General features: G+C 39.7%; 59 protein-coding genes, 1 tRNA gene and 1 other annotated feature (1 of these 61 only partly in view). Of the genes, 14 read left to right on the top strand and 46 right to left on the bottom strand.

All coding sequences use genetic code 11. The features are described 5' to 3' along the window. Positions 1-1,228: the 5' portion of a CapA family protein gene (locus tag M1F91_RS06085; RefSeq protein ID WP_247913011.1), read on the bottom strand. Its footprint begins 89 nt before the window's first position; 1,228 of the gene's 1,317 nt are visible here — the first part of the coding sequence; it begins with the start codon at positions 1,226-1,228; the stop codon falls past the left edge of the window. A 147-nt stretch (positions 1,229-1,375) separates the two neighbouring features. Between M1F91_RS06085 and def the strand changes: the two genes are divergently transcribed. Continuing rightward, entirely contained in the window at positions 1,376-1,987 is a 612-nt protein-coding gene (def, locus tag M1F91_RS06080; protein ID WP_247913010.1) for a peptide deformylase, read from the top strand. A gap of 44 nt (positions 1,988-2,031) precedes the next feature. After that, complete coding sequence (gene rlmB, locus M1F91_RS06075; RefSeq protein WP_247913009.1) at positions 2,032-2,760, top strand: 23S rRNA (guanosine(2251)-2'-O)-methyltransferase RlmB; 729 nt, start codon at positions 2,032-2,034, stop codon at positions 2,758-2,760. A 179-nt stretch (positions 2,761-2,939) separates the two neighbouring features. On the opposite strand, the gene trxB is transcribed toward rlmB, so the two are convergent. The 7 genes from trxB to M1F91_RS06040 all read right to left on the bottom strand — a co-directional run bounded on the left by trxB (position 2,940) and on the right by M1F91_RS06040 (position 7,295). Further along, the gene (trxB, locus tag M1F91_RS06070) at positions 2,940-3,851 is read right to left on the bottom strand and encodes a thioredoxin-disulfide reductase (RefSeq protein ID WP_247913008.1); all 912 of its coding nucleotides are present in this window, start codon (positions 3,849-3,851) and stop codon (positions 2,940-2,942) included. Between the two features lie 65 nt (positions 3,852-3,916). After that, positions 3,917-4,141, bottom strand: coding sequence for a DUF4059 family protein (locus M1F91_RS06065; protein WP_006152536.1), 225 nt, complete (start codon positions 4,139-4,141; stop codon positions 3,917-3,919). Between the two features lie 79 nt (positions 4,142-4,220). Beyond that, positions 4,221-4,964, bottom strand: a complete 744-nt coding sequence (locus M1F91_RS06060; RefSeq protein WP_247913007.1) for an amino acid ABC transporter ATP-binding protein — start codon at positions 4,962-4,964, stop codon at positions 4,221-4,223. Continuing rightward, positions 4,964-5,764 (bottom strand): amino acid ABC transporter permease, encoded by an 801-nt coding sequence (locus M1F91_RS06055; RefSeq protein WP_004253929.1) that lies wholly within the window; start codon positions 5,762-5,764, stop codon positions 4,964-4,966. Before M1F91_RS06055 ends, M1F91_RS06060 begins: the two co-directional genes overlap by 1 nt. Before the next feature lie 156 nt (positions 5,765-5,920). After that, positions 5,921-6,277 carry a Spx/MgsR family RNA polymerase-binding regulatory protein gene (locus tag M1F91_RS06050; RefSeq protein ID WP_223332764.1) on the bottom strand — a complete coding sequence of 119 codons (357 nt, stop codon included), beginning with the start codon at positions 6,275-6,277 and terminating at the stop codon, positions 5,921-5,923. Between the two features lie 12 nt (positions 6,278-6,289). Then, the gene (locus M1F91_RS06045) at positions 6,290-6,781 is read right to left on the bottom strand and encodes a methylated-DNA--[protein]-cysteine S-methyltransferase (protein ID WP_247913006.1); all 492 of its coding nucleotides are present in this window, start codon (positions 6,779-6,781) and stop codon (positions 6,290-6,292) included. Positions 6,782-6,794: 13 nt separating this feature from the next. Next, complete coding sequence (locus M1F91_RS06040; RefSeq protein ID WP_247913024.1) at positions 6,795-7,295, bottom strand: GNAT family N-acetyltransferase; 501 nt, start codon at positions 7,293-7,295, stop codon at positions 6,795-6,797. A 134-nt stretch (positions 7,296-7,429) separates the two neighbouring features. On the opposite strand from M1F91_RS06040, the gene M1F91_RS06035 reads away from it, so the two are divergent. Continuing rightward, entirely contained in the window at positions 7,430-7,885 is a 456-nt protein-coding gene (locus M1F91_RS06035; RefSeq protein ID WP_247913005.1) for a DUF1836 domain-containing protein, read from the top strand. Then, positions 7,875-8,522 carry a hemolysin III family protein gene (locus M1F91_RS06030; RefSeq protein ID WP_247913004.1) on the top strand — a complete coding sequence of 216 codons (648 nt, stop codon included), beginning with the start codon at positions 7,875-7,877 and terminating at the stop codon, positions 8,520-8,522. Before M1F91_RS06035 ends, M1F91_RS06030 begins: the two co-directional genes overlap by 11 nt. 33 nt (positions 8,523-8,555) lie before the next feature. On the opposite strand, the gene pdxT is transcribed toward M1F91_RS06030, so the two are convergent. The 6 genes from pdxT to M1F91_RS06000 all read right to left on the bottom strand — a co-directional run bounded on the left by pdxT (position 8,556) and on the right by M1F91_RS06000 (position 12,426). Then, on the bottom strand, positions 8,556-9,128 hold the full coding sequence (gene pdxT / locus M1F91_RS06025; protein ID WP_247913003.1) for a pyridoxal 5'-phosphate synthase glutaminase subunit PdxT: 573 nt from the start codon (positions 9,126-9,128) through the stop codon (positions 8,556-8,558). After that, positions 9,129-10,004: a pyridoxal 5'-phosphate synthase lyase subunit PdxS gene (gene pdxS / locus M1F91_RS06020; protein WP_004253907.1), complete on the bottom strand. Its 876-nt coding sequence runs from the start codon at positions 10,002-10,004 to the stop codon at positions 9,129-9,131. It abuts the gene before it with no gap. A gap of 138 nt (positions 10,005-10,142) precedes the next feature. After that, positions 10,143-10,775 (bottom strand): Pr6Pr family membrane protein, encoded by a 633-nt coding sequence (locus M1F91_RS06015; protein WP_247913002.1) that lies wholly within the window; start codon positions 10,773-10,775, stop codon positions 10,143-10,145. A 2-nt stretch (positions 10,776-10,777) separates the two neighbouring features. Next, the gene (locus M1F91_RS06010; protein WP_006152514.1) at positions 10,778-11,116 is read right to left on the bottom strand and encodes a zinc ribbon domain-containing protein YjdM; all 339 of its coding nucleotides are present in this window, start codon (positions 11,114-11,116) and stop codon (positions 10,778-10,780) included. Positions 11,117-11,254: 138 nt separating this feature from the next. After that, positions 11,255-11,926, bottom strand: coding sequence for a (d)CMP kinase (cmk, locus tag M1F91_RS06005; RefSeq protein ID WP_247913001.1), 672 nt, complete (start codon positions 11,924-11,926; stop codon positions 11,255-11,257). 8 nt (positions 11,927-11,934) lie between these two features. Beyond that, positions 11,935-12,426, bottom strand: a complete 492-nt coding sequence (locus M1F91_RS06000) for an SAG1386/EF1546 family surface-associated protein (protein WP_247913000.1) — start codon at positions 12,424-12,426, stop codon at positions 11,935-11,937. A 45-nt stretch (positions 12,427-12,471) separates the two neighbouring features. Between M1F91_RS06000 and M1F91_RS05995 the strand changes: the two genes are divergently transcribed. Then, on the top strand, positions 12,472-12,675 hold the full coding sequence (locus M1F91_RS05995; RefSeq protein ID WP_006148835.1) for a ferredoxin: 204 nt from the start codon (positions 12,472-12,474) through the stop codon (positions 12,673-12,675). A gap of 250 nt (positions 12,676-12,925) precedes the next feature. On the opposite strand, the gene galE is transcribed toward M1F91_RS05995, so the two are convergent. The 5 genes from galE to M1F91_RS05970 all read right to left on the bottom strand — a co-directional run bounded on the left by galE (position 12,926) and on the right by M1F91_RS05970 (position 19,061). Next, entirely contained in the window at positions 12,926-13,945 is a 1,020-nt protein-coding gene (gene galE, locus M1F91_RS05990; protein ID WP_247912999.1) for a UDP-glucose 4-epimerase GalE, read from the bottom strand. Positions 13,946-14,051: 106 nt separating this feature from the next. Beyond that, positions 14,052-15,146 carry an FAD-binding oxidoreductase gene (locus M1F91_RS05985; protein WP_247912998.1) on the bottom strand — a complete coding sequence of 365 codons (1,095 nt, stop codon included), beginning with the start codon at positions 15,144-15,146 and terminating at the stop codon, positions 14,052-14,054. Positions 15,147-15,162: 16 nt separating this feature from the next. Then, positions 15,163-15,960 (bottom strand): Nif3-like dinuclear metal center hexameric protein, encoded by a 798-nt coding sequence (locus tag M1F91_RS05980; RefSeq protein ID WP_247912997.1) that lies wholly within the window; start codon positions 15,958-15,960, stop codon positions 15,163-15,165. After that, positions 15,947-16,624, bottom strand: a complete 678-nt coding sequence (locus tag M1F91_RS05975; RefSeq protein ID WP_247912996.1) for a tRNA (adenine(22)-N(1))-methyltransferase TrmK — start codon at positions 16,622-16,624, stop codon at positions 15,947-15,949. The genes M1F91_RS05980 and M1F91_RS05975 overlap by 14 nt, the downstream gene beginning before the upstream one ends. 100 nt (positions 16,625-16,724) lie before the next feature. Then, complete coding sequence (locus M1F91_RS05970; protein ID WP_247912995.1) at positions 16,725-19,061, bottom strand: cation-translocating P-type ATPase; 2,337 nt, start codon at positions 19,059-19,061, stop codon at positions 16,725-16,727. 131 nt (positions 19,062-19,192) lie between these two features. Between M1F91_RS05970 and M1F91_RS05965 the strand changes: the two genes are divergently transcribed. Together M1F91_RS05965 and M1F91_RS05960 are read left to right on the top strand one after the other, a co-directional pair. Beyond that, positions 19,193-19,942 carry a 1-acyl-sn-glycerol-3-phosphate acyltransferase gene (locus tag M1F91_RS05965; RefSeq protein WP_247912994.1) on the top strand — a complete coding sequence of 250 codons (750 nt, stop codon included), beginning with the start codon at positions 19,193-19,195 and terminating at the stop codon, positions 19,940-19,942. Positions 19,943-20,048: 106 nt separating this feature from the next. After that, positions 20,049-20,121: transfer RNA gene (locus M1F91_RS05960), tRNA-Thr, on the top strand. A gap of 311 nt (positions 20,122-20,432) precedes the next feature. Here M1F91_RS05960 and pyk read toward each other — a convergent pair. From pyk to M1F91_RS05885, 15 genes are all read right to left on the bottom strand, one after another. Beyond that, positions 20,433-21,938: a pyruvate kinase gene (pyk, locus tag M1F91_RS05955; RefSeq protein WP_247912993.1), complete on the bottom strand. Its 1,506-nt coding sequence runs from the start codon at positions 21,936-21,938 to the stop codon at positions 20,433-20,435. A 65-nt stretch (positions 21,939-22,003) separates the two neighbouring features. Next, positions 22,004-23,011, bottom strand: coding sequence for a 6-phosphofructokinase (gene pfkA / locus M1F91_RS05950; RefSeq protein ID WP_004253883.1), 1,008 nt, complete (start codon positions 23,009-23,011; stop codon positions 22,004-22,006). Positions 23,012-23,091: 80 nt separating this feature from the next. Beyond that, positions 23,092-26,193, bottom strand: coding sequence for a DNA polymerase III subunit alpha (locus tag M1F91_RS05945; RefSeq protein ID WP_247912992.1), 3,102 nt, complete (start codon positions 26,191-26,193; stop codon positions 23,092-23,094). A 158-nt stretch (positions 26,194-26,351) separates the two neighbouring features. After that, positions 26,352-26,786, bottom strand: coding sequence for a hypothetical protein (locus tag M1F91_RS05940; RefSeq protein ID WP_247912991.1), 435 nt, complete (start codon positions 26,784-26,786; stop codon positions 26,352-26,354). A gap of 209 nt (positions 26,787-26,995) precedes the next feature. Beyond that, positions 26,996-27,376, bottom strand: a complete 381-nt coding sequence (locus M1F91_RS05935) for a VOC family protein (RefSeq protein WP_004253875.1) — start codon at positions 27,374-27,376, stop codon at positions 26,996-26,998. A 56-nt stretch (positions 27,377-27,432) separates the two neighbouring features. Then, complete coding sequence (gene rplT / locus M1F91_RS05930) at positions 27,433-27,792, bottom strand: 50S ribosomal protein L20 (RefSeq protein ID WP_000124834.1); 360 nt, start codon at positions 27,790-27,792, stop codon at positions 27,433-27,435. A 49-nt stretch (positions 27,793-27,841) separates the two neighbouring features. Continuing rightward, positions 27,842-28,042, bottom strand: coding sequence for a 50S ribosomal protein L35 (gene rpmI / locus M1F91_RS05925; RefSeq protein ID WP_001125942.1), 201 nt, complete (start codon positions 28,040-28,042; stop codon positions 27,842-27,844). A gap of 33 nt (positions 28,043-28,075) precedes the next feature. Then, positions 28,076-28,606, bottom strand: a complete 531-nt coding sequence (gene infC, locus M1F91_RS05920; protein ID WP_004253871.1) for a translation initiation factor IF-3 — start codon at positions 28,604-28,606, stop codon at positions 28,076-28,078. Between the two features lie 15 nt (positions 28,607-28,621). Next, positions 28,622-28,752, bottom strand: a sequence feature (ribosomal protein L20 leader region). A gap of 88 nt (positions 28,753-28,840) precedes the next feature. Beyond that, positions 28,841-30,235: a peptidoglycan-N-acetylglucosamine deacetylase PgdA gene (gene pgdA / locus M1F91_RS05915; protein ID WP_247912990.1), complete on the bottom strand. Its 1,395-nt coding sequence runs from the start codon at positions 30,233-30,235 to the stop codon at positions 28,841-28,843. Between the two features lie 115 nt (positions 30,236-30,350). Next, complete coding sequence (gene ezrA / locus M1F91_RS05910) at positions 30,351-32,078, bottom strand: septation ring formation regulator EzrA (protein WP_247912989.1); 1,728 nt, start codon at positions 32,076-32,078, stop codon at positions 30,351-30,353. An 80-nt stretch (positions 32,079-32,158) separates the two neighbouring features. Next, entirely contained in the window at positions 32,159-34,105 is a 1,947-nt protein-coding gene (gene gyrB, locus M1F91_RS05905; protein WP_247912988.1) for a DNA topoisomerase (ATP-hydrolyzing) subunit B, read from the bottom strand. Positions 34,106-34,119: 14 nt separating this feature from the next. Then, complete coding sequence (locus M1F91_RS05900; RefSeq protein WP_282185023.1) at positions 34,120-34,683, bottom strand: HAD family hydrolase; 564 nt, start codon at positions 34,681-34,683, stop codon at positions 34,120-34,122. 110 nt (positions 34,684-34,793) lie between these two features. After that, entirely contained in the window at positions 34,794-35,342 is a 549-nt protein-coding gene (locus M1F91_RS05895) for a DJ-1 family glyoxalase III (protein ID WP_247912986.1), read from the bottom strand. A gap of 10 nt (positions 35,343-35,352) precedes the next feature. Continuing rightward, complete coding sequence (locus tag M1F91_RS05890) at positions 35,353-36,576, bottom strand: FtsW/RodA/SpoVE family cell cycle protein (RefSeq protein ID WP_247912985.1); 1,224 nt, start codon at positions 36,574-36,576, stop codon at positions 35,353-35,355. Between the two features lie 33 nt (positions 36,577-36,609). Then, positions 36,610-39,060: a bifunctional DnaQ family exonuclease/ATP-dependent helicase gene (locus M1F91_RS05885; RefSeq protein ID WP_247912984.1), complete on the bottom strand. Its 2,451-nt coding sequence runs from the start codon at positions 39,058-39,060 to the stop codon at positions 36,610-36,612. A gap of 121 nt (positions 39,061-39,181) precedes the next feature. Between M1F91_RS05885 and M1F91_RS05880 the strand changes: the two genes are divergently transcribed. Continuing rightward, positions 39,182-39,367 (top strand): hypothetical protein, encoded by a 186-nt coding sequence (locus tag M1F91_RS05880; protein WP_006148859.1) that lies wholly within the window; start codon positions 39,182-39,184, stop codon positions 39,365-39,367. Between the two features lie 23 nt (positions 39,368-39,390). Here the strand turns inward: M1F91_RS05880 and M1F91_RS05875 are convergent, their stop codons facing one another. The 4 genes from M1F91_RS05875 to M1F91_RS05860 all read right to left on the bottom strand — a co-directional run bounded on the left by M1F91_RS05875 (position 39,391) and on the right by M1F91_RS05860 (position 42,781). Next, complete coding sequence (locus M1F91_RS05875; protein WP_247912983.1) at positions 39,391-40,239, bottom strand: NAD(P)H-hydrate dehydratase; 849 nt, start codon at positions 40,237-40,239, stop codon at positions 39,391-39,393. Positions 40,240-40,373: 134 nt separating this feature from the next. Continuing rightward, positions 40,374-41,231, bottom strand: coding sequence for a bifunctional methylenetetrahydrofolate dehydrogenase/methenyltetrahydrofolate cyclohydrolase (locus M1F91_RS05870; RefSeq protein WP_282185022.1), 858 nt, complete (start codon positions 41,229-41,231; stop codon positions 40,374-40,376). Positions 41,232-41,363: 132 nt separating this feature from the next. Further along, the gene (locus M1F91_RS05865) at positions 41,364-42,098 is read right to left on the bottom strand and encodes an amino acid ABC transporter ATP-binding protein (RefSeq protein WP_247912981.1); all 735 of its coding nucleotides are present in this window, start codon (positions 42,096-42,098) and stop codon (positions 41,364-41,366) included. Continuing rightward, positions 42,098-42,781, bottom strand: coding sequence for an amino acid ABC transporter permease (locus M1F91_RS05860; RefSeq protein ID WP_247912980.1), 684 nt, complete (start codon positions 42,779-42,781; stop codon positions 42,098-42,100). Before M1F91_RS05860 ends, M1F91_RS05865 begins: the two co-directional genes overlap by 1 nt. 205 nt (positions 42,782-42,986) lie before the next feature. Here M1F91_RS05860 and M1F91_RS05855 point away from each other — a divergent pair, with 205 nt between their 5' ends. The 5 genes from M1F91_RS05855 (at position 42,987) to M1F91_RS05835 (ending at position 47,414) form a co-directional block, all read left to right on the top strand. Then, entirely contained in the window at positions 42,987-43,217 is a 231-nt protein-coding gene (locus M1F91_RS05855; RefSeq protein ID WP_004253825.1) for a DUF1797 family protein, read from the top strand. A gap of 240 nt (positions 43,218-43,457) precedes the next feature. Beyond that, positions 43,458-45,707, top strand: coding sequence for an ATP-dependent Clp protease ATP-binding subunit (locus M1F91_RS05850; RefSeq protein ID WP_223332722.1), 2,250 nt, complete (start codon positions 43,458-43,460; stop codon positions 45,705-45,707). Between the two features lie 89 nt (positions 45,708-45,796). Next, the gene (locus M1F91_RS05845; RefSeq protein ID WP_247912979.1) at positions 45,797-46,246 is read left to right on the top strand and encodes an NUDIX hydrolase; all 450 of its coding nucleotides are present in this window, start codon (positions 45,797-45,799) and stop codon (positions 46,244-46,246) included. 63 nt (positions 46,247-46,309) lie between these two features. Continuing rightward, positions 46,310-46,609, top strand: coding sequence for a DUF1827 family protein (locus M1F91_RS05840; protein WP_004253819.1), 300 nt, complete (start codon positions 46,310-46,312; stop codon positions 46,607-46,609). A gap of 172 nt (positions 46,610-46,781) precedes the next feature. Then, positions 46,782-47,414: a GNAT family N-acetyltransferase gene (locus M1F91_RS05835; protein ID WP_223332721.1), complete on the top strand. Its 633-nt coding sequence runs from the start codon at positions 46,782-46,784 to the stop codon at positions 47,412-47,414. A 46-nt stretch (positions 47,415-47,460) separates the two neighbouring features. Here M1F91_RS05835 and metK read toward each other — a convergent pair whose 3' ends face one another. Further along, positions 47,461-48,651, bottom strand: coding sequence for a methionine adenosyltransferase (gene metK, locus M1F91_RS05830; RefSeq protein ID WP_049494917.1), 1,191 nt, complete (start codon positions 48,649-48,651; stop codon positions 47,461-47,463). Positions 48,652-48,887: 236 nt separating this feature from the next. After that, a complete protein-coding gene (locus tag M1F91_RS05825) occupies positions 48,888-49,586 on the bottom strand; it encodes a GntR family transcriptional regulator (RefSeq protein WP_247912978.1) in 699 nt (232 codons plus the stop codon). A gap of 140 nt (positions 49,587-49,726) precedes the next feature. Here M1F91_RS05825 and guaA point away from each other — a divergent pair, with 140 nt between their 5' ends. Then, entirely contained in the window at positions 49,727-51,289 is a 1,563-nt protein-coding gene (gene guaA, locus M1F91_RS05820) for a glutamine-hydrolyzing GMP synthase (protein WP_247912977.1), read from the top strand. A gap of 70 nt (positions 51,290-51,359) precedes the next feature. On the opposite strand, the gene M1F91_RS05815 is transcribed toward guaA, so the two are convergent. The 6 genes from M1F91_RS05815 to M1F91_RS05790 form a co-directional block, all read right to left on the bottom strand. After that, entirely contained in the window at positions 51,360-51,569 is a 210-nt protein-coding gene (locus tag M1F91_RS05815) for a hypothetical protein (RefSeq protein ID WP_006153691.1), read from the bottom strand. Between the two features lie 172 nt (positions 51,570-51,741). Then, the gene (locus M1F91_RS05810; RefSeq protein WP_247912976.1) at positions 51,742-53,085 is read right to left on the bottom strand and encodes a DEAD/DEAH box helicase; all 1,344 of its coding nucleotides are present in this window, start codon (positions 53,083-53,085) and stop codon (positions 51,742-51,744) included. Between the two features lie 148 nt (positions 53,086-53,233). Next, entirely contained in the window at positions 53,234-53,929 is a 696-nt protein-coding gene (locus tag M1F91_RS05805) for an alpha/beta hydrolase-fold protein (protein WP_247912975.1), read from the bottom strand. Further along, entirely contained in the window at positions 53,910-54,920 is a 1,011-nt protein-coding gene (locus M1F91_RS05800; RefSeq protein ID WP_247912974.1) for an ABC transporter substrate-binding protein, read from the bottom strand. The genes M1F91_RS05805 and M1F91_RS05800 overlap by 20 nt, the downstream gene beginning before the upstream one ends. Positions 54,921-54,942: 22 nt before the next feature. Further along, on the bottom strand, positions 54,943-55,698 hold the full coding sequence (locus M1F91_RS05795) for an ABC transporter ATP-binding protein (RefSeq protein WP_247912973.1): 756 nt from the start codon (positions 55,696-55,698) through the stop codon (positions 54,943-54,945). Between the two features lies 1 nt (position 55,699). Then, positions 55,700-56,746: an iron ABC transporter permease gene (locus tag M1F91_RS05790; protein ID WP_247912972.1), complete on the bottom strand. Its 1,047-nt coding sequence runs from the start codon at positions 56,744-56,746 to the stop codon at positions 55,700-55,702. Positions 56,747-57,027: the final 281 nt, after the last annotated feature.

The following is a 57,027-nucleotide window of genomic DNA, read 5'->3' as shown; positions in this document are numbered from 1 at the left end:
TTCCACCCTCAATGAAATCATCTAAGATATAGGTCTGGTATAGATAGAGTGGATAACCTTCTGGAGAATAAGTTCCTTTTGGTGTCCTATTAACCCAGCTAGGATGAGCTTTAGCAGTCTCGATTGTAGTCTTTCCTGCTTTTTTCTTAATGGTCACATCCATGAGAACGCCACGTTCTGTCCATTTGGCATTTTCCTCATCCTGCATGGTTTCAATACGCTGATTCGATAGGAAATTCCCCATAGAATAGATGATGAGTTTTTTATCTCCATCTTTTTCAACTGTCTCAGCTGGTTCAACAACGTGAGGATGTCCACCGAAGATAATATCAGCCCCCCAATCGATCATTTTATGGTATAGTTTCTTTTGCTCTTCTGTTGGTTCCAATTGATACTCAATTCCCATCTGAGGCATGACGACTGTTATATCTGCTTCTTTTTCAGCTCTTTCAATTTCGGCCTTCATTTTTTCTTCGTTGAGGTCAGAAAGATGATTGTCGTAGTCTTCTTTAGAAATGTATTCTTCAATACCGTTAAAGCCATAAGAATAAGCTAGAAGAGCAACTTTTATGCCCTTGACTTCCTTGATGACGATAGGCGCCTTATCTCTTGGTTCGTGGGTGTAAACTCCGATTGGAGTCATTCCAGTTTTTTCGATAGCATCAGCAGTTGAAAAAACTCCCTCAATCTGAGAATCTAAGATATGATTGTGAGCCAAGTCTAACACTTGGTAACCAGCATCCTTTATAGCATCCATGACTTCTCCAGGTGCATTAAACAAAGGATAACCTCCTAAGTAGTGATCCTTGTTTACAGTTCCTTCAAAGTCACCGATGACTAGGTCTGCTTGTTTGAGCCAAGGTTTTACATACTCAAAGTTTTCATGAAAATCATAAGTCCCATCTTCTTTTAGGGCAGTTCGATAAATCGGAATATGATAGAGGAGGTCACCATTTGCCATGATGCGCACACTCGTTTCTTCTTCCGTTACGGAATTCTTACCTTTAGAGTCTGAATTCTGACTCACTGCAGGTGCATTCCTATTCCACAATGGAACTCCCTTAATTCCTTGAGCTAATAAAGTCAAAGCCATCGAAATCGCAACAACAATCAACAACACAACAACAAAGGTTTTATTACTCCACTGTCGATAGTTTTTGAAAAATTGGATAGACTCTCTGATAACTGGTAATCCTGATTGCTTTTTTCTTCTACTACGTTTTTCCATATCTTTTCTCCTTGCTTTTTGATGCAAGTCTCCTTACCTTATTATACCACAGACAAATAGCTATTTCCCTTTATTAGCAACTTCTGTGACTTTCTTTCTCAACTATTTTGTGTTATCATGGAATTGTAATGGAAGGAAGGAGAGAAGATGTCTGCTATAGAACGTATTACAAAAGCTTCACATTTAATCGATATGAAAGATATTATCCGCGAGGGCAATCCAACCCTACGAGCTGTTGCTGAGGAAGTCACTTTCCCATTGAGTGATCAAGATATCATTCTTGGTGAGAAAATGATGCAATTTTTGAAACATTCGCAAGACCCAGTTATGGCTGAAAAGTTAGGGCTACGTGGAGGAGTCGGACTTGCTGCACCACAATTAGATATCTCAAAACGCATCATTGCTGTTTTAGTTCCTAATATCACCGAAGAAGGTGAAACACCTCAAGAAGCCTATGACTTACAAGCTGTTATGTACAATCCTAAGATTGTCTCACACTCAGTCCAAGACGCTGCTCTAGGAGAGGGAGAAGGTTGCCTATCAGTCGATCGTACTGTCCCAGGTTATGTTATCCGCCATGCTCGAGTAACTGTCGACTACTTTGACAAGGATGGCGAAAAGCATCGCATAAAGCTAAAAGGCTACAACTCCATCGTTGTACAACATGAAATCGACCACTTAAATGGTATTATGTTTTATGATCGTATCAATGAAAAGGATCCTTTCGCAGTCAAAGAAGGTTTACTCATTCTGGAATAAAGAAAATCCCGTTCGACAACGGGGTTTTATGTTATAATAGAGCCATGAAAACAAATGATATTGTCTATGGCGTTCACGCCGTTACCGAAGCACTGTTAGCAAATACTGGAAACAAACTCTATCTCCAGGATGATTTACGAGGTAAGAATGTAGAAAAAGTCAAGGAACTGGCGACTGAAAAGAAAGTATCCATCTCTTGGACTTCAAAAAAATCACTTTCCGAGATGACTGAAGGAGCTGTCCACCAAGGTTTTGTCCTACGTGTTTCTGAATTTGCCTATACTGAACTTGAGCAGATTCTTGCTCAGACTCGTCAAGAAGAAAACCCACTAGTATTGATCCTCGATGGACTAACTGACCCTCATAACCTAGGTTCTATCCTAAGAACAGCCGATGCAACCAATGTTTCAGGCGTCATTATTCCCAAGCATCGAGCTGTTGGTGTGACACCCGTAGTTGCAAAAACAGCAACGGGTGCCATCGAGCATGTGCCTATCGCTCGCGTTACCAATCTCAGCCAAACTTTGGACAAGCTAAAAGAAGAAGGCTTTTGGACCTTTGGTACTGATATGAATGGAACTCCTTGCCATAAATGGAACACCAGTGGAAAGGTCGCCCTCATTATCGGAAATGAAGGAAAAGGTATCTCAAGTAACATCAAAAAGCAAGTGGACGAGATGATCACTATTCCAATGAATGGACATGTACAGAGTCTCAATGCAAGCGTTGCTGCTGCTATTCTTATGTATGAAGTCTTCCGCAATCGATTATAAAAAAGTGAGGTTGGGACAAAAGATCCCGACCTCACTTTTTATTAGCAATCAAACTTTGACGCGGTAGCTGATTGAACTTTTTGTTCGTCTTTTAGACTCCAAAAAGCTCCTAATCATCCTCGCGGGGCTGGGACTACGAAATCGAGACTTTGTCTATCGATTTCTGTCCCACCGCCTTTTTAACTATGTTCAGTAATATATTTATAGGCTTCTTGACCTGCAATAGCACCATCTCCAACTGCTGTTGTAACTTGGCGAAGGTCTTTCTGACGAACATCTCCAACTGCAAAGACACCTGCAACACTTGTCTTCATGTGGTCATCTGTCACAATCCAACCTGACTCATCTTGGATTTGTAAATCTTTTGTAAAATCGCTAACTGGATCTAAACCAACATAGATGAAGACACCTCCAAAGGCATGTTCAGTCACTTGATTTGTTTTAACATTTTCAATGACAACTGACTCCACACGGTTTTCACCCTTGATTTCTTTGACAACAGAATCCCAAATGAAGTTGATTTTTTCATTGGCAAAGGCGCGTTCTTGCAAGACTTTTTGAGCACGAAGCTCATCACGACGGTGAACGATGGTTACAGTTTTGGCAAACTGTGTTAAGAAGATTGCTTCCTCAACCGCTGAGTCACCACCACCTACAACCAACAAATCTTGGTCACGGAAAAAGGCTCCATCACAAACCGCACAGTAGGAAACTCCACGACTATTCAATTCTTCTTCACCTGGAACTCCTAAAAGTCGGTGCTTAGAACCAGTCGCCACAATAACTGTGCGAGTTTCAAATTCTTCATCGTCTGTGATTACTTTCTTAACATCACCATGGTTCTCAATATTTTTTACAAAGCCATAGAGATGTTCAACACCTAGATTTTCAAGAGGTTCAAACATCTTTTCTGCCAACTCAGGTCCACTAATGTTAGCATAACCTGGATAGTTTTCAATGTCAGAAGTATTGTTCATCTGACCGCCAGGAAGACCACCTTCAATCAAAGCTACTTTGAGATTGCTGCGAGCTGCATACAAGGCTGCAGTCATCCCAGCAGGACCTGCACCGATAATAATCGTATCGTACATTCTATTTCCTTCTTTCTTGTTGTAACTATTCTTATTCTAACGGATAAAATCCTATTTGACAACTATTAAGCCTTGAGAACCAACAAGATGCTCATAGTTGCAAAAGACAATACTGGAATTGTTAGAACTCCAATCATAATCATATCATAGAGGTGAGCCTGACGCTCTTTGGCAGTTTTATCCACACCTGATAGAGCTCTTAAACCAATCCAAATCCCTAAGACAACCAAGACTAGTAAAATCGTCAACACCAAACTCTCTAAATACAAAGCAAATAGCTGAACTAGCATGCTCTCTCTCATTTCTATTATTTTTAAAGAGCAAACCCAGTTAGCTTAGCCAACTGAGTTTTTCTTATCTTCTATTATATCAGATATAGGTCCGTTTGTAACTAGCAAAGAACTCTTTTGTTCGTTCTTCTTTGGGATGGTTGATAATCTCATCCGGTGTTCCAGATTCAATAATCTTTCCTTTATCCAAGAATAAAACCTTATCAGCTACTTGAGCAACAAATGACATATCGTGACTAACCAAAACCATGGTTTGACCTGATTTTGCAGCATTAGCAATCGATCTTTCTACCTCACCAACCAATTCTGGATCCAGTGCTGAAGTCGGTTCATCCAAAAGTAAGACGTCTGGTTTCATGGCTAGGGCACGCGCTATAGCTACCCGTTGTTTTTGCCCCCCTGACAAGTGACGCGGATAATGCTGTTCACGATCAGAAAGTCCAACCTTAGCTAGTTCTTCCTTGGCAATCCTAGTCGCTTCTTCGTCCGATAGTTTTTTAACGACCACCAAGCCTTCTTTAACATTGTCTAGCGCTGTTCTACGCTCAAATAAATTAAACTGTTGGAAAACCATCGATAGTTTGCGACGAAGAGTTAGGATTTCTTCTTGCGTAATTTGAGAAAAATCAACTTTGAAATCATCAATCTGAATACTTCCACTATCAGGAGTTTCTAGATAGTTTAAGCTACGAAGAAAAGTTGATTTCCCAGCTCCTGAAGAACCAATTAAGGCAACAACTTCTCCTTTTTGAATATCTAAGTTCAGATGATCCAGAACGGTTTGACCTGAAAAGGATTTGCTTAAATTTGAAATTTTAATCATTAGCGAAGCTCTCCTTTCACATCTGTCTCAACATTATCTGGTGCTGTAATAGCCATTTTTCTTTCAATGAAACGGCCAAGATTTTCAATAACGATATTTACCACCCAATAGACGAGGGCAACTGAGATGAAACGTTCAAAGTAACGATAGTCTGCACCACCCAAAATCTGAGCTTGGGCAAAGACTTCTACAACACCTGCACTGAAGGCTAGGGAAGTTCCCTTGGTCAAGCCAATCAAGGAGTTAATCAAGGTTGGTGTTGCAACTACGGCTGCATTGGGAATGATCACACGACGATAAACTTGCGCACGTGTCATACCAAGACTACGAGCAGCTTCAATTTCACCTGGATTTACAGAAAGAATTGCCGCACGAAGAGTTTCGCTGGCATAGGCTGCCTCGTTAAAAGCAAAAGCCACAATCGCAAATGTCGCTGCTGGAATCGCATTAATGTTTAGAGAAGTTCCCCATTGTTGATTCAAGGCTTTCAAAGCTAATGGAATCCCATAATAAGTCAACATTAGTTGAACTAAAATTGGGGTTCCTTTTAGGAAACTAACAAAAAAGGCTTGTAATGGGTATATAAATCTAACTCGGTTGATTTTAACGATAGCAAAGATTAGGGCTAGCATGATACCAAAAAAGGCACCGAATACCGTTAACATCAATGTTGTAGGTAATTGCTGTACAATTCTTGGAATCCCATCAAAGACCGAACGCCAACTAAAAAGTTTGCCATCTGGGATATATTGCATCAAATTTTGATACCAATCAGATGCTAAAATCGTTGTAACATTCATAGAAACATCCTCTCAAGATAATGATTCATTCTATCATACTTATGCTCTAATTAAAAATATTTGCTACGAGCATATCAGACTTCATCTACCTTCTAGTTTATCATACTTTAAAAGTGGGAGGTTATATATTTTATCTATCAAGGAGATAGAAAAAAACTAATTCAAATCCAAGTCCTTATATGATTTACGATAGCCAATTTGTTTTACAAGACCATTTTCAACTAGTATCGGACGTTTTAACAGCATACCATCACTGGCCAAGAGTTTGGCTGCTTCTTTGTTAGACAATGTTCCAACCTTATCTTTCAATCCGAGTTCACGATATTTGATTCCACTAGTATTAAAAAATTGCTTCAATTCAAATCCCGAAGTTTCGAGCCAGTTTAAAATGACCTTTTCACTCGGAGTCTCTTCAACGATATGAACGTCTTTATATTCTAGTCCGAGTTGATCTAATTCTTTCTTAGCTTTTTTACAAGTTGTACATTTTGGATATTCGATAAATTCTAACATTTCCTTCTCTTTCTATTTTTTATTTTCTTGATAACTTGCACCTTCATGCCTCAAGAGCCAAGCCTTCTTTTCGAGTCCCCAAGCATAGCCTGTCAGACGTCCTCCAGCACCTAGCACACGGTGACAAGGTACAAGGATAGACCAGGGATTGCGACCTACTGCTCCTCCGACTGCTTGAGCAGAAGCCACCTGCAAGTCCTTAGCTATTTGCCCATAAGTAACTGTCTGACCAAAAGGAATTCCTCTCAGGTAGTTCCAGACTCTTTTTTCAAAGTCACTACCGACAGGAGCTAAAGGCATCTCAGATAAGTCTTGATCTTGCCCCTTAAAATAAGTCTCTAAATAGGAAGTAATTTGATTTAAAATGGGATGACTCTCAACAACAGTTACATCATTTTCAGATAATCCCTTCTCAAAATCGCTCTCTTCTTCAATCCATATCCCAAACAAATAGTGGTCATCTGCTACCAGAGATAGGGGACCAATCGGTGACTTGTATAGCATCTTTACATACTTCTTAGGCATTTGATTTTAATTTTTGATAGGCCAAGCGTTCCCCGTCTACTGGAACTTTACCAACCTGTTTGAAGCCAAGTTTTTCAAAGATATGCTGCATGGCTATGTTTTTATCATGCGTATCTGAACGAAAATCTAGGTAATCGAAGCCTTCAACCAAGCCTTCTAAAAAGGTCTGAGCAGCACCTTGACCTTGCGCATCTCTAGCAACAGCAATACGGTGAAATACTAAGTATTCTGCTTCATTTCCCTCCCAGTTGCCATCATAAATTGCTTCATAAGCTTTTTCTGGGCTCTTAGTCACTGCTGCATAGGCTAAGAGGTCACCTTCGTCTAGGGCTACATAAGCTTGACCAGAGATGATATCTTCAATAATGGTATCTGCATCTGGGTAGCCGTTTTGCCACTGAGTGCTACCAGCTTCTGCCAAATATTTCTTGGCTCCCTCAATCACTTGCATAATTGCATCAACTTCGTTTGGAAAGGCTAAGCGAATCTCCATCATTTATCCTCTTTTCATACTATTTTCTCTCATCATAGCATAAATTATTTCTTTCTACAAGCACTTGAAACTTGACTTATTATTTCTAATATTTTATAATCTAGTTATTAAAACTAGATAAAAAGGAGTTGAAAATGAATACCACTTTTTCCTATCCAAAATGGGAAGAAATTCCAAGTATCAATCTCTATCTGGACCAGGTTCTGCTCTATGTCAATCAAATCTGTCCTCCAGCTTCTCCTGACAAGGAGAAAGGTTTGACAGCATCCATGGTGAACAACTATGTCAAACACGGTTATATCAGTAAACCTGAAAAGAAAAAATATCAACGCAAACAAATCGCACGATTGATTGCTATTACCACTCTCAAGTCTGTTTTTTCTATCCAAGAAATTGCTCAAACCCTTAATACCCTACACACAGACACTAATTCAGAAGAACTTTACAATGCTTTTGTGGACTATATGAATAAAGATATTGATCCAGCTAATCCCATTATCCAGGCAAGCTGCCAAACTGTCAAACTCTATCATCAAACACTTGCATTAGTCTATACAGAAACCGAAAAGGAGGAAACAAATGAATACTAGTTTCAAACTTAGTAAACGACTTAGTTTTGGAGAAGAAATTGCCAACAGTGTCACCCATGCTGTAGGAGCATTTATCATGCTCATTCTACTTCCCATTTCATCTACTTACAGTTATGAGGCACATGGTTTATTATCGTCTATCGGTGTTTCCATCTTCGTCATCAGCCTCTTCCTCATGTTCTTATCATCAACTATTTATCATTCTATGGCTTATGGTTCAACTCATAAATATGTGTTACGAATTATTGACCATTCTATGATTTATGTTGCGATTGCAGGTTCTTATACACCAGTGGTTTTAACCCTGATGAATAATTGGTTTGGTTATCTCATTATTGCTATCCAATGGGGGACAACTATTTTCGGTATTCTTTATAAAATCTTTGCCAAGAAGGTCAATGAAAAATTCAGTCTCATCCTTTACCTCATCATGGGATGGCTTGTATTGGCTATCTTACCAGCAATCATCAGTCAGACAAGTCCAATGTTTTGGAGTCTTATGGTATCAGGTGGCCTTTGCTATACAGTTGGCGCTGGATTCTATGCTAAAAAGAAACCATACTTCCATATGATTTGGCATCTCTTCATTCTAGCAGCCTCTGCTCTCCAATATATTGCTATTGTTTATTACATGTAAAAAAGAAGTTGAGAAAAATCCCAACCTCTTTTTTTATTTACACATATTCATAAAGTACTGATGCAAACGGAGATCATTTGTCAATTCAGGATGAAAGGAGGTTACCAGCATATTTTTTTCTTGTGCCGCTACGATTTGATCGTTCACAATTGCTAAAACTTCAACATCCTCACCAACACTACTGATAATCGGGCCACGGATAAAGGTCATTGGAATTTTACCAACGCCCTTGCAGTCAGCTTCTGTATAAAAGCTTCCTAGCTGACGTCCATAGGCATTGCGCTCTACTACTATGTCCATAGTCGCTAGATGGCTTTCCTCTTGAGAAGTGATTTGTTTTGCTAGCAAAATTAAACCCGCACAAGTTCCAAAGACTGGTAACCCATTGAGAATAGCTTCTCTTAGAGGAATGAGCATCTGCTGATCTCGCAACAGTTTCCCCATAGTTGTAGACTCTCCCCCTGGCAAGATTAACCCCGACAGGTCACTCTGGTGTTGCTGAAAATCTTCTAGGTTTCGCAGTTCAATACTTTCAACTCCTAGTTGATCAAGCATTTTCTCGTGTTCTACAAAGGCACCTTGCAAGGCCAAGATTCCGATTTTCATCTATTTTCCTCGCTCAGCCATGAGAATTTGGATTTCATTCTCGTTGATACCAACCATGGCTTCTCCCAAGTCTTCCGAAATTTGAGCCAGAATTTGAGGATTCTGATAATTGGTAACAGCCTTGACAATTGCTGCCGCACGTTTAACAGGATCACCTGATTTAAAAATTCCTGAGCCAACAAACACACCTTCCGCACCTAGCTGCATCATAAGAGCAGCGTCCGCTGGTGTAGCAACACCTCCAGCTGCAAAGTTTACTACTGGTAATTTCCCATTTTCGTGGACATATTGAACTAATTCTACAGGTACTTGGAGTTCTTTTGCAGCAACATACAGTTCGTCCTCACGTAGATTTTGAATGCGACGAATTTCTTGATTCATCATACGCATATGACGAACCGCCTGAACAATGTCTCCTGTTCCTGGTTCCCCTTTTGTACGAATCATAGAAGCTCCTTCAGCGATACGACGCAAGGCTTCTCCTAGATCTTTTGCACCACAAACAAAAGGAACTTGAAATTCTTTCTTGTCCACATGGAAACGATCGTCAGCTGGAGATAGAACTTCGCTCTCATCGATATAGTCAATCTCGATAGCTTCTAAAATCTGAGCTTCAACAAAATGCCCAATTCGAACCTTAGCCATAACTGGAATGCTGACTGCTTCTTGGATTTCCTTGATCATCTTTGGATCACTCATGCGAGAGACACCACCCGCCGCACGAATATCAGCTGGGATTCGTTCCAAAGCCATAACTGCTGCCGCACCTGCAGCCTCAGCAATTCTTGCCTGTTCAGGATTTTGAACATCCATGATGACGCCACCCTTAAGCATCTGTGCCAAATTCTTATTTAATTCATAACGATTTTCAGTCATTTTTTTCATCCTCAATAGTTGTATTGGTAGCTACAGTTTTATTGTAAGGTATAAAAGACTGCATAACAAGATAAAAAAAATCGATTTGTCCGGGTACAATTATCTCTATCACAAAAAAAGCACCCACATTGGGTACTTTTATTTCTTAGATTTTTTTATACTTTTCACAAGATAAAAGAGATATCCTGAAACCATGTAGGCAACAAAGATAGTTGCTGCCCATTTAAAGACAAAGCCCCAACCATGTTTGGTAGCATTCAAAAAGAAATAAGGGAAGGGACTATCCTTAGCATTAGGGACATCCATCTTTAGAACAAAACCGTTTAAGAGGGCAAAAATCATATAAAGCAACGGAAGGCTAGTCCAAAGCATGGGATCAACTAACTTATATTGACGACTCTTATCAAAAATAATTGTATCTGCTAAAAACCAGAGAGGGACAATATAATGACAAAGGAAATTTTCCAAACGGTAAAAATCTGTCGTCAAGGGAGCTAGCATGAAATGATAGATGACACAAGTAATCATAATACTCATGGTGACTCCACCTTTGAGGCGTAGAATCCCAGAACTCTTCCAACTATCACCGCCACTACGCATCTTTATCAAAAGATAGCCTGTAAAGATTACAACCAAAAGGTTAGAGAGGACTGTATAGTAGAGTAACATCCCTAAACCACCACGTTTGGTAATCTCCAAGTATACACCAGTAAAGGCTGCTATAAATAAAAAGATACGACTATAAAATATTACTTTTTCATTTTTAATCATGATTAAATCTTCTTCACAAATTCTGATTTTAGCTTCATAGCTCCAAACCCATCAATCTTACAATCGATGTTGTGGTCACCCTCTACAATACGGATGTTTTTCACACGAGTTCCTTGTTTGAGGTCTTTAGGAGCACCTTTAACCTTCAAATCTTTAATCAAGGTTACTGTATCTCCATCAGCTAGTTTGTTTCCATTTGCATCGATAGCAACAATGCCTTCTTCTGCTTCTGCTTGCTCAGCAGGATTCCACTCGTAAGCACATTCTGGACAAACTAGAAGTGCGCCATCTTCATATACATATTCTGAATTACATTTTGGGCAATTTGGTAATTGACTCATGTTATCTCCTTAAAAAATTTATGATTATTTGATTGTCAAATTTTCTTCAACAGCAACTATTATACCTTAAAACAGACTATTTGACAAATTATGATAAAAAACGACAAACCGAAATTCAGTTCATCGTTTCTATAGTTCTTATAAATGTTTTTGAGCTTCTGATTTAATTTTTTCAACAACTTCTAAAATAGAGAGGCCAGTCGTATCCAAATAGATTGCATCCTCAGCTTGCTTGAGAGGTGAAGTTTCACGATGACTATCTTTATAATCACGCGCAGCAATCTCTTCTTTCAAAGTTTCCAAATCTGTTTCGATTCCCTTTGAAAGATTTTCCTTGTAACGACGTTCCGCACGCTCATCTACAGATGCTACTAGAAAAATCTTCAATTCAGCCTGAGGCAAGACTACTGTTCCAATATCGCGACCATCCATGACAATACCACCTTGTCGGGCAATTTCTTGCTGGAGGGCTACTAATTTTTCACGAACAGCTGGAATCGCTGCAAAAGCAGAAACAGTGTTGGTTACTTCATTTTCTCGGATTGGATTTGTTACATCTACATCTCCAACAAAAACAAGCTGCTCTCCTGTTTCAGCGCGGCCAAAACTAATCGGGTATTGTTCCAATAATTCAAGAAGTTGAGATGGCTCATCTGGGCTAATTTGGTTTCTCAATGCGATGTAAGTCGCCGCACGATACATAGCGCCTGTATCCAGATAAGTATAGCCAAAGTCCTTAGCAATAATCTTAGCTACTGTACTCTTACCACTGGAAGCTGGCCCATCAATCGCAATCTGAATTGTTTTCATTGTCACTCCTATCTTGTCTTAAGGACATCACCAGGATTTGCAAACCAAGTTCCTGAAGACATATGACCAGGATTCAAGGCTTCAAGTTGAGCAATAGAGATTCCAGCGCGAGCCGCAATGGCTGCTTCACCTTCTCCTGGCAAAACAGTAATAGTTCCTTCAGAATCAGTACGTGCCTCTGTATGTTCTTGTTGAGTTGTCTCTGCTTCTGTTGCCTCTGTTGACTGAGCAGTAGTAGCCACTGTTGTAACTTCTTCTACTTTTGGAGCTGAAGAATCATAAAAATCTTTCAAAGCTGAAGTGCGATCACTTCCGCCTGATGACAAGTAGACCAATACGACTACCATCCCAACAACAATCACAAAGAAGAGAATAGCTAGAACCGTTAAAATACGATTGGCAACGACACCTGAACCTTTTTTGTTTCGTTGACGGCGTTCTGTTCTTGATTCCTCTTCTTGGTTTTCATAAATATCTTCTTGCCACGGTTCCTTTTCCATACCTTACTCCTTGAGTTTTTTTTAGTTTCTTATTACAATATAAATATGAAGATTAGACTTATACCTGAACGTTGCATCGCTTGTGGGCTCTGCCAAACTTATTCAGAATTATTTGATTACCATGATAATGGTATCGTCCGTTTTTACGATGAATCTGAGCAATTAGAGCGAGAAATTGCTTGCAACGATGACATTTTAGAAGCCGTTAAAAATTGCCCTACTCGTGCTCTGATCATAGATGAATCTTAAAATTTGGTGGAACATCGATCTCTAATTTCCACTCCTTCTAGTTTAGCATATTTTTCTAGAAAATTATAGTCTTTTGCTAGCTATTTTCATACAATTTTACTTTTATTTGTTCCAGCATTTCAATAATCAATAAACTGTTCTTTTAAGACATTTTTCTATCACTTAAGCACTAATCAAATTTTTATTTCAACCACATATAAAGTTATAAAAAAAGAGGAATTACTTCCTCTTTTTTTGTTTAATCAAACGATTAGTCATCAAATCCATTTGGATGTTTGCTTTGCCAACGCCATGCATCTTCACACATTTCTGTAATACCAAGTCCAGCTTCCCAACCTAGTTCTTCCTTAGCTTTTGCTGGGTCTGAGTAGCAAGCTGCGATATCACCTGGGCGACGTTCAACGATACGGTATGGAATTGGGCGTCCAACAGCTTTTTCCATATTTTGGATAATTTCAAGAACTGAGTAGCCTTTTCCAGTACCAAGGTTATAGACATTGAGTCCTGAGCCTTTTTGAAGCTTCTTAAGGGCGGCAACGTGTCCTTTTGCTAGATCAACGACGTGGATATAGTCACGAACACCTGTTCCATCTTCAGTATCGTAGTCATCTCCGAAGACTTGAACTTGTTCTAACTTACCAACTGCGACTTGTGTTACATACGGTAGAAGGTTATTTGGAATGCCGTTTGGATTTTCTCCTAGGTCACCACTCTCATGCGCACCAATTGGGTTGAAGTAACGAAGTAAGACAACGTTCCACTCTGAATCTGCTTTATGGATATCTGTCAAGATTTCTTCCAGCATAAGCTTGGTACGGCCATAAGGGTTGGTAGCTGAAAGTGGGAAATCTTCTAGGATTGGAACAGTATGTGGATCTCCATAAACTGTTGCTGATGAACTGAAGATAATGTTCTTACAGTTGTTTTCTTCCATTGCCTTCAAAAGGCTAACTGTACCGGCAATATTGTTATCATAGTAGGCAAGAGGGATACGAGTTGACTCACCAACTGCCTTCAAACCTGCAAAATGGATGACTCCTGTAGGTTCTTCCTGTTTGAAAATGTCACGAAGCGTATCTGTGTCACGAATATCTGCTTCGTAGAAAGGAATTTCAACTCCTGTAATTCTTTCCACTACTTCTAAACTTTTACGGTTACTGTTGACCAAGTTATCCACTACAACAACCTGATGTCCAGCTTGGACCAATTCAATGACAGTGTGAGTTCCGATAAAACCTGCTCCACCTGTTACCAAAATCTTTTCTTGCATCATTTTTCCTCTATTCTTAAATTATTTTTTTCATTTTACCATTTTTGATAGGGAAAGTCATTTGCTATCCTAATCCTATCGTAAAAACTAGGTAAAAAGTTTACGATTATTTCTCTTTAATATATCTTTCAGTCGGATAATCCGCTGGATCCAAGACTCCATTTTCCCCTTGAAGCATTTGGGCTAGGTGATAGCCTATAATGGGTCCAGTTGTCAATCCTGACGATCCTAATCCACTCGCAACAAATACTCCTGACAAGTTTGGCACTTGTCCGAAAAACGGCGAAAAATCACTCGTATAAGCTCGAATCCCCACACGTTCACCACTTATCATTGCATCTTTTAAGCTAGGATAAAACGAACTTGTTGCTTCAACCATTTGTTGAAGCAAATTCTCATCAACGGCTAGGTCAAATCCCATGTCATTTTCATGGGTAGCTCCTAGAGATAACTTACCACCGGGAAATGGTATCAAATCCCACTCACCTTCCGGCATAACTACAGGGTAAGCTCCCATGTCTTGTGGCACTTGGTAATCTCGGAGTTGACCTTTTTGCGGGCGAACATCCACCTCATAACCTAAAGGTTCTAGTATATCCCCCAACCATGCTCCTGTCGCAAGAACAACTTGGTCAAACATTTGATTATCTATCTGATAGCATGATAATAGAGGGGTTAGACTAACCTCTTTCTTTACGACCTTAACCTGACTGGCATCCAGTAAACGACTCACTAGGAGTTGCCCATCTACTCGAGCTCCACCAGAAGCATAGAGTAAACGTTCAAATCCCTCTAGACCGGGAAATAAGTCACTAGCAGTCGCTTGGTCCAAAATGGCTAATTCCCCAATCAAGGGAGATTCTTCTCTACGTTGCAGAGCCAGTTGATAGAGCTCCTCTAGCTTAGAGTCATCGTTTTTAAGAAGAAAGACACCAGAACCTTGGTAAAAATCAACTTTTTGACCCGGTTTTTCTAGGTCAGCTAATAAATCGACATAGAAGTCTGCTCCCAAACGCGCCATCTTATACCAAGCCTTATTGCGACGTTTAGAAAACCAGGGACTGATAATTCCTGCTGCCGCCTTGGTTGCTTGGCCGTGTCCATGGTCAAAGACAGTCACTTCGATATCAGCTTCTTTAGAGAGATAATAGGCAGCTGTCGCCCCTACAATTCCTGCACCTACAATGGCAACTTTTTTCATTGTTTTTACCTTCTAACTAGATATGATGGAATGGATTGGTCGATGCCTGACTTGCGATAACCTCTAAAGGCCAATCATTTTCTTCCTTCCATTCATTCAGGAACGCTGCAATTTTTTCAACAAAGAGAACTTCAATATAGTGGCCTGGATCCAGAGCCAACAAGCCGTCTGACAACATATCTTGGGCAGTGTGGTAATAAATGTCACCAGTAATGTAAATATGAGCTCCTTTAGCTAAAGCATCAGAGTAGAAAGACTGCCCACTACCACCACAAATAGCTACTCTTGAGATTGTTTTTTGCAAATCAGTCTCTTTATAATACACCATACGAAGGCTATCTAGACCAAATACTTCCTTAACATGACTCGCAAATTCTTCAAAGGTTTGAGGGCGAATATTGCCAATACGGCCAATCCCACGTTCAGGACCTGTTTCCTGCAGATAAGTTGTGTCCTCAATATCCAATAGTTGGCAGAACCAGTCATTAAGACCATTTTCAACAACATCTATATTAGTATGACTGACATAAACAGCGATATCGTGCTTGATGAGATTGATATAAATCTGATTTTGAGGACGGCTAGATACCAAGTCCTTAATCGGACGAAAGATAGGCGCGTGCTTGACGATAATCAAATCTACACCCTTTTCAATGGCTTCTGCAACCGTTTCTTCACAAATATCGAGGGCAACCATGACCTTTTTGATTTCTTTGTCTAGGGTTCCAATCTGCAAACCACGGCTATCACCCTCTATAGAAAATTCTTGAGGGCAATAGGTTTCATAACGCTTAATCACTTCACTTGCTTTCATGGAGCACCTCCTTGATGGCTTGAATTTTATCTACTAAAACTTGACGTTCTTCATGATTTTTTTGGGGGATTTGGGCTAGAGCAAATTCTAACTTATTAGCTTCTTTTTGCCATTTATGAACAAATACTGGGCTGACTTCTTTTGACAAGAAGGGGCCAAAACGGATATCGCTAGCTGATAGATTCATTTCTCCAGCTTCTACTACTAGAATCTCGTAAAATTTACCAGCTTCTTCTAGGATACTTTCAGCGATAATTTGAAAACCATGCTCCTGTAACCAGCTACGCAACTCGTCTTCTCGGTTATTTGGTTGGAGAATCAAACGCTCAACATTGGCTAGTTTACCTAATCCCTCTTCCAAAATCGTAGCAATCAAACGACCACCCATTCCAGCAATAGTGATGACAGAGACCTGGTCACTTTCTTCAAAAGCAGCCAAACCATTGGCTAAACGAACCTGAATTTTCTCAGTCAAACCATGACTTTCAACATTTGTAACTGCAGATTGATAGGGACCTTCTACAACTTCTCCTGCAATAGCACGTTCGATATGACCCTTTTCAACTAATTCAATCGGTAAATAAGCATGGTCGCTCCCGACATCCAGCAAAACAGCTCCTTGGGGAACAAAAGAAGCTACTGTTTCTAATCTCTTTGAAATCATTTTCTCTCACTTTCAAAAACTCTATTTCCCTTTATTATACCATATTTTAGCTAGCAATCCTGCACATAAAAAGACTGCAATCTAGGATTGCAGCCTTTCTTTATCTTTTAACTTGATAACGACTTGTCAGGATGAAAATCACAATAAAGACGAGCATCATAATGCCATAGACAGGTAGTGTTTGACCTGTAAGTGTTGAAATTTCAAGCAATTTTTGGATTCTTGGAAATAGAGCTGTTCCAAGGAAACCTCCAACTGACCAAATAATCAAGAGAACACGCCACAGACTAAATGGCAAACAAGCTCTAACTACAGACATGAAACCAATCGATGCCAGTAGATAATACAGAAGAGTCGAAATTTCAATGGCTGACCAACCTTGACTTGTTCCAAAAATTTTAATAAATAGAACGCTAAATACTACCATCAAGGCACTTGGTAGTGCACGAAGCATGGACTTTCTGAGGAAGTTTTGTTCTACTGGTTTGATATTTCGTTCAAAGGTCAATACGAACGGCGGGAAACCTTCCACAAACTGGTCAATCATGGTAATCTGAATGGGAATGAATGGGAAAATTAATATCCATTCAGTACGTCCCAACAAAGCACTTGTAATACAGATGACTGCGAGCAAGAAGGAATAGATTGTCTTAATCAAGAAAATCGGTGCGATGTGGGCAATATTATTGACCACACGACGACCTTCAAAGAGAATCTCAGGTACATCATTAAAGTCTGAGTTCAAGAGAACCAGATTTGCAATCTGACGGGTCGCTGGATCTCCTTCAGCCATAACGATGGAACAATCTGCCTCGCGGAGAGCAAGGATATCATTGACACCATCTCCTGTCATGGCTGTAGTATGTCCTGCTTTTTTCAGAGTTTGGATGATTAGTTTCTTTTGATGAGGCGAGACACGTCCAAAAATCGCTGTCTCCTCAGCCATAGCAATTAATTCCTCGTCCGTGATTTTTGAACAATCTACATAGCTATGATAATCTGCAAAACCTGCTTTTTGAGCAATACTTGAAACGGTAACTGGATTATCACCAGAAATAATTTTCAGCCCTACTTCCTGAGAACGAAGATAGTCTAAAGTTTCAGCTGCCCCTTCTCGGATTGGATCTAAAATCTCAAGCAGAGCCAAAGCCTGAATATCAGATGGCTTCTGTGGTTTATGGTGATCAAGTTTTTCTTGACTGAGAGCCAGAACCAAGACACGAGATCCTCGTTCAAGAGCTTCCCTAGCTTCAGGAACTTCAGCATCCAACAACATCTCTGGTGCGCCTAGGAAAACAGTTCCGAGACCTTCCAATTCCATCGCTCCCCATTTTCGATCACTAGAAAATGGAAGACTAGAAATCATCGGATAGGCTACCTCTCCCGCAAAACGCTTTCGAATAGCTTGGGCAGTTGGATTTTTATCCTCACTGTGTGCCATATAGCTGGTTAGTATTTTTGCAATAGCATCCTTGTCATAAGCCTGGGTCAGCGGAAGGACAGTCTCAACCTGCATCTTTCCTTGAGTGATGGTACCTGTTTTATCCAAACAAAGCATATCCACACGCGCCAAGGTCTCAACAGAATACATCTCCTGCACCAAAACCTTTTTTAACCCAAGCTTGATAACAGCAGTTAAGAGAGAAGTGATGGTCAAAAGGGCGATTCCCTTAGGCAACATCCCCAAAAGAGCTGTAGATGAATTAACTACAGAAGACTTGAGTGGCAGACCTTTTAAGACCAAGGCTTCAAGCAAGAGAGCAATACCGAAAGGAATGATAATTTTCCCAGTAAAGCCGGCTAACTGGTCTAGCGATTTCATGATACGAGAGTTTATTGGCTTGACTGTCTTAGCTTCAAGCATGAGTTTAGCAGCATAATTATCTGCCCCTACATGATGAACCTGAGCAAGGACAGACCCACTCGCAAGAAAGCTACCCGACAACATTAAGTCTTCTACTTCTTTTTGCACCAAGTCGCTCTCACCCGTTAACATAGCTTCATTGACTTCTGCAAAACCTTCTAATACAATGGCATCACTTGGAATCTGATCCCCTGCTGACAAGCGAATCACATCGTCCAAAACAAGCTCCTCAGGATCCAGAGCAATCTCTTGTCCATCACGAATAGTGATAATCTTTTCTTTATTCAAGAGATTGAGCTTATCAACCATATGTTTGGCACGTAGCTCGGTTACAATCCCAGAAAATGCATTAAAACAGATAACCGCAAAGAAAACTAGGTTGCTCCAAGCTTGAACAAAGGCGAGCGCTAGGGCAATGGCAAAGTTTAAAGCATTGAATAAAGTAAAGACATTTCTCTTCACAATCTGCCATGTACTAGTACTAGCTGAAGCTTGGAAATCATTGACCTGTCCCTGTTTCTGACGATCTTTGACTTCTGATTGGCTTAATCCCATAATTTTATTTTTATCCATAAATTCTATCATATCATTTTTTTTTGAATATTTCTAATTTCATATAAAAAGCTATTCCGCCTAAACAAAAAACATTTGCCTGTCCTAGTATGATAAGGTATAATAAAAGAAAGAAAACTGAAGGAGACATCATGTTTTATACTTATCTGCGTGGGCTGGTTATGTTGATTCTATGGTCAATCAATGGAAATGCTCACTTTCACAATACTAAAAAAATTCCAAGTTTAGATGAAAACTATATCCTTGTTGCGCCACACCGTACCTGGTGGGATCCAGTCTATATGGCTTTTGCAACAAAACCAAAGCAATTTGTCTTTATGGCAAAAAAAGAACTCTTTTCAAATCGCATCTTTGGTTGGTGGATTCGCATGTGTGGTGCTTTCCCTATCGACCGTGATAACCCAGGTTCTTCTGCTATCAAATATCCAATTAATGTTCTTAAAAAGAGCAATCGCTCACTGATTATGTTTCCAAGTGGTAGTCGTCATTCCAATGATGTTAAGGGTGGTGTAGCCCTCATCGCAAAGATGGCTAAGGTTCGGATTATGCCAGTTACCTATACTGGTCCTATGACTCTAAAAGGACTTGTCAGCCGTGAACGTATTGATATGAACTTCGGAAATCCGATTGATATCTCAGATATTAAAAAGATGAATGATGAGGGAATTGAGATGGTTGCAGACCGCATCCAATCTGAATTTCAACGCCTAGATGAGGAAACAAAACAGTGGCACAACAATAAAAAACCAAATCCACTGTGGTGGCTCATCCGTATCCCTGCCTTGATTCTAGCAATTATAATCGGAATTCTGACAATCCTCTTTACCTTTGTTGCAAGTTTTGTTTGGAACCCAGATAAAAAGAGAGAGCAATTACAATAGTCTAATTTTCACAAGCCCAAGTTTATTACTTGGGCTTTTCCAATGAGTTAGCATACTAATTAGCATATTGACAAAAGCTTAAATCTATAGTATACTTTCAAAGTAAGCTGATTTAGCTCAGTAGGCAGAGCGCATCCATGGTAAGGATGAGGTCGCCGGTTCGATCCCGGCAATTAGCATCAATTCATCAGTTCCTATCTGGGGAGCTGTTTTTTTCTTGACAAACTATTACCCACTATAGTAAAATAAAGTCTGCGATGAGTCGATATGTGGCGAGAGCTACAATTGCGCAAAGGAGGTCATAACGCAGGAGCGGACCTTGAGAAATTGTGTGAACCAGTTTCTCACATGGAGATGCCTCTCATACTCTCTGGTTTTTCCAGAGAGTTTTTTTCTTTTCTTAAACGAATCGGTTTCTGGACCTTATGAAACAAAAAAAGACCTACCATACAAGCTGTAAAGCCGGATATGATAGGTTTTTAATGTTAGATTAACGTACTGTACGGATACGCATAGTATTTGTACGAACAGCTTCTCCAAGTGGCACACCTGCAACGATAACGATATCGTCACCAGATTCTACAAGACCTGCTTCAACTGCTTTACGTTCAGCGATTTCGAACATATCATCAGTTGATGATGGAGCTTCAGTTAACATTGGGATAACACCCCAGTTCAACATCAATCCACGCTCTGTCAATTCGTCGAATGTCAATGCCAAGATATCAGCATTTGGACGGTATTTAGAAATCAAACGTGCTGTGTGACCAGTCTTAGTAAGAGTTACAACCAATTTGATATTCATTGAGTTAGTAGCGTCTTTAACAGCTGAAGCCATAACTTCTGTCTTAGAGTTACGTTCGAAAGTATCTGAGTTCAAACGTCCGTATTCGTTAAGAAGAGTTTGAGCGTTCTTGTCAATTGTAGCCATTGTTGTTACTGACTCAAGTGGGTATTTACCGTTTGCAGACTCACCTGAAAGCATAGTAGCGTCAGTTCCGTCGATAACAGCGTTAAATACGTCTGATACTTCTGAACGAGTCGCACGTGGTTTTTCAGTCATTGTTTCAAGCATGTTTGTTGCAGTGATAACAACTTTACCAGCAGCGTTCACTTTAGTGATGATCATTTTTTGGTAAACTGGAACCATTTCGAATGGTACTTCGATACCCATGTCACCACGAGCGATCATGATACCGTCAGCAGCTTCAATGATTTCGTCCAAGTTATCGATACCTTGTTGGTTTTCGATCTTAGCGAACAATTGAACGTGACCGTTACCAGTTTCTTCACAGATTGCACGAACTTCGTTGACGTCTTTAGCAGTACGTACGAATGAGATCGCGATGAAGTTGATACCTTGTTCCAAACCGAAGCGGATATCAGCGTTATCACGTTCAGCAAGAGCAGGGAAAGGAATTTTCGTGTTAGGGATGTTCACACCTTTTTGTTTAGCGATCACACCGTCATTTTCAACTTCACAAACGAATTCACGAGTTGCGTCATCTTTTTCTACAACACGAAGACCCAATTTACCATCGTCAACCAATACTTGGCGACCAACTTCAACGTCATCATAGATGTCAAGCGCACCTGCAACGTTCAAAGCAATCACTTCACGAGTTGATTTGATTCCTTGTTTAGTTGCAACACGGATTTTTTCACCAGTTTTGTATGAGTACTCTTTAGCTTCACCTTCGAACAATTCAGTACGAATTTCTGGACCTTTAGTGTCAAGAAGGAAACCAACTTTTTTACCTGCAAGTTTTTCTGCAAGTTTAACAGTTGCCATACGGTCACCTTGTTCTTGGTGGTCACCGTGTGAGAAGTTGAAACGGAAAGTGTTAGCTCCAGCTTCGATCAATTGAGCAATGTTTTTAGCTGATGCTTCAACGTCAAGTTTTTCACCCCAGTATCCGTCATCACCGAATTTTTTACCACCACGGATTTCTACCGCAGGACCCAAAGTTGCAACGATTTTTACACGTTTGTTCATGATTTTGTGACTCCTTTATATAATTCGACCTTTTATGGTCATTTTACCAGATTAGTTAAAGTTGATTATGACAAGCTCTTGTTCAAGTCAGAAAGTTCAAGGTCAGCTTTGTGAGGGTTATTGACAACAATCTTACCATCAGCTGTTAAGCTAAACAAAGCTCCCTCTTCTGCAGTTCCAAGAATTGGATTTTCAACCATTTTCTCGTTACGAATACCGACAGCGACACCACCGATTCCTTGTTTAAGGAGTTTAACAGCGTGTGCGCCCATACGAGATGCCAATACACGGTCACGAGCAGTTGGTGAACCACCACGTTGGATGTGACCAAGTTCAGTTACACGAAGGTCACTTGTATCGCCAGCTTCTTTTAGTTTTTGACCAAATTCAGCCGCTGACATAACACCTTCTGCCAAGACGATAATGTTGTGTTTTTTACCGTGTTCATATCCAGCTTTGATACTTGCTACGATATCTTCAAATTTGAAACCTTCTTCAGGGATGATGATTTCGTCAGCACCAGTCGCGATACCTGCCCAAAGAGCGATATCACCTGCGTTACGTCCCATTACTTCAACAACGAAAGTACGACGGTGACTTGATGATGTATCACGAATCTTATCGATTGCATCCATTGCAGTTGTTACTGCAGTGTCAAATCCGATTGTAAAGTCAGTACCTACGATATCGTTATCGATTGTTCCAGGAAGTCCAATAGCAGGGAATCCATGCTCAGTCAGGCGCATAGCTCCATGATAAGAACCGTCACCACCGATAACCACGACACCTTCTATACCGTGTTTTTTCAATTGCTCAATCCCTTTAAGTTGACCTTCGAGTTTTGCAAACTCAGGGTAACGAGCTGAGTGAAGGAAAGTACCACCACGTGAAATGATGTCTCCTACTGAAGCAGCATCAAGTGGATAAATTTCACCAGCAACCATACCAGCGTATCCATCATAGATACCAAAAACTTCCATTCCTTCTGAGATTGCTTGACGAACAACTGCTCGAATGGCAGCATTCATACCAGGGGCGTCCCCACCACTAGTCAAAACAGCAATACGTTTCATTTGGTTTTGCTCCTTTTTCTTTAACATTCTAACTGATTATACCATATTTAAAGTTAAAATTCTTTTATTTTCATTGATTTTTAACGATAAATCGTTTTCATGACAATCTGTTTTAAAGATTCTTGTAAGCCAGCGTCTTTTGCAACTAAATAACCAGGCAAAAGAATATTTTTTTGTTCATTTTCATAACGAATGACAACAGGAATTTGTCCCTTGTACTGATCTAAAATATGATAAATTTCAGAATCGTGGTCATGATTGGGAACTTGAATCCAAAAACGCTCACTCACTGCCTCTTTTAAATTATTTAAAACTAATTGAAGACGACCATCTCTGGCTTGCACTTTCCCATTTAGGTAATAGAAACTTCCTTCGTGCAAGAGATTTTTAAATTGGCGGTACTGTTCAGAAAAAACAGTGACTTCAAGACTTGTTTTACTATCAGTAACTTTCAAAAAGGCCATGTTTTCACCTTTTTTAGTTCGAATCACTCGGATAGACTGAATTTCAACGAGCACTGTAGCTGTCTGTCCCTCGGAAAGCTCAGATAAACTCACAATTGGATACAAAGGATTCTTCGCTAAAACCAGCAATGGGTGTTGGCTAATTCCAACACCTAACCAATCCTGCTCTTTTTGGAATTTTTCAATATTTGAAAAGTCCTCTGTATCTGTCCAACTATAGCTAGAATCCGCAAAGAGGCTACCTAATTCTTCTACAAAGATAAATAGAGTTGGTAGATTGGTTAAGATTTTTTGACGATTTTTATCAAATCCATCAAAAAGTCCTACTTCCACTAAAGGGGTTAAGAGGCTAATCTTTTGATAATTTTTGGGTAATCGTGTGATAAAATCTTCAACACTGCTAAATGGGCGATGCTCGATAATCCAGTAGGCAAAATCACGAGGCATTCCCTTGATAGTCTTAAGTCCTAGATGGATTGTCTTATCTGCTAGTTTATCTTGATATGGAACCGTATTGATAGAAAGCGGAGCTAGTTCAAAGCCCATTTCAAGCGCATCTAGAATATAATCTCCGCTAGCATAATTGAGCATGACCTGATAGAAGATTGCTGGATAATGTGTTTTAAAGTAGGCAAGCTGAAAAGCTAAGGCAGCATATGCATAAGCGTGCGAACGGTTAAAACCATAACCGGCAAATTTTTCCATTACAGCAAAAACTTCTTGAGCCTGTTTTTGTCCATGCCCTTTTTCGAGGGCCCCTTGGATAAAACTCTCCTCCATCCGATGCATCTCAGCCGCATTCTTTTTCCCCATAGCACGACGCAAGATATCGGCTTTTCCAAGACTGAAACCTGCATAGCGTTGAGCTACTTGCATCACCTGTTCTTGGTAGAGCATGATGCCATAGGTCGGAGCTAAGATATCTTCTAGCACAGGGTCCAGAACCGTAACCTTTTCTTTACCATGTTTTCTGGAAACAAAGTTATCTATATAGTCGCTCGCACCTGGTCGGTTCAAGGAAGTCGTCGCCACTACTTCTTCAAAATTTTGTGGTTTCACTCGTTTCAATAAGCGTATGGCTCCAGGTTGTTCAAACTGAAAGATTCCCTTGGTCTTCCCAGCTGCAAAGAGGGCTAAGGTTGCCTTATCTTCAAGATCAATATCCTCAATTCTTAGTGAAATACCTTGAGTTTCATATAAGAGCTCCTGCATTTTTTGAGCAAAGGTTAAGTTTCGTAGGCCCAAGAAATCCATCTTGAGCAGGCCATTCCCTTCAACTCCATGCGCATCATATTGGGTAATGAGCATATCCTCTCCATACTTGAGAGGAATATAATCTGTTAGATTTTTGTCACTAATAACGACACCAGCTGCATGGATAGAAGTCTGTCGTGGATAACCTTCTATCTTTTTGGCAATAGAGAAAGCCTTTTGGTACTCAATCTTACTCTGAATGAGTTGTCTAAAACCTAGATTGCCTTCATAGGCTGTCGTTAGAGTATCTTTAGAGCCTATTTTTTTCGTAATGGCCGTCAATTCATACTCAGGGACGCCATAACGCTTGAAGATATCTCGGATGGCTTGCTTGGCTCCAAAGGTCGAGTAAGTGACAATCTGCGCAGCATGGATACTACCATAACGGTCACGAACATAGCGAATAAACTCTGGACGATAGATATCTGGGATATCAATATCAATATCTGGCATGGTGTAACGTTCACGATTTAAGAAGCGCTCAAAGATAAGATTTTTAGCTACAGGATCAATTCCAGTAATATCTAAAGCGTAGGCTACTAAACTTCCTACCGCAGAACCACGTCCCATCCCCATATAATAACCTTGAGAACGACCAAAACGTAAGAGATCCCAGACAACCAAGAAATAGTCATCGAATCCCATATCATGAATCACAGATAGTTCTTCTTCTAAACGTACCTGATAAACTGAATCTAGTAAACCTTTCTCTTCCAAGCCCTTGATAGCTCTTTCCCGAAGTTCCTCAACAGCAGGTCTTTCTGGATTGAAACGTGGAAGCTTGAGACTACTATCAATCTCGTAGGAAGTATCCTTGACCAATCTTGCAAGATTATCCAGTGCGATTGGAAACTTCTCTAGAAAAAACTGTTCAAGACGTTCAGCAGGCAAAAACAAGCCCTGTTGAGATTGAACATCAACCTCTCTCAAGGTCACGTTCTCTTTAATCGCTTTAAGCATCTGTAGAGCTTCTAAGTCCTCAGACTCGAAAGAGTTAACACGATAAAGTGGGAGAATAGGGTGAGAAAAATTCGATTGAGCTGTATCTGGATACACTCCGATATAGTAGTCATGCCCTAAGTCCAAGGAATCAATTTCAGGATAGTAAGGAACAATGACACAAATATCTTCAAGGTAGGAAGAGAAATCAGCCCATTCTTTTTTACCTGTCATCTTTAAAGACGACATCTTCATCAGGTTTTGATAACCTCGGTTTGACAGGGCTAGAAAACGTAGATTGATCCATTCATCTTTATGATGAACAGTCATCTCAAGGCCTAATAAAGGCTGAATCCCCTGTTTTTGGCATTCTTTGATGAAATAATAGGCTCCATAGAGATTGTCTTCATCCATGATTCCAAGTGATGAATAGCCATATTCCTTCCCAAGGCTGACATATCTCTTGATTGAAACCATACTCTCCATGAAACTATAGACAGTTTTCGTATCCAGTTGGGCAATCATTCTTTCTCACCTCCCTTTTTCTTTTTTCTATTATACCATTTTAGAAAATAGAAACACAATTTCTTTCTAATCATGAAACTAAAAAACCACAGCCTTAAAGGCTATGGTTTTATGAGATGAAATAAATTCGAAGAAGAATTGCGCCTAGCTTTGTTAATTTAGTTACTTGTATCCTTCGTTAAAAATATCCCAATTAAAACTAGAACTAGGGAGAGAAAAGGAAAAATCCCAAAAATCTGCCAATCCAGGCCGAATGCAAAGAGTCCTGAAAGCAAATAAAATCCTGCACTCGCATACAAGAAATTTCTATTTACTTTCTTGATTCCTATCTGTGTTAAGACAGTTGCTATAGCGTAAGGAATTAAATTAGGACCTAGAAAAATCAAGAATACAATTCCCCATTTACCAGCAGATAAAGCAAGAGATATAAATAGAAGAATATAGGTAAGTGCCAAATAAAATGAGAAAGATAGAAGAGCCGAAGGTTTCTTGACTGCTTTTGGACCATTCTTCATAGCTTCCACCGAATTATTTTCTACAATTAGTTTATCTTCTTCTTTGTTTAGTTCTACATTTGGATTTTGGTCTGACATCTTTTTCTCCCACTAATTTGTTTTATTATTGTTATTATATCCCAATTTGTCACATTAAGCTAGATAGAAAAAGCCATCTATGTTAGTCTCAGATAAACGCTCACATTTGTCTGAAAGAAACTAACATAAATGACCTACACTACTCCGTTTCAAGTTTTTCTGAGTCAGGTGAAATTATCTAACTCAATTTGACAAATGAGGAGATTTTATTATTTTTCACGAATCACTTCTACCTTGTATCCATCTGGATCTTTGACAAAGTAATAGTTTGGTTGTGTTCCTGGAAGTCCATTTGGATTTGTCACTTCGTAACCCTTGTCGCTATGTTCTTTATGAAGGGCCTCAAGGTCAGGTGTGCTTAGAGCGATGTGCGCAAAACCGTCACCTACAACATAAGGTCCATGATCGTAGTTGTAAGTCAACTCCAGTTCATAATCATCACCGTCAAGACCTAGATAAACAATGGTAAAAGCGTGTTCTGGGAAGTCCAGACGACGCAATTCCTTAAATCCAAAAGCATCTTGATAAAAAGCAATTGATTTTTCAAGATTCTCTACCCGCAAGCAAGTGTGTAACATTTTTGAAGCCATTTTTTCTCCTTTGTTTAAAAAAGACTGGGACAAATTTGCACCAGTCTTGTGAATAATTATTTACCAAGTTTTGCTTTAGCTGCATCTGCAAGAGCTGTGAAAGCTGCTGCATCGTTAACAGCCAAGTCAGCTAGCATCTTACGGTTAACTTCGATCTCAGCCAATTTCAAACCATGCATCAATTGTGAGTATGAAAGTCCGTTCATACGAGCTGCCGCATTGATACGTGTGATCCACAATTTGCGGAAGTCACGTTTCTTTTGACGACGGTCACGGTATGCATAGTAGTAAGAGTTCATTACTTGTTCTTTTGCAGTACGGAACAAGATATGTTTAGCTCCATAGTAACCTTTTGCTAATTTTAAAATACGTTTACGACGTTTGCGTGATACAACGCCACCTTTAACACGTGCCATTTATATTTCCTCCAATATTTCCTAGAATTGTTAACTTACAAATACGCGATTATTTCAAGCGAGTAAGCATTGCTTTGATACGTTTGAAATCTCCTGAATGCACCATAGATGCTTTACGAAGATGACGACGTTGTTTCTTAGTTTTTCCGTGGAAACGGTGAGAAGTGTAAGCACGGAAACGTTTAAGTCCACCAGAACCTGTACGTTTGAAACGTTTAGCTGATGCGCGGTGTGTTTTTTGTTTTGGCATGATATTTTCTCCTTTTTTTAACTTTCTGACAGATTATTTCTTGTCAGTTGCTGGGGCCAACTGCATGAACATTTGACGACCATCCATTTTAGCACGTTGTTCGATGATAGCAATATCTTGAGTTGCTTCAGCGAAATCGGCTAAAACTTTTGCTCCAATCTCTTTATGGGTAATCATACGACCCTTAAAGCGAATGGAAACCTTCACTTTGTTCCCTTTTTCAAGGAACTTGCGAGCACTGCGAAGTTTCGTATCGAAATCCCCCTTATCAATAACTGGGCTCAATCGAACTTCTTTCACGGTCACAACGCTTTGTTTTTTGCGTTGTTCTTTTTGTTTCTTCTGGTACTCAAATTTGAACTTACCGTAGTCCATAATTTTCGCAACAGGAGGTTTAGCTTGAGGTTGAATGAGAACCAAGTCCACATTAGCGTCGTCCGCAAGTGCTTGCGCTTCACCAAGTGGTTTGATACCCAATTGTTCGCCCTCAAGACCGATTAAGCGAACTTCACGTACACGAATTTCATCATTGATGAATAAGTCTTGCTTTGCTATGGTTTTCACCTCTTTTTTTATTTTAGAGAAAAACAAGAGCGGACTTGCTAACGCAAATCCGCTCTACATGATTATAGTTCATTTCTGAAACTTGATCTGTAGGGGCCAGACAACGTTAGTCGCAAGGCGAGAAGTTCTCACTTCTGCTTTTCTCATCTTGTATATGATATCAAGTTTTTTCCTACTTGTCAAGATAAAAATAATCTTTTTTAGTTTTTTTCTAATAATTGAATTTAAATCCAATTATTGGTTACGAGAATAGTATATCTCATGTGGTTTTACATGATTCCCTAGTAACTCAGAGACTGTAACAAAGCTATACCCTTGTCCCTGCAAATATTCAATAACTTTTGGTAGTGAATTTACTGACGTCTGGTGAATATCATGCATCAATATAATAGAACCATCAGTCGTCTGACGTTGAATTTCTGTTAAAATAGCAGCTTCGTTTTTACTCTTCCAGTCTAAGCTATCGACATCCCACATAATAAAGCTCAAATCGAGACTATTACGGATATCATCTGAGATGGCACCATATGGTGGGCGCATCAATTTTGAACTCTTTCCGAGAACACTAGTGATTGCTGATTCTGTATCCGTAATTTGTTTCTTAGCATCTTCTAATGAGAGTTGCGTTAAAACTGGATGGTTCCAACTATGATTTCCGACTTCATGCCCCTCAGCCTGCATACGTTTGAGGATAGCTTCATTACCTGCAATATTTTTCCCTTGGACAAAGAAGGTTGCTTTGATTTTGTACTTAGCTAAGATATCCAAGGCTTGTGGTGTTGTATTACCATCAGGACCATCATCAAAGGTAAGAGCTACCACTTTTTTATGTTTTTCCGCTTGAACTTTTTTATAAAGTTCAGCATCTTTTTCTGTTAGATAGGATGTTTGAATATAATCAAAGAAATCTGAAATAGGCATTGCTATTTCTTCTACATTAGTCATTGCTTTGACTGGATATAGAACCAATTGACTATCTTTGTAAGCAAACTTCCAGCTTGACAATTCTGCAGCTGAGAAATCAGCTAAAACTTGGTCAACAACTGATTGATCTACTTTTTTATCTTGGAGAGTTGACTTAACTCCCTCAAGGACTTTTTCTTTGGCTGTGGATGGGTCTGTAAAGAGTTGATCCAAGGTAAAGATAGAGCCATCCTCTTTCAGATACAGCTGGTCTAAAGTAGTATTTTCTAATTCAACGACATTAGAATTTGCCAAGTCATAGGCCTGTTTTTTAATCAAACGATTTTCAACCCCAGTTAAAGAGGAATCCCCTTTTTCTGAGTAATAAAAAATTAACTGTTCTTTACCTTCTACTTTGTCAGTGATGTCTTTTACGATGATATCCTTGACAGGGGAAATAAGGCTGTCACCGACTAGTGGATAATAGGTGATAATTTCAGATTTTTCTTTGCGGAAATGCTCTTTTTGACTTCCTTGGGAGTAGGCTTCATCTTTTTCCTTCTTGAGGCTCTCAATCTTCTGTTCAAAGGCTTGCTTGTTCAACACTTTATAGGTAATCACACTACCGAGTGCTAGCATTGTGAAAAACAAAAGCAAGACAAGAATGCCAAGTTTTTTATTGTTTTTCTTCTTTACTTTATTCTGGGGTAATCTCTTTTTTGTCATAGTCTAATCATATCAAATATGAACTATAATTTCAATGAAAACATGGCATAAAAATATTTAAAATAGGTAAAGAAAAGTAAAAGAACCCTAGAAAAATCTAGGATTCTTTTATAAATTAGAAACGAATACTTTCTCTTGTTTTTTCATAAGAAGTAACGAAGCGATTGGTAACACCAGGCTCAGCAACTTCTAATGCTTGAGAGATTTTTTCGAAAGATGCTTGATAATCAAATGTTGTTTCAAAGATATTCAAAGCTTCTTGGAAAGCTTGTTGAATACGATCATCAAATGATCTGTAACGGTTCGAATATTGAAGCAATTGTTCTGTCAATGTTGCATTTTGAACGATACTGTATGTTTCTTCTTCCAACATATTCATATCATTTGTCGCAATCTCAAGGATACGATTCACAGATTCGATATTCACTTGCGCTTGTTCCAACTCAGCCATCAAGTCTTCTGTACTGTGACTTGCATCAAAGAAGAGCTTCAAGAATTTTTGTGGAATTCCTGGAAGATTTCTCTTCTCCATGTAGCGTTTAATCGTATGCAGACGGTTGACATATACATTTGCTTTTTGACGAGCATTGATGTCATCTTTTTCAATTTTAACGAGACGTTCACTAACACCGATTTGGTTATCTTCAATATCTTTTAATGTAGATTGGAGATTTTCCAAACGTTCTTGTAAGACAGAATATGCTTCTGAAACTTCTGACTCTGCATGAGTCATTTCTTCAATAGTAGCATTCAAGGCTGAGATATCAGCTTGAAGACGACGAACTCGATTCACATCGCTTTCTGAAATCAAATAGGTTTTCCCAAGACGTTCGATATCTTTAACTAGTACCTGATTGTTTTCTTTCAAGTGTTTAAGATAGGTAGGAAGGGTAGTTACCAATTTCTCAAAAGCTTTATGTGCTTTAACTTCACGTGTGAAAATATCATAAAGTGCATTGATTTCTTCTTGGATTTGAGTGTTTTCATACTCTGCATTATCCAACTCCAATGTACGGATATTTTCGTGATTATTCTTCAAGGCTTCATAGAGTAGTTGAAGACGAGATTCGATATCAGTTTCTACAAAATGGTAGTTTTCATCTAAAAGCTTGCGGTAACCAGCTTCTAAATCTTCAAGTTGTTCTGGCAATTCAGTAGTAAGCTTAGTGACAATCGCTGGAATTCTTTCAACGATATGTGTCAAAGCTAAAATATGATTTTCAGCGTTATCTAAAATGCCCGCTGCTTCAACCGGATCTCCCGATGAATTCAAGGTTACAAATTGAGAAAACTCAGATTGGATGTTCTCCAATTGTTTTTCAATTTCTGGAAGAGCTTGACCATATTTTTCAGGATCTTCAGCTACAGTGTTTTGTAGTTTCTCAAATAAATCTAAGGCATGCAGAACACGTCCACTATTTTTTGACTCTTGTTTTTCCAACTCAGACAAGGCATTACGAATTGCTGCAATATCTTCTTCAACAAGTTGGATTTGACTTTCAATTTGATCAATCTGGTGCTTAGCTTTCAAGAAACGGAATGAGTTATTGTATCCTTCAGCTTCAAAGAGGTTATTCTCGATATCTGCAAAAGAGTTAAGAGACAAATCTACCCATTTTTGGTTCCATTCTCTAAAAGCAACCTGACTTTGACCAATCAGATGCATATTTTTAACAACCTCTACCTCGTCATTAACAGGAAGGTTATATAGTTCTTCTTTTCTTTCTTCTAAAGCTACAAGTCTACTCTCATTTCGTTTACGTAGCAAAATTGCTACTGCAAAAGCAATAAGAAGCAGGACTGCAATTCCAATCAAAGTAATAATCAACTGATTATTTGACATATCAAACTCCTTTTATACATGACACAATTGTAATGATTATATCATATTTTTCAAACCTTGGGAACTATTTCCCAATATTTTTATACGTCAAGAGTACTGTAAACAGCGTTTTCTTCGATAAATTCTCGACGTGGTTCTACTCGATCACCCATGAGCATATCAAAAATCTTATCTGCTTCTGCAGCATCATCTACTGATACACGAGCCATAAGGCGATGTTCAGGATTCATCGTAGTTTCCCAAAGTTGGTGGTCATCCATCTCTCCAAGACCTTTATAACGTTGAATGGTTGGTTTAGAACGACCTTCGCTGTATCGAGCCAGGGCTTCTTGTAGGCGGATTTCTTGGTCTGCGCCAGGTTGAATATATTCTTTAATCTCACTACCAACTTTAACACCGTAAATAGGTGGTTGAGCGATATAAACATAGCCTGCCTCTAAAACAGGTTTCATATAACGATAAATCAGAGTTAACAAGAGGGTACGAATATGAGCTCCATCGACATCGGCATCTGTCATGATAACCAGTTTTTGATAGCGAGCTTTGCTAACATCGAACTCAGCGCCAAATCCTGTTCCCATAGCTGTGAAAAGACTGCGAATCTCCTCATTAGCAAGGATTTTATCCATAGTTGCCTTTTCAACGTTAAGGATTTTACCACGAATTGGTAAGATGGCTTGGAATTCACGATTACGTCCTGATTTTGCAGAACCTCCCGCAGAGTCTCCTTCGACGATGAAAAGTTCAGTTTCAGCTGGATTGTTTGATGAACAGTCCGCTAATTTTCCTGGAAGATTTGAAATTTCTAAACCAGATTTCTTACGTGTAACTTCACGCGCACGCTTGGCAGCAACACGCGCTTTGGCAGCCAAAATCCCTTTTTCAACGATGCGCTTAGCAATCTGTGGATTTTCCAAAAGGAAGTCAGAAAATGCATCGCTGAAGAGGCGATTGGTAATCTTCACAACTTCACTATTTCCAAGTTTGGTCTTAGTTTGTCCTTCAAACTGAGGATTTGGATGCTTCACAGAGATAACAGCTGTCAATCCTTCACGGACATCCTCACCTGTTAGGTTATCTTCGTTATCTTTTAGAAGTTTGTTTTTACGAGCATAGTCATTGATAACACGAGTTAAGGCTGTACGGAAACCTTGTTCATGGGTTCCACCTTCATGGGTATGAATGTTGTTAGCGAAACTCATGACATTCTCGTGGTAACCAGTTGTGTACTGCATAGCAACTTCCACTGTAATATCATCCATTTCACCATCTGTGTAGATTGGTGTATCAAAGATAACATCCTTGTTTTCGTTGATGTACTCAACATAGCTAGCAATTCCACCTTCGTAGTGGTAATGTTTTGTTTTTTCCTGACCTTCTCGCTTGTCTGTGATAGAAATCTGAAGACCACGGTTTAGGAAAGCAAGTTCTTGAACACGTTTGTTTAATCGATCAAAATCAAATGTCGTTGTCTCAGTAAAAATTTCTGGGTCTGGAGTAAAGTGAACGATTGTTCCTGTTTTATCCGTATCCCCGATCACCTCAAGGTCTGCAACAACATGTCCACGACGGTATTCTTGGTAGTGAATCTTTCCATTTTTATGGACGCGAACATCCAACTGAGTAGAAAGAGCATTTACAACTGATGACCCTACACCATGGAGTCCACCAGATACTTTGTATCCGCCACCACCGAATTTACCTCCAGCGTGAAGAACAGTAAAGACTGTTTCAACGGCAGGACGTCCTGTTTTCTCTTGGATATCAACAGGAATTCCACGACCATCATCGACAACAGTAATGGAATCATCCGGTTCAATAAAGACCTCGATATGACTAGCGAATCCCGCCAAAGCTTCGTCGATAGAGTTATCTACGATTTCCCAGACTAGATGGTGAAGACCTTCTTTGGCAGTTGATCCAATATACATCCCTGGACGCATACGAACTGCTTCCAAACCTTCCAAAACTTGAATTTGACTGGCATCATAATCTTGTGCCTGTTGGTTTTTAATATCTTCTGTCATTTTTCCCCTTTTTCTTACATGTCTATTGCTTGTTTTAAGGACACAACATCCTCAAAGAGATAGGCATCTAAGCCTGCAGCATGTCCTGCTTCTACATCAATGGCACGGTCACCAATGACTAGACCTGACCTTATATGATACTTATCACGTAAATAAATCATCGATTCAGGATCAGGCTTGCGTTTAAAACCTGAACTAGCCGTCACTACTTCTGTAAAGTAAGGAGCTATCTTAGTTTTTGCTAAAATCTCCAATACTTGATCGTTTCGATGAGAAACCAAGAAGTTACGGCCACCTTGGTCCGAAATATTTTCTAAAAGAGTAGGAATCCCATCAAACAAAACTGGATGCTCAAGTTCACGGGCTTCATTTTCCTTATATTTTTCAAGAAAGTTTTCAATACCTGGAGCATACTTTTCGATGGCAAAGGCAGTCGAAACCTTCAAAGCTTCGTAAACACTATCGTGTTCCTGCTCAATCCCGAACTCTGCTAATGTTTCTACAAAAGCTGCTGTAGAAGTTTCATAATTATCAAGCAGGGTTCCACCTAAATCCCAGATGTAATCGTGATATTTCATACCCTTCATTATACCATTTTTTTATAAAAAAAGCGATGTTTACCTTGTTTTTTGCCATTAAAAAAGAGAAGAATCTTCTCCATCAAGAAAGATTCTCCTCAGTTTGTTCATTATTTTTCAAATAGGTCTGTGTAGAGCATGCCATTTCTTAGAGACTCAGCATCTCCGCCTAATGTTTCAACCAAGTGGTAAGCAAAGGCTAAAGCTGTTGCTGGCCCACGGCTAGTGATAACATTCCCATCCACTACTACTGTTTCTTTGTGGTAGTGACCGTCAGCAATTTGTTCTTGGACTCCATCATAGCAGGTGAAGTTTCTTCCTTCTAGGAGACCAGCTCGATTCAAAGCAATTGGAGCAGCACAGATGGCTGCTACTTTTTTACCGGTTTCCTCAAATCTTTGAAGTTCAGAGATTAATTGTTCATTGTCCCGCAAGTGGGCAGCACCAGGCATACCTCCTGGAAGGACAATCATGTCATACTCTGATAAATTACCATCAAACACTCGATCAGCTTGAACTTGAATAGCATGTGAACCTGTCACTTTATCTTCAAATCCTACCATATGGCAGGTGATATTTGCGCGGCGCATGACGTCTACGACCGTCAAGGCTTCAATTTCTTCGAAGCCGTTTGCTAGGATAACTGCAACTTTAGGCATAGCGACCTCCTTATTTCACTTTTTTCAGTACAACTTTTTTACGTTTGAATCTTGTTCGACCACTCTTTTCATCAGCCAAATGGGTTTGGTAGCTCATCGATAACAGCAAACCGACACCAATTAGATTACTGATAATAGCGGAACCCCCTTGAGAAATAAAGGGTAAAGGAATCCCTGTCAGAGGAAGAAGACCAGTAACCGCACCAATATTTTCAAAGATATGGAACAAGAGCATCATGATAAATCCAGTTGAAATGTAGGTATAAAATTGATTATTGGATTTTAGGGTAATCTTTAACATGCGATAGATGAGCAGTAGGTATAGTGCAACCACTACAACTGAACCAATAAATCCAAAGTCTTCCGCAATTACTGTGAAAATCATATCACTCTCGCGGACTGGAATAAGGAGATTAGACACATTAAAGCCTTGACCAAAAATTCCACCGCTACCAATCGCAATTTGACCCTGCGCCTGTTGATAGGTAGTCGTTTGGGCATAATCAAAGGGATTGAGCCAAGCTAGGATACGATTTATCTGATAAGTTGGCATCCCAATCTGATGCATAAAGGCACGCCCGTCTTTTGTGATAAAGATTGCTAGGAAGCCTGCAATCGCCGATACAACTGCGACAAAAATTGGAATAATAATCTTCCAAGAAACACCAGACAATAAGACAAGTCCTGCAAAGATTGCGACAAAAACCATAGCTGTCCCAAGGTCACTTTGCAAGGCTAGTAAAACCATAACTGGCATCGTGAAAACGATCATCCACAAAATCAATAGAAAATCTAGGCCAATCGTTCGTTCTTTGTCTTTATGTTTCTTGGTAAAGGTTACGATAACGTATGCCAACATCAAAATATAGGATATCTTCATGAATTCGGAAGGTTGAAAGAGTGTATAACCACCGATTGACACCCAGTTTTTCGCACCAGTTGCAGCTACTAAACTCGGGTTGTAGAAGACTAAAGGCAAGACCATCAAGGCTAGACCGAGTCCATATAAATAAGGTGTGGACTGCCAGAGAAATTTTGTGTTAAAAAACATGACTATGAAGCTAAAAACAATCCCTAGCGATATCCAAGCCAGTTGTTGTCCAAGTATGGGCCAAACATTGTTTGGATAGTCATGACTAACTGCTATATAAATAGCTACAACTCCAATCACCAACAAACAAAATACTGGTAATATTAAACTATAATCGACCCTAGAGTCGAGAGAACGTTTCATAAAAGGCCTCCTTCATTCTTTCAGGTATTCATTTCATTGTTTATTTAAAAATTCTTGAACTTTTGAGAATACTTGCTCTCGGCTAATGACTCTAACACGATTGCTTCGAGCCAAAGATTTGCTGATTTGCTTACCATAGCGTTTACTTGCCATGCGGCTATCGAGAATCAGAACTGCGGAGCGTTGCCCCACTCGACGCATGGTTCGTCCAATCGCTTGCTTGAGGCGAATAATAGCCATAGGAAGCTGATAATCGTAAAAAGGATTTTTTCCTTCCAAACGAAGTTCTTGATTCATCTTTTTCGTAAAGGGATCTTCTGGATTTTGGAAAGGCAAACGAGTCACCACTTCAATCACTCGAGGATGTCTTGAAAAATCGACACCTTCCCAAAAACTTCCCGCCCCAAGCAAGAGCTCACGCTCGCCTCTTTCAAAGCGTTTTTTCAATTGGACAGGTTCACCGTGCTTATACTGGGCCAGATGGGGAACCCTCAAAGCATCTGAAACTTGCAACAATAAATCTTTTGCAGTAAATAAGACTAGAATGGGTTCTTCAAGCTGGAATAATTCTTCTAGAACTTCTACAATTGCTTGTGCATATTCATCGGATGAAATTTCTGTCACCAACGGAAAATCATTCACTAATAAAATTTCCTGATTTTCCTGAAACTGTTCGTCCATACAGTAAAAGGCCGCTTGAGGAAAACCTAACAATTCTGGTAAAGAAACCCTACTACTAATTTCAAGGGTTGCAGAGATTCCTAAAAGTTGACAGGATTCTGGGAAAATCTGAGAAAAGAGCAAACGATGATTGCGACTAGAAGTGATTTCAACCTTCTTACTAGACACATCTGAAGTCGATAACCAAAATTCTCCCTCAGATGTAAAAAATCTCTGATAGTCTTTAAATTCTGGTAAATTCAACTCAGAAAAATCTTGGCGGAGCTTGTCAATGCTACTAGCTGGACACATCCTACGTTTACCAGATAAGAACTGATCGAGTAGGTAAGAAACTTCAAAACGAATACTTTCTAGCAAGCGTCTTTGAAGCATACCTTCTTCCCTCAATAGAGCTTGATCTAGTTGATCTAGCAAATCCGTTAACAAATAAGATTTTCGAGAGAGATTTTCCAATGTCAACAAGATTTTCTGGGCTTCATCTAAAATCAAGAGACGCCCTTCTAAGAGACTCGGATCATCTTCAAGTCGAGTAACGAGGTAAGCATGATTGGTCACAAGCAACTTGCAAGAACGAGCCTTGTCCTGACCTCGTTTCCAAAAATCCTCTAGCCAAAAGAGAGAGTCTTTGTGAAGGTTGCCATCATGAACCAAGTTCGGTAAAAACTGCTGGTAGCGATATAGCTGACCAATCTCGTCTAAATCTCCTGTATCTGTCTCTGTCAACCAAACTAGAAGTTGCATCTTGAAACGAGTATACAAACGATTGGACTCTTCTTCCTCTAGCGCTGCATGAAAGGCATCTAGCTTCAAGTAATTCTGAGGACCTTTAAGACTATGAATAGAGATATGGAAAATCTCTTCTAGTTTTTTAGCCTCCTCTTGCATCACCTGATTTTGAAGGATTTTAGTCGGAACACTGAGTAGGATTCCTTCTTCATTCTCAAGTGACAAGGCCGGCAGCAGGTAACCATAGGTTTTCCCAATTCCTGTTTGAGCCTGAATAAAGGAAATGGCTTCCCCTTGTAAAAACTCTTGAACCTTTTGGGCAAATTCTTCTTGTTGACTTCTCTCCTCCAAACCTAGCAAGGCAATATTAGTTTGGAAATCCTTTGAGAGTTTGCGTGGAGAAAGGACTGGCTTTTCTTTTCTCAAAAATAAACCTTGCACTTCTACCAAATCATGCTCAACAAGGAGAGACTGTTTCTGATAAACTTCCTCGATGACTAGGTAAGATTCATAGAGTAAGCTGTCTGATAAACTCAATAAGCGCTCCAACAAACCTTTTGGCAGTCCAAACATCTTTTGTCTCATACAAAGAAAGAGTTCTGCTGTTGCTTGGGCATCAGATAGAGCTGAATGGGCTTGCTCTAGAGGAATCCCCAACTCTTGGCAAAGAATGCCGAGATTATACTTCTCAAGCTGAGGGTAAAATATTTGAGCTAATTCCACTGTATCGATACGAGGCGTGCGCAATTCATAACCCTCAAAAAAGAGGAATTCTGCCAATAAATTAGCATCGAATTGAACATTGTGCGCAACAAAAACACCGTCTTTGACCAGTTCAAAAATCTTTCCAGCCACCTGAGAAAACTCTGGAGCCTTTGCCAAACGTTTATCAGTCAAACCCGTTAATTCTTTGATATGAGAATCCAAGCGTTCATGAGGGTTGACATCAGTAGCATACTGTTCAACAATCTCACCATCTTCAATGACTACAATTCCCACTTGGATGATTTTTGCCTTACTTCCAGTACTTGTTGCTTCTAAATCTACAACCACATACCGATTATTTCTAAAATTCATCACTAAAAATTATATCAAAATTTGCACCATTTGACACCCCTGAACTTTATTTGAAGAGTCAAGTTTCTTGCAAGATTTTAAAAAAAATGATTGAATATAATTGTAGTAAAGGAGGGAATTCATGAACCCATTAGATTTGTTTAATCAAGTAAAAGAACTCATTGAGAACAAAGATTTTTCTGCAGCAAAAACATTTGTTGAAGAAAACAAGGATCAACTCGGTGAGTACCTAAGCCAAGCACAAGCTTTGGTATCAGGATCAGAAGGACTTGACGGTCTTGTAGATAAGGTCAAAGGCCTCTTCTAATCATCAAAAGACACCTGAAAAAATCAGGTGTCTTTTTGTATTTTCTTCATGAATGCTGGGATATGTTGACTAATCGTGGTTGGTAGAACTACAAAGTTGTCCTCAGCTAGTTCTTGGGCAATTGCTGAATGCAAGTAGGTCGCTACTGTCACTCTTTCATAGAGACTTGCTCGAGGAAATTGCCCTGCAAAGCCAGCGATCATCCCAGCTAAGGTATCTCCCATTCCTCCAGTCGCCTGATAAGGACCACCAACACTCAACTGATAACAATCAGCTTGACCAGCTTGCCAAATTCGAGTAGCAGGACCTTTTTGAACAAGAATCGTTCCTGAAGGAAATTTCTTCAAAGCCTCTCCTGTTTCCTCAGTTCCTTGGGAATCCAAATCTAAGCTTGACAAGACTTGCCATTCCCTTTGGTGTGGAGTTAAAACAAGCTGAGCCTTAGGAAATTTCATTCCCGTCTTCGCTAAAATGGATAGGGCACCACCATCCAGTATGAGGGTCTGGTCTTGGACTAAATGATCAAAGACTGTTTGGAGAAGCTCTTCTCCACGCTCATCATCCATTAGTCCAGGTCCGACCAAGACAACACTTGCTTTCTGTAACTGTTGCTCAAGTAATTGCTTATCATCAAGGTCAAAAGCCATAGCCTCTGGCAGATGGCTATGTAGAGCTGAAATATTCTCTTTATCCGTTGCTACTGTCACCAATCCTGCGCCACTTCTAACAGAAGCTAAGGCGGCCATAATAATCGCTCCCCCATAGGGATAAGTTCCCCCAATCAAGAGAAGACGACCGTAGTCTCCCTTATGACTAGAACGAGGACGCTCGATGATCACTTTTTTCAGTAGAGCTTGATCAATGACTTTCATAAGCTACTCCTTCATGCTTGTTCTTACTTTCATTATACTACAAAAAAATAAAGAAAAACATCAATTGAAATAAGTATCTTTACAGCAAATGAAAAGTCGAGATATCACTATCTCAACCATTTTTCATCATAAACTTAATTTTTATCCAGCGTTCTTAAAGCAGCCTGATAAGTCTGTTCCATCAGCATGGTAATGGTCATTGGACCAACTCCACCAGGTACAGGGGTGATATGACTAGCAATTGGTGCAACAGCATCGTAATCAACATCTCCACAGAGCTTGTCATTTTCATCTCGGTTCATCCCTACATCAATGACAACTGCACCTGGTTTGACAAAGTCGGCAGTCACAAACTTGGCGCGACCGATAGCTACGACCAAAATATCGGCTTTAGAAGCTACTTGGGCTAGATTGTGGGTGCGAGAGTGGGTCAAGGTTACAGTTGCATTTTTAGCCAAGAGCAACTGAGCCATGGGTTTCCCAACAATATTGGAACGACCAATTACGACCGCATTTTTACCTTCTAAGTCAATCCCATATTCATGAAACATTTCCATAATCCCTGCAGGTGTTGAAGGAATCATAACTGGGTGACCAGACCAGAGGCGTCCCATGTTGAGAGGATGGAAACCATCCACATCCTTTTCAGGATCAATAGCTAGTAAAACAGCTTCTTCATCGATGTGTTTTGGCAATGGAAGCTGAACCAAAATCCCATGCCATGCTGGATCTTGATTGTATTTAGCGATTAATTCTAACAATTCCTCTTGAGTAATGGTCTCTGGAACTCGCACGACTTCACTTTGGAAGCCTGCAGCGATAGCAGAACGCTCCTTGTTGCGTACGTAAACTTGGCTTGCTGGATTTTCTCCGACTAAAATAACGACCAATCCTGGAACCAAACCTGTCTCTTCCTTTAATTTGGCTGTTTTTTCAGCCAACTGTCCTTGTAGCTTGGCTGCTAAAGCCTTGCCATCAATCATCTGTGTCATGTATTTTCTCTTTTCTAACAAATATTTTCTATTATAACAAAAAATCGTTCGGCATTCTAACACTTCTTACCTAAGATACCCTATAGTCTGAAACTATAAGAAAAAGCCCACTTGGAGCTTTTCATGATATTCTTACAAAACCTTACTCAAGAAATCCTTGGTTCTTTGTTCTTGGGTTTGTTCAAAGACTTGCTCTGGAGTTCCGTCTTCAACAACAACACCATCAGCCATAAAGATGACACGATCTGCCACCTCACGAGCAAAGCCCATTTCATGCGTTACGATAACCATGGTCATTCCTGACTGAGCAAGTTCTTGCATAACTGCTAGTACTTCTCCTACCATTTCTGGATCTAGAGCAGAAGTTGGTTCATCAAAGAGTAAAACATCTGGTTCCATAGCAAGACCACGCGCAATAGCGATACGCTGTTGCTGACCGCCCGACAAGCTTTGAGGATAAGCATCTGCCTTATCTGGCAAACCAACCTTTTCCAAGAGCTCATGGGCTCTCTTCTCAGCAACTGCCTTACTTTCGCCTTTTGTCTTAATAGGAGAAAGCGTGATATTTTCCATTACCGTCATATTTGGGAAGAGATTGAATTGTTGGAAAACCATTCCCATCTTTTCACGCATGGCAAAGAGGTCATTTTTCTTATCGGTAATGTCAACACCTTCAAAGATAACTTTTCCTTTAGTAGCTTCTTCGAGGAGATTCATCGAACGAAGGAGGGTTGACTTACCACTACCAGAAGGTCCGATAATCACCACTACTTGTCCTTTTTTTATTTCAAGATCAATTCCTTTTAAAACTTCATTTTTTCCAAAGTTTTTATGAAGGTTTTCAATTTTTATAAGTGTTTCAGTCATTATTTCTTATCTCCTTGTCCCATACGATTTTCAAAAGCTTTCAAAGCCAGTGTCAAGATAGAGGTCATAATCAAGTAGTAAAAGGCTGCAAATAAGAGCGGTGTTAAAGGTAGGTATGTGGTTGTTGATACTGTAGTAGCTCCATTCCACAACTCCATAACCCCGATAGCTGACAAGAGCGAGCTATCCTTGATAATGGTAATAAACTCATTCCCCAAGGCTGGTAAAATATTCTTGATAGCCTGTGGTAGGATGACATAGCGCATGGCCTTTTTAGGACGAATCCCTAGTGAATAAGCAGCTTCTAATTGTCCTTTTGGCACTGCATTAATCCCAGCACGAACCGTTTCTGATACATAGGCACCACTATTCATAGAGATAATCAAAATCCCTGGAATCAAGCGAGTCAGATCAACATCTAAGATCCCAATTTGAATAGTCGGAGCACTAATATGCATCAAGGCAAATGCAATCATAATCTGCACCATCATCGGAGTCCCACGGAAGACCCAGATATATAGATTAGCAAACCAGGCAAGTGGTTTAATCTTTGAACGTTGTGCAAAAGCCAACAGCACTCCTAGAATGGTCCCCAAGAAGACCACCAAGATAGATATGATAATTGTTACAACGGCACCATAGTTAAAATATGGTAGATATTTCGGTAAAAAAGAAAAATTCATGGATACTCTACTTTCTGTTTTTAATATTTAAACTTAAAACTTGTATAAGGATAACATATTTTGCATAAAAATACAACATTTTCTCCTAATATTTTCAATAAATTTTCAAAGACGATAGAAATAGCGAGAAATCTTAGTTTTTTTCTAGTCAAGTAGAGTCTGTTTATGGTAAAATAGTAAAGATAAGAAATGGAGGAGAATCAAAATGGAATCACATTTGGTTAGAATCATCAATCGCTTAGAAGCAATGACTAAAGATGGTGGTAACTTGAAACGTAACTTTGAGCGCGAAGGAGTTGTTGTCGCAGAGGTTGCTTTTAACCACGACGAAGAAAACGGACCACTCTTTACACTTCGTGATGTTGAAGCTCGTGAAACATATACATTTGATAGCATCGACCTCATTGCGATGGAAATCTACGAACTTTTATACTAATTGTTGAATAAATGCCGGAGAAGTCTCCTGCTTTGACCAATGAAAATCCTTTTTGCATGACAAATAGGATTTTTCTTTTTATCCCTATATTTCATTTACAAAACTCTCTTATCATGAGTTCTAGGACTCAATCTTTTTACTTGCTTTCCCCTTCAATCATGATATAATGAGACTAAAGAACTTTGACTATTTTTGACCTTTCTGTTTTAGTCAAAGCCAAGAAAGAAACGAGGTAGTGGTATGCTCTGTCAAAATTGTAAAATCAATGACTCAACGATCCATCTTTACACCAATCTTAATGGACAACAAAAGCAAATTGACCTTTGCCAAAATTGCTACAAAATTATCAAAACAGATCCAAACAATAGCTTATTCAAAGGCATTACAGATTTAAACAATCGTGATTTTGATCCATTTGGAGACTTCTTTAATGATCTGAATAACTTTAGACCTTCTTCCAATAATAATGTTCCTCCAACCCAGTCAGGTGGTGGATATGGTGGCAATGGTGGTTTTGGTTCCCAAAATCGCGGGCCAGCTCAAACACCTCCTCCTAGTCAAGAAAAAGGACTCTTGGATGAGTACGGTATCAACATAACCGAGATTGCCCGCCGTGGAAATGTTGATCCTGTTATCGGTCGCGACGAAGAAATCATCCGTGTCATTGAAATTCTCAACCGTAGAACCAAAAACAATCCCGTCCTTATCGGAGAGCCTGGTGTTGGTAAGACAGCCGTTGTCGAAGGCCTCGCTCAAAAAATTGTAGATGGTGATGTTCCCCACAAACTTCAAGGGAAAGAAGTCATTCGTTTAGACGTTGTTAGCCTTGTCCAAGGCACAGGAATTCGTGGACAATTTGAAGAGCGCATGCAGAAACTCATGGAAGAAATTCGTGAGCGTAAAGATGTCATCCTCTTTATCGACGAAATTCATGAAATTGTCGGTGCGGGTTCTGCTGGAGACGGTAATATGGATGCAGGAAATATTCTGAAACCTGCCCTTTCTCGTGGCGAACTTCAACTAGTTGGTGCTACTACCCTCAATGAATACCGCATCATCGAAAAAGACGCCGCCCTTGAGCGCCGTATGCAACCTGTTAAAGTTGATGAACCAACTGTGGAAGAGACTATTATTATCCTCAAAGGTATCCAAAAGAAATACGAAGATTACCACCACGTTCATTATACAGATGCTGCTATCGAAGCTGCTGCTACTCTTTCTAACCGCTACATCCAAGATCGTTTCTTGCCGGACAAGGCTATTGACCTCTTAGATGAAGCTGGTTCTAAAATGAACTTAACTTTGAATTTTGTGGATCCTAAGGTTATCGACCAACGCTTAATCGAAGCAGAAAATCTTAAGGCACAAGCAACTCGAGATGAAGATTTTGAGAAAGCAGCCTACTTCCGTGACCAGATTGCCAAATATAAGGAAATGCAAAAAACAAAAGTAACGGATCAGGATACCCCGATTATCAGCGAAAAGACGATTGAACACATTATTGAACAAAAGACCAATATTCCAGTTGGTGATTTGAAAGAAAAAGAGCAGTCTCAACTCATCAACCTAGCAGACGACCTCAAGGCTCATGTTATTGGTCAAGATGATGCAGTTGATAAGATTGCTAAGGCTATCCGCCGTAACCGTGTTGGGCTTGGAACTCCAAACCGTCCAATTGGTAGCTTCCTCTTTGTTGGTCCTACAGGTGTCGGTAAGACAGAACTTTCTAAACAACTAGCTATTGAGCTTTTTGGTTCTGCTGATAGCATGATTCGCTTTGATATGAGCGAATACATGGAAAAACATAGCGTTGCCAAACTCGTCGGTGCCCCTCCAGGATACGTAGGTTATGATGAAGCAGGTCAGTTGACTGAAAAAGTTCGTCGCAACCCCTACTCACTTATCCTCCTTGACGAGGTTGAAAAAGCCCATCCAGATGTTATGCATATGTTCCTTCAAGTATTGGATGATGGCCGTTTAACGGACGGTCAAGGACGCACTGTTAGCTTTAAGGATGCCATCATTATCATGACCTCAAATGCAGGTACAGGTAAGGCTGAAGCAAGCGTTGGATTTGGTGCAGCTAGAGAAGGCCGTACTAACTCTGTCCTTGGAGAATTAGGCAACTTCTTTAGTCCAGAATTCATGAACCGCTTTGATGGTATTATCGAATTCAAAGCTCTCAGCAAGGAAAATCTCCTACAAATCGTTGACCTTATGTTGGATGATGTGAATAAACGTCTCTCAAGTAATAACATCCATTTAGATGTAACAGATAAGGTGAAAGAAAAACTTGTAGACCTTGGTTACGATCCAAAAATGGGAGCTCGTCCACTCCGTCGTACCATCCAAGACTATATCGAAGATGCCATTACAGACTACTACCTTGAAAATCCAAGTGAAAAAGACCTCAAGGCAGTCATGACAAGTAAAGGTAAAATCGTGATTAAGTCCAAAAATAAAACGGAAACAGTCGAGTCAAACGACTAGTTCCTCACATACAAAAGAATGTTCTTACTTGACAGTGAGAGCATTCTTTACTATTATAGAAAGAAAGCGCACTCACGAAGGAGAACTTTATGGCAAATCCAACATTTGGAGAAAAAAAAGAGGGAGTAACCTACAAAAATAGATATGGCGTTTATGCAGTCATACCTGATGCAAACCATGAAAAGATTATCCTCGTACAAGCTCCAAATGGTGCATGGTTCTTACCAGGGGGCGAAATTGAAGAAGGCGAAAACCATCTCGAAGCTCTCAAACGAGAATTGATTGAAGAATTAGGATTTACAGCTGAAATCGGCACCTACTACGGGCAAGCTGATGAATACTTCTACTCTAGACATCGTGACACCTATTACTACAATCCAGCTTATCTCTATGAAGCTACTTCTTACCAAGAAATCCAAAAACCTCTGGAGGACTTCAATCACTTAGCTTGGTTCCCAATCGATGAAGCTATTACTAACTTAAAACGTGGAAGTCACAAATGGGCGATTGAAGCTTGGAAAAAACAACATCAAATTTAAACTATCTTTACCAAATTTCCCAAAAAGTGCTATAATAGACATAGATATACAGGAGGAAACCCTATGAAGCTTATCAATACTACAAATTCACACTCGCAGCTTGTTAAAAGTCAGCTAGAAAGCACAGACGCAACGCTTGTAGAGGTTTATTCTGCGGGAAATACAGATGTTATTTTTACTCAGGCTCCACTTCATTACGAAATCCTCATTTCCAATAAACATCGTGCAATCCGGGAAAAAGAAATGGAAATAATCAAAGAATTTTTCCTCAGTCGTAAAATTAATCAACAGGCTATTGATAAGGCAAATATTAAAACCCTCTATTCTGATAAATTGATTGAGATTTCAATCCCTACAAAATAGAATTAATCTACCCTACAGTTAAAACTGCGGGGTTTTTTAAAACCTTTTCTTGTTTATATCTTTAAATAAATTATTGTGAATAAAGCTTTTTTGTGAAAAATTCACACTTTAATCGAAAAATATGAGAAATTTCGTTATAATAGATAGAGAGATTTTAATGAAGGAGTTTGATATGAAAGAAATAGTATACAGAGAAGCCAGGCTAGATGAATATCAAAAAATTGGAAAAGTATTGGCTGGTGCCTTTATGGACTACCCTTTCATGACTCTTATCAAAGATGATTTAAAAAAACCAGAATATTACCCAGCATTCTTAGAATTATTGGATAGCCTTCTGACCAAACTCTATATCAAAGGAGAGACCTGTCTAGTCGCTGAACGAGACGGGGAAATCATGGCCGTTGCCCTCCTGCAACAAAAGGATTTTTCCATTCTATCTTATTTGCTGAATGGTATGGTCAAGCTTTTCCGTTTTATTACTCCGCGCAATCTCTTGAAATATCTTGATTTGGTGGAACGTTCCGAACAGCATTTGAAAAGATCAGGAAATTTTGACTGGTATTTGATGATGTTAGGTGTCAACGCTTCTAGTCAAAACCAAGGAATCGGGAGTGCTTTTCTACAAGAAGGTGTTGAACCTTATCTTAAATCCAAAGGCTGCAAACGCTTGGGCTTGATTACTAGTACTGAAAAAAATGTTTGCTTCTATGAAAAAAACAAGTATGAATTACTAGATTCGATGATGTTAGAATACGGAACAAAATCTATTGGAAACTGGGCTTTTGTAAAAATCCTGGATAACTAATTTTAAACATAAAAAAGATTGGTCTAAAAACCAATCTTTTTTTAGTTTACTTAACGGCTTCTTTCAAAGCTTCTACTTTGTCCAAGCGTTCCCATGGAAGATCAATATCTGTACGTCCCATATGTCCATAAGCCGCTGTTTGACGGTAGATTGGACGTTTGAGGTCAAGCATTTGGATGATTCCTGCAGGACGAAGGTCAAAGATTTGACGCGCTGCTTTTTCAAGTTTACTTTCAGCTACTGTTCCTGTACCGAAAGTATCGATACGGACAGATACAGGTTGAGCTACACCGATTGCGTAGGCCAATTGCACTTCTGCTTTCTTAGCAAGACCTGCAGCAACAATGTTTTTAGCAATGTAGCGAGCTGCATAAGAAGCTGAGCGGTCAACCTTAGTGGCATCCTTACCAGAGAAGGCACCACCACCGTGACGTGAATAACCACCATAAGTATCTACGATGATCTTACGACCCGTCAAACCTGAGTCTCCTTGAGGTCCTCCGATAACGAAACGACCAGTTGGATTGATAAAGAATTTAGTCTCATCGTCAAGATACGAAGCTGGAATCACTTCTTTGATGACCTTGTTGATTACATCCTCATGGATTTGTTCATTGCTGACTTCTGGATCGTGTTGAGTTGAAATAACGACTGTATCCACGCGCACTGGTTGATCATTTTCATCATATTCAACAGTAACTTGCGATTTAGCGTCTGGACGAAGGTAGCTAATTTCACCAGACTTACGTAGCTCTGCCAAACGACGAACCAACTTGTGGCTGAGTGAGATTGGCAATGGCATGAGTTCTTCAGTTTCATCAACTGCAAAACCAAACATGAGACCTTGGTCTCCAGCCCCAATCAAATCAAGTGGATCTTGATCCGCATTCCCACGAACTTCTAAGGCTTCATTAACCCCTTGAGCGATATCTGGTGATTGTTCTACCAAGGATGGGTGAACTCCTACCGTCTCCGCAGAAAAACCGTACTCTGTATTGGTATAACCGATTTCTGCAATCGTATCACGAACCACTCGGTTAATATCGACATAAGCATTGGTTGAAATTTCACCGAAAACATGTACTGAACCAGTATAAACAGCTGTTTCAGCAGCAACGTGCGCCTCTGGATCTTGCTCTAAAATAGCATCCAAGATAGCATCTGAAATTTGGTCTGCAATCTTATCTGGATGCCCCTCAGATACAGATTCAGACGTGAATAATTTACGTTCTGACATAAAAATGTCCCCCCTTAAAAAATATTCGTTATAGAGTTACAAAGAACTGGTAGGAAGAGTATTTACAATCAATCCCACCACCTTATCGGGACCATATAACCTAACTATTATAACACGAATCTTTGAAAAATACTCGTATGATTGCTATTTTTCTTACTAGGAAAATGTTTTCTAATCATAACCAAATAAAAACTCTTAAAATAGATGAGTTTCTACTTTAAGAGTGATGTTATAAACTAATTATTTTCTAGATAAAATTCAAACCGTTCTCCGACGTATTGGCTCTTTACATACTCAAAAGCCGTTCCGTCATCAAAGTAAGAAACCTGAGTCAAACCTAAAATAGCATGCCCTTTTTCAACTTCTAAATAATGAGCTATCTTTTCTTTGGCTAAACGTGCGTATATGGTCTGGTGAGATTTACCAATTCGATAACCATGCTCTTGCAAGGTTTGAAAGAAGTGCTTGGTTACTTCTTCTTTTTTGAAATTTTTGATAAATTTCTCAGGGATCGACGCCACTTCATAGACTACAGGGACTTTGTCGGCATAGCGAACACGCTCCATACGAATGATATTGTCGGTTGGCATTAAACCTAGTTTAGCCACTTCTTGCTCATTTGGGATGGTTCGACGATAAGAAATCAAGTGACTAGACGGAGTTTTCCCTTGAGCTTTAACAATCTCTGTAAAACTAGTTGTTCCACGCATTCTTTCCTGAACACGTGTACTTGAAACAAAGGTCCCACTACCTACACGTCGTTCCAAAACCCCTTCTTCAACCAAAAGAGAGATTGCTTGACGTAAGGTCATGCGGCTAACGGAAAATTCCTCAGCTAAATCTCGCTCACTTGGAAGTCTTTCCCCAATTTTCCAACTTCCCTCATCAATGTCTTTCTTGATTTGGTCGTGGATTTTCATATAAGCTGGTAACATGCTTGATCACTTCTTTTCTTTATTTTTTCCATTGTACCGTAACTCATAGGGAAAAGTCAAACCGCACTTGTTTAGTTGGTAATTCTAACCCTTTTATGATAGAATATTCAAGAAGATATTTCTTTGAAGAAAGGGAAAAGATGAGCAACATTTCAACTGATTTGCAAGATGTCGAAAAGATCATCGTGCTGGACTATGGTAGCCAGTACAACCAACTCATCTCACGTCGTATTCGTGAGATTGGTGTCTTTTCAGAACTAAAAAGCCACAAGATTTCGGCTGACGAAGTCCGTGCTATCAATCCTATCGGGATTGTACTTTCAGGTGGTCCAAACTCTGTTTACGAAGAAGGATCGTTTGATATTGACCCAGAAATTTTCGAACTTGGAATTCCGATTTTGGGAATCTGCTATGGTATGCAACTATTGACTCACAAGCTTGGTGGTAAGGTTGTTCCTGCCGGCGATGCTGGTAACCGTGAATACGGTCAATCAACATTGACTCATACAGAATCAGCTCTTTTTGCGGGTACTCCAGATGAGCAGCTTGTCTTGATGAGCCACGGTGATGCTGTAACGGAAATTCCTGCTGACTTTGTTCGTACTGGAACTTCTGCAGACTGTCCTTATGCATCTATTGAAAACCCTGATAAGAAAATTTACGGTATCCAATTCCACCCAGAAGTTCGCCACTCAGTTCACGGTTATGATATTTTGCGTAACTTTGCTTTAAATATCTGTGGTGCCAAAGGTGACTGGACTATGGATAACTTCATCGAGATGCAAATCAAACAAATCCGTGAAAAAGTTGGAGATAAACGTGTTCTTCTCGGACTTTCTGGTGGTGTTGACTCTTCTGTTGTTGGGGTTCTTCTCCAAAAAGCTATCGGTGATCAATTGATCTGTATCTTTGTAGACCACGGTCTTCTCCGTAAAGGGGAAGCTGACCAAGTTATGGATATGCTTGGTGGTAAGTTTGGGTTAAACATTGTTAAGGCAGATGCTACCAAACGTTTCCTTGATAAATTGGCTGGTGTATCTGATCCTGAACAAAAACGGAAGATTATCGGTAACGAATTTGTCTATGTCTTTGATGACGAAGCAAGCAAGTTGACTGATGTGAAATTCTTGGCTCAAGGAACTCTTTATACTGACGTGATTGAGTCTGGTACGGATACTGCTCAAACTATCAAGTCTCACCACAACGTGGGTGGACTTCCAGAAGACATGCAGTTTGAACTGATCGAGCCACTCAACACTCTTTACAAGGACGAAGTTCGTGCACTTGGTACTGAACTTGGTATGCCAGACCACATCGTATGGCGACAACCATTCCCAGGACCAGGGCTTGCTATCCGTGTCATGGGAGAAATCACTGAAGAAAAACTAGAAACTGTTCGTGAGTCAGATGCTATCCTTCGTGAAGAAATCGCTAAAGCTGGCCTTGACCGCGACATCTGGCAATATTTCACTGTTAACACTGGTGTTCGTTCAGTAGGTGTTATGGGAGATGGCCGCACTTACGACTACACCATTGCCATCCGTGCTATCACTTCGATCGATGGTATGACAGCTGACTTCGCTAAGATTCCTTGGGAAGTTCTCCAAAAAATCTCTGTTCGTATCGTAAACGAAGTTGACCACGTCAACCGCATCGTCTATGATATTACAAGTAAACCACCTGCAACCGTTGAGTGGGAGTAAAATCATAATATTAAAGTCTAAAATCCCATCAGATAATTTCTGATGGGATTTTAATATTTCATGATAATTCTTACCAGAAAAACTTTCGATAAATTCTAGCAATCGTTAAAAAGATAGCATAAAGTATGCCCAAGATAGTTAAAACTATTTTTCCAGTACTCAATTCTGAACCGATGACCAATATATGAAAGAGAGGAGCGAGACCGGTACACACATATATCAAATAAGCAATAACATTTATTTCACCAATCCCAGCAATAAAATCTTTAAAATCTCTCATTTAACTTCTCCTACAATCTATTTTTAATTTAAGTATATTATAAACTTCAGAAAAATAAAAGAATGTTATGATTAGATTTTAAGATTCCCAATATCTTCTACTTATGAAATCTGACAATCCCAATGTTGAACTATAAAAAACAGTAAAACCACTTGGTTCTACTGTTTCATTTTTAAAATGTTTGACGTTTAGCTTTACGTTCTGCACGTCCTCGGGCACGACTTTCTGCTCGCTTAGTCTTCCGGCGTTTTTCATCGACCGCCCATTGAATTTTCTTCTTATAGCCTGGTTTGACTTTTTTCTTTTTCTTTTTGACCAAACCAATCATTTCGATATCCAGTTTTTCTTGTTTTTTCTCACGATTGGCACGACGGTCACGGTCATAAGTGTCTTGGAACTCTCCATCTTTAACAACCTTAGGTACAAACTTGATTCCTAATTTCTCTAACTCACGAATATCAGAGTCATCGCTTGGCTGATAAAGGGTAATGGCTGTACCTGGTAGACCATTACGTCCAGTTCGTCCAACACGGTGAACAAAGAAGGACAAGTCTTGTGGAATAGCATCGTTGATAACGTGGCTGACACCCTCAATATCAATCCCACGCGCAGCCAGGTCAGTTGCTACGATATACTCAAAATCAAGATTTTTCACCTGATTCATGATCCGTTTGCGTTCACGAGGTGCAATATCCCCATGGATCTTAGCCACCTTTAAGCCTTGAGCTGTTAAGTATGTGTGCAATTCATCCGCACGAGTTTTTGTATTGACAAAAATCATGGCGAGATACGGCTGCATGACTTGAGTCAACTCATAAATCTGAGCATTCTTGTCACGACCCTTGGTCGAAATCAACCAGTTGTCAATGGTATCAGAGATAACTGTCTTAGTCTTGATTTTCTCCATGACAGGATTTGACAAGTACTTTTTCAAGAATGGTTGCAGTTTTTGTGGGATAGTTGCTGAAAAGACCATGAACTGCAAGTCTTTCGGAAGACTTCCTGCAATCTTATCAACTGTTTCCAAGAATCCCATATCCAAGGTCATGTCGGCTTCATCTACTACAAAGGTCTTAGCTTTGTGAATGGCTAGGTCACCAGACTTGACCAAGTCATAAATACGACCTGGAGTTCCGATTACGATATGTGGTTGATTACTTGCTAATTTGTCAATCTGACGGGCCTTGTCTGTACCACCAACATAGTTGGCAACACGAATCTCAACATCTGAATGAGCTGCGATCTGACGAGCCGCTTGATAAATCTGAGTCGCTAATTCACGACTTGGAGCTGTAATGACTGCCTGCACGCTATCACTCTCTTCATCCAACTGTTGGAAAATTGGAAGCAAGAAGGTATGAGTCTTCCCTGAACCTGTTTTTGATTCACCAACCAAGTCACGACCTGCCAAAACAATAGGAATCAACTTTTCCTGCACCTCGGTAGGAGTCGTAAACTTCAACTCCTCCAAGGCTTTTTCTATATATTTTTTAAATTTAAATTGTGTAAATGACATAATTTCCTCGATTCTATCTACTCATTATACCATAATTTAGTCTATTACAGGGGATGGATTTCCGTCAAGAATAATACCATGAACATTTTAACAACCAAGCATACATAAGAAACACTCCTAGTTACCATGAACAAGGAGTGTTATAGGGTTACTTAAGCTTCCACTCGTCTCTCAGCCAATCACAAAAATAGTGATAACGTTCCTTAAGAGCTTCATGATGCCCATAAGCATCAAATGTGCAATAAGTCGAAGGGACTTTCTCTGAAATCAAATCATGAATGTCTCTTGCAAAAATAGGAGCCTTAGACAGACGATTGGAATGATTGGCACCTTCTGTCTGACCATTTTGCAAATAAATCAGGCTTTGATTCTGTATCAAGTCATGTTCCCCACAATATTCTGTAAAATCAGAATACCAGAAGGAGCCACAGATAGAGAAGATACAGGTCACAGGTAGATGACTACTATAAAGACTATAGACAGCAGCAAGACCACCCAGTGAATAGCCGCCATAAGCAATTCGACTTTCATCAATCAAGTAGTCTTTCTTTAGAATTTTTAAAATTCCTTGAAATAGCTTTTGATGGTATTGGTCTACCTTCCCACCAAAATCTGGAACCCCTTCTTTCAATGCATTAGACTGCCAGGGTGTAAAGTCATCCAGACGATTTTCTGGAATCAACCCCACCAAAATCACTGATTGGGATAGGTCTGACAAATAGTCCAATTGTCCATCATTTAAAAGCACAAGTGGATAGGCTTGTTGAGGATCATAGCTTGAAGGAAGACTGACCCTAACTCGAATCCCTTCCCAGTTAAACTCCTTATTTCTTGATAAAGTCATTGATTTTTTCAAGGGAATCAATCACTGCAGGACCGTAATCCATCAACTCATCGTAAGAGATCGTCATGATTTTTTGATTCTTGATTGCTGGGACATTTTCCAAAACAGCATTTGCCTTCATCAAATCCACTGCTTTTTCATCTAACTTTTGATTGCGGTCGCTGGTTACATAGATAATCAACTCTGGATCCATTGATACTAGATTTTCCAAGGTCAAGCCAGAAGTTCCTGTTGCGACATTGGTATAACCAAGTTGATTGAGCAAGCTTTCCTGAAGGGCTGACTTGTAAGCACCAAAGGTTTCGTCATTGTAGGCCACCATAATCAGAGCCTTTTTCTTTTCACCCTGTGTTTCTGGGTTAGCTTTTTTAACCGCATCGATTTTAGCTTGTAATTGCTCTACGTATTGATTTGCCTTGTCTTGGACATTGAAAATGGTACCAAGATTCTTCACATCTTCTACGATATTTCCTAAATCTTGTTGGATAGTTGAAAGTGAAGCTTTTTGCGTATAAACAGGGATTTTGTTTTCATTCCAAGCACTAATGGTTCCCATTGACTTTTCAGAAAACATCATGTTGCGTCCCATCAAGGCATCTGGTTCATAAGAAAGAACTGTTTCTTGTGAGACAGATTTTTTATCACCAATGTGAGGGATGGCCTCAATAGCATCCTTGTATTTACCAGTTACCGCATTATCAGGATTGAGCATGCCAGCAATTTTATCTTGCAAACCGAGTTCAAGTAGGATTTCAGTTGTTGAGAGGTTGTTGGTGATGACCTTTTCAGGTGCCTTTTCAAAGACTTGTTCGACTTCATTTCCTTTAGCATCATAAGTTTTGATAGTTACAGGATAGCTGGTTTCTGTATTAGCTTTTTGACTAGCTTCTGTTGTAGCCGGTGCCGTTGCTGTTTCTTTAGATGCGTTACCACAAGCTGCCAAAGATAAGGTAGCTACTGTTACAAGTAAAATACTGAGTGTTTTTTTCATGTTTTGTTTTCCTTTTTAATTTTTATAAATAGTGAATCATGGCTTGCTGATCTTCTGTCCAAGTTACCTTACTTTGAACGCCATAGACAGCCTGCAATGACTCTGGTGTGATGGTCTCTTTTGGAGTACCTTGGTAAACAATCTCCCCTTCTTTCATTAGGTAGAGATAGTCTGAATAGCGACAAGCTAGCTGAATATCATGCAAGACAGCTAGCACATTGATCTGAAGATTTTTGACAATGCTCAATAAGTCTAGCTGATACTTGATATCCAAATGATTGGTCGGTTCATCTAAGAGCAAGAGGATCGGCTCTTGGGCCAAGGCGCGTGCTAACAGAACCCGTTGCTTCTCTCCTCCTGACAAAGAAGAGTAGAGTCGATTTCTCTTTTCGAGCAGATCTACCTTGACCAAAGCATCCTCAACCAAGGCAAAATCTCTGCCTTTTTCTTTTTGTAAGAAAGAGAGATGGGGTGTTCTACCCAGCATGACAATCTCCTCAACCGTACAATCAAACTGAAGTTGATTAAACTGCGTGATGACTGCCATCTGCTTTGCCGTTTCTTTGACGCTCATTTGGTCTAGAGGCTTCCCATCTAAAGAAATCAAGCCCTGATTCGGCTTTTCCTGTCGATAGAAGAGTTTCAGCAAGCTGGTCTTTCCACTTCCATTTGGTCCCAAAATAGTATGAAATTGGTTTCCCTCAAGTTTAAGTGAGACTCCTTTGAGAATCTTTTTTTCTCCGATTCCAAAGTGAATATCCTGGCACATTAAGTCCATATCAGACTCTCACCTCCCTTCGTCTACTTGCAACCATGTAGATAAAGAAAGGTGCACCTACTAGGGCCGTGAAAATTCCAATCGGTAGTTCAGCATTTTGAATCAGAATGCGAGCAAAGACATCTGCCCAGATGACAAAGAGGGCACCTAGCAAGGTTGCAATCGGAAAAAGCCTTTTGTAATTTGTCCCTACCAAACTTCGAGCCAAATGCGGTGTAATCAAACCGACAAAACCGATAATCCCACAGCTCGATACCAAGATAGCTGTCATCACAGCTACAATCGTCACATAGAGATACCAATAAAAACGCAAGGGAATTCCCAAAGTCAAAGCCGCCTCATCACCCATCATCATGGCATTGAAAACACGGTATTGTGTAGAGAAAAATAAAAAAGCGATTCCCACGATTATAGTTGGTAAGGTTAAGTGAGCCCATGAGGTCCCCGCTAAAGAACCCATGGTCCAAAACTTGATAGTCATAACGCTATCAGCATTGGCCCCAATAGAGATAATAAAGTTTGAAAAAGCCAAAAATAGTGCATTGACAACCGTCCCTGATAAAATGAGGCTAGAAGTTGTCATCCTGCCCTGCATAGACGCAATGAGAAGAACTGCAACTGTTGCTAAAATCGCTCCGAGGAAAGAACCTAGACCAATCATAACTTTAAATCCAAGAATAATACTCAAAGTTGCTCCAAAGGTTGCCCCGGCTGAAATTCCTAATACATAGGGCTCTGCTATTGGATTGTTGACCGTTGACTGCATGACACTACCACACATGGAGAGGCCAGCACCAACAATCAAAGCAAGAAAAACCCGTGGTAATCTCATATTCCAAACAATAGCAAGCGTAGACTTTGAAATGTCTCCTATATCAAAAGGAGTCCCTAACTGACTCAAAATTATCCGATAGGTATCACTCAAGCTAATTTGAACAGACCCCATAGAAACTGCCAGAAACAGAGAAATCCCCAAAGCTCCTAACAGGATAGATAGTAAAAAACAATATCTCAGGTTTTGATGGCTTCCAGAAAATTTGGAAAGCATGAAACCCTCCTTTAACAAAAATTAAAAATTTAGACAATTTTCATAATTAGTATACCACATTTCTAAATCAGGAACAAGACTAGAAAAAAGCACACAAAAAAGCCCTCTGATTTCAGAGAGTTCGTTTGAACTCGGGATAAAATCTTAGTGAAACAAAAAATCTCCCCGAAGGGAGATCATTCTGGTTTATTTTACCTTACAGTGCTAGGAACCGTAACCGAAGATTATACTTGAGTATATCGAGGTAAGATGACAACAATAAAAAGCTACTCTATTTGAGT

The sequence above is a fragment of the Streptococcus sp. oral taxon 431 genome (genome assembly GCF_023110115.1).
Taxonomy (GTDB): Bacteria; Bacillota; Bacilli; order Lactobacillales; family Streptococcaceae; genus Streptococcus.
The sequence above is the reverse complement of the archived record's forward strand: the minus strand, read 5'-3'. Positions and strand labels throughout refer to the sequence as shown.

Bases quoted from the DNA above. Each gene is read 5' to 3' on its own strand.
- def (WP_247913010.1), top strand. From the start codon at position 1,376: ATGTCTGCTATAGAACGTATTACAAAAGCTTCACATTTAATCGATATG.
- rlmB (WP_247913009.1), top strand. From the start codon at position 2,032: ATGAAAACAAATGATATTGTCTATGGCGTTCACGCCGTTACCGAAGCA.
- trxB (WP_247913008.1), bottom strand. From the start codon at position 3,851: ATGTACGATACGATTATTATCGGTGCAGGTCCTGCTGGGATGACTGCA.
- M1F91_RS06065 (WP_006152536.1), bottom strand. From the start codon at position 4,141: ATGCTAGTTCAGCTATTTGCTTTGTATTTAGAGAGTTTGGTGTTGACG.
- M1F91_RS06060 (WP_247913007.1), bottom strand. From the start codon at position 4,964: ATGATTAAAATTTCAAATTTAAGCAAATCCTTTTCAGGTCAAACCGTT.
- M1F91_RS06055 (WP_004253929.1), bottom strand. From the start codon at position 5,764: ATGAATGTTACAACGATTTTAGCATCTGATTGGTATCAAAATTTGATG.
- M1F91_RS06050 (WP_223332764.1), bottom strand. From the start codon at position 6,277: ATGTTAGAATTTATCGAATATCCAAAATGTACAACTTGTAAAAAAGCT.
- M1F91_RS06045 (WP_247913006.1), bottom strand. From the start codon at position 6,781: ATGCTATACAAGTCACCGATTGGTCCCCTATCTCTGGTAGCAGATGAC.
- M1F91_RS06040 (WP_247913024.1), bottom strand. From the start codon at position 7,295: ATGGAGATTCGCTTAGCCTTTCCAAACGAAGTTGATGCAATTATGCAA.
- M1F91_RS06035 (WP_247913005.1), top strand. From the start codon at position 7,430: ATGAATACCACTTTTTCCTATCCAAAATGGGAAGAAATTCCAAGTATC.
- M1F91_RS06030 (WP_247913004.1), top strand. From the start codon at position 7,875: ATGAATACTAGTTTCAAACTTAGTAAACGACTTAGTTTTGGAGAAGAA.
- pdxT (WP_247913003.1), bottom strand. From the start codon at position 9,128: ATGAAAATCGGAATCTTGGCCTTGCAAGGTGCCTTTGTAGAACACGAG.
- pdxS (WP_004253907.1), bottom strand. From the start codon at position 10,004: ATGACTGAAAATCGTTATGAATTAAATAAGAATTTGGCACAGATGCTT.
- M1F91_RS06015 (WP_247913002.1), bottom strand. From the start codon at position 10,775: ATGATTAAAAATGAAAAAGTAATATTTTATAGTCGTATCTTTTTATTT.
- M1F91_RS06010 (WP_006152514.1), bottom strand. From the start codon at position 11,116: ATGAGTCAATTACCAAATTGCCCAAAATGTAATTCAGAATATGTATAT.
- cmk (WP_247913001.1), bottom strand. From the start codon at position 11,926: ATGAAAACAATTCAGATTGCGATTGATGGGCCAGCTTCCAGTGGTAAG.
- M1F91_RS06000 (WP_247913000.1), bottom strand. From the start codon at position 12,426: ATGGAAAAGGAACCGTGGCAAGAAGATATTTATGAAAACCAAGAAGAG.
- M1F91_RS05995 (WP_006148835.1), top strand. From the start codon at position 12,472: ATGAAGATTAGACTTATACCTGAACGTTGCATCGCTTGTGGGCTCTGC.
- galE (WP_247912999.1), bottom strand. From the start codon at position 13,945: ATGCAAGAAAAGATTTTGGTAACAGGTGGAGCAGGTTTTATCGGAACT.
- M1F91_RS05985 (WP_247912998.1), bottom strand. From the start codon at position 15,146: ATGAAAAAAGTTGCCATTGTAGGTGCAGGAATTGTAGGGGCGACAGCT.
- M1F91_RS05980 (WP_247912997.1), bottom strand. From the start codon at position 15,960: ATGAAAGCAAGTGAAGTGATTAAGCGTTATGAAACCTATTGCCCTCAA.
- M1F91_RS05975 (WP_247912996.1), bottom strand. From the start codon at position 16,624: ATGATTTCAAAGAGATTAGAAACAGTAGCTTCTTTTGTTCCCCAAGGA.
- M1F91_RS05970 (WP_247912995.1), bottom strand. From the start codon at position 19,061: ATGGATAAAAATAAAATTATGGGATTAAGCCAATCAGAAGTCAAAGAT.
- M1F91_RS05965 (WP_247912994.1), top strand. From the start codon at position 19,193: ATGTTTTATACTTATCTGCGTGGGCTGGTTATGTTGATTCTATGGTCA.
- pyk (WP_247912993.1), bottom strand. From the start codon at position 21,938: ATGAACAAACGTGTAAAAATCGTTGCAACTTTGGGTCCTGCGGTAGAA.
- pfkA (WP_004253883.1), bottom strand. From the start codon at position 23,011: ATGAAACGTATTGCTGTTTTGACTAGTGGTGGGGACGCCCCTGGTATG.
- M1F91_RS05945 (WP_247912992.1), bottom strand. From the start codon at position 26,193: ATGATTGCCCAACTGGATACGAAAACTGTCTATAGTTTCATGGAGAGT.
- M1F91_RS05940 (WP_247912991.1), bottom strand. From the start codon at position 26,786: ATGTCAGACCAAAATCCAAATGTAGAACTAAACAAAGAAGAAGATAAA.
- M1F91_RS05935 (WP_004253875.1), bottom strand. From the start codon at position 27,376: ATGGCTTCAAAAATGTTACACACTTGCTTGCGGGTAGAGAATCTTGAA.
- rplT (WP_000124834.1), bottom strand. From the start codon at position 27,792: ATGGCACGTGTTAAAGGTGGCGTTGTATCACGCAAACGTCGTAAACGT.
- rpmI (WP_001125942.1), bottom strand. From the start codon at position 28,042: ATGCCAAAACAAAAAACACACCGCGCATCAGCTAAACGTTTCAAACGT.
- pgdA (WP_247912990.1), bottom strand. From the start codon at position 30,235: ATGACAAAAAAGAGATTACCCCAGAATAAAGTAAAGAAGAAAAACAAT.
- ezrA (WP_247912989.1), bottom strand. From the start codon at position 32,078: ATGTCAAATAATCAGTTGATTATTACTTTGATTGGAATTGCAGTCCTG.
- gyrB (WP_247912988.1), bottom strand. From the start codon at position 34,105: ATGACAGAAGATATTAAAAACCAACAGGCACAAGATTATGATGCCAGT.
- M1F91_RS05900 (WP_282185023.1), bottom strand. From the start codon at position 34,683: ATGAAATATCACGATTACATCTGGGATTTAGGTGGAACCCTGCTTGAT.
- M1F91_RS05895 (WP_247912986.1), bottom strand. From the start codon at position 35,342: ATGCCTAAAGTTGCAGTTATCCTAGCAAACGGCTTCGAAGAAATTGAA.
- M1F91_RS05890 (WP_247912985.1), bottom strand. From the start codon at position 36,576: ATGAAACGTTCTCTCGACTCTAGGGTCGATTATAGTTTAATATTACCA.
- M1F91_RS05885 (WP_247912984.1), bottom strand. From the start codon at position 39,060: ATGAATTTTAGAAATAATCGGTATGTGGTTGTAGATTTAGAAGCAACA.
- M1F91_RS05880 (WP_006148859.1), top strand. From the start codon at position 39,182: ATGAACCCATTAGATTTGTTTAATCAAGTAAAAGAACTCATTGAGAAC.
- M1F91_RS05875 (WP_247912983.1), bottom strand. From the start codon at position 40,239: ATGAAAGTCATTGATCAAGCTCTACTGAAAAAAGTGATCATCGAGCGT.
- M1F91_RS05870 (WP_282185022.1), bottom strand. From the start codon at position 41,231: ATGACACAGATGATTGATGGCAAGGCTTTAGCAGCCAAGCTACAAGGA.
- M1F91_RS05865 (WP_247912981.1), bottom strand. From the start codon at position 42,098: ATGACTGAAACACTTATAAAAATTGAAAACCTTCATAAAAACTTTGGA.
- M1F91_RS05860 (WP_247912980.1), bottom strand. From the start codon at position 42,781: ATGAATTTTTCTTTTTTACCGAAATATCTACCATATTTTAACTATGGT.
- M1F91_RS05855 (WP_004253825.1), top strand. From the start codon at position 42,987: ATGGAATCACATTTGGTTAGAATCATCAATCGCTTAGAAGCAATGACT.
- M1F91_RS05850 (WP_223332722.1), top strand. From the start codon at position 43,458: ATGCTCTGTCAAAATTGTAAAATCAATGACTCAACGATCCATCTTTAC.
- M1F91_RS05845 (WP_247912979.1), top strand. From the start codon at position 45,797: ATGGCAAATCCAACATTTGGAGAAAAAAAAGAGGGAGTAACCTACAAA.
- M1F91_RS05840 (WP_004253819.1), top strand. From the start codon at position 46,310: ATGAAGCTTATCAATACTACAAATTCACACTCGCAGCTTGTTAAAAGT.
- M1F91_RS05835 (WP_223332721.1), top strand. From the start codon at position 46,782: ATGAAAGAAATAGTATACAGAGAAGCCAGGCTAGATGAATATCAAAAA.
- metK (WP_049494917.1), bottom strand. From the start codon at position 48,651: ATGTCAGAACGTAAATTATTCACGTCTGAATCTGTATCTGAGGGGCAT.
- M1F91_RS05825 (WP_247912978.1), bottom strand. From the start codon at position 49,586: ATGTTACCAGCTTATATGAAAATCCACGACCAAATCAAGAAAGACATT.
- guaA (WP_247912977.1), top strand. From the start codon at position 49,727: ATGAGCAACATTTCAACTGATTTGCAAGATGTCGAAAAGATCATCGTG.
- M1F91_RS05815 (WP_006153691.1), bottom strand. From the start codon at position 51,569: ATGAGAGATTTTAAAGATTTTATTGCTGGGATTGGTGAAATAAATGTT.
- M1F91_RS05810 (WP_247912976.1), bottom strand. From the start codon at position 53,085: ATGTCATTTACACAATTTAAATTTAAAAAATATATAGAAAAAGCCTTG.
- M1F91_RS05805 (WP_247912975.1), bottom strand. From the start codon at position 53,929: ATGACTTTATCAAGAAATAAGGAGTTTAACTGGGAAGGGATTCGAGTT.
- M1F91_RS05800 (WP_247912974.1), bottom strand. From the start codon at position 54,920: ATGAAAAAAACACTCAGTATTTTACTTGTAACAGTAGCTACCTTATCT.
- M1F91_RS05795 (WP_247912973.1), bottom strand. From the start codon at position 55,698: ATGGACTTAATGTGCCAGGATATTCACTTTGGAATCGGAGAAAAAAAG.
- M1F91_RS05790 (WP_247912972.1), bottom strand. From the start codon at position 56,746: ATGCTTTCCAAATTTTCTGGAAGCCATCAAAACCTGAGATATTGTTTT.